Below are 40,666 nucleotides of genomic sequence, written 5' to 3'. Positions count from 1 at the left end.
CCCTATCCTGTACACACAAAATGAGTATTAACCCTGAAGTCCTGGGACGTAGTTCACTCGATGTTTCGGGACTTTTTGTGTTTCGGCCTGGCGAACTGCGGGTGCGAATCATGCTGTCATGACCGACGCCAGAGTCTCCTTGGCTTGTGCGACCAGCAGAGAAGGCTAGCTTAGCATTGAGTAATGACTGCGTGTGAATCACCTTCTGCATGGACCCGTCGGTCGGTCCTCGCCGGGCTGCTGACGGCCCCGTTTGTTGGGCTGGTTACCGGTTGTGCACCAATCAGCACGAAAGACAGCGAAACTTCGGGTGCGCGGAAGGCCCTGGTCTACCGCGGGCCGGCAGGGTGTGAAGGCTGCGCGGAAACTCTTGCAGAGCGGTTGTCTCAATCGCCGCTGGGTATGGACGTTGCGTTCATCGGCCCGGATGAAAAGATCCCTCTCGAAGCGAGTGCACTTGCTGGAGTCGCTCTCTACGCTCAGCCGGGCGGTGGTGACGATATTTCTGCCGCCGCGCAGAGTTTCCCTTCCGACTTCATTCGCGGCGTTGGTGACTTTGTTGCGGCAGGCGGAAGCTACCTTGGGGTCTGCATGGGTGCATATCTTGCAGGGAGCGAAGGCTTCGGCCTTGTGGGCGAATCTGTCGAAGGACAGGTGAATGTTCCCGGCTTCCCCGTGACGGACAGCACGGCTGAAGTGGTGGCAGTCACGTGGGACGAAACCTCGCGATGGACCTATTTTCAAGAGGGAGCGAGGCTGCCCAACGATGGCGCTGAGGCTTATGCCCATTACGAAACAGGCGACATCGCCGCCGCGTACTATCAATTTGGGGAGGGAAGTGTGGGCTTGATTGGCCCCCATCCGGAAGCTGATAAAACCTGGTTCGCGGACGCTGATCTTAGCGATCCTGATGGCGACGACTGGGAATACGCAATCCCGCTTGTCCAACGGACTCTCGGTTGAGCGTCGCGAAACTTGGGTGCAGGCGGAGATCCACAGCTCAATTCGGCGGCAGCGTTCCGAATTATCTGCTGAGTAACATGCGGCAAGTTCCGGAGTGCGCCTTTGAGTGTCGCTGCCGGCCCCGTGGTTCTTCGATCGGCGGGGTTTATTTTGCCTCTAACACTGCTTGGTCCTCAGTGCGGTATAGCTGGCCTTGTTCATGGTTTGCCGTCTGCAGGTGCAGGCCGAGCTTTTCAGCCAACCGGGCAGACGGGGCGTTGCTTGGATCAATGATCGCCACGACTGGACGTTCGGGGTGCGCCTGACGTGCCCATTCGATGGCGGCCGCCGCGGCCTCGGCGGCATAGCCCTTTCCCTGGGCTTCGGGCGCAAAACGGTAGTAGAGGTTGAGTACCTGTTCGCCCTGTTCTTCTGAGAAGCGCAGGCCTGTAAAACCGATGATGTCGGCTGAATCTCGGGTGACGGCAAAGTAGCCGATTCCGTCATCCGCCCAGTTGCGCTGCCATGCGGCCAGCAGCTCGAAGGCTTCTTCGCGGTTCTTCATCGCCAGTTCAGGGCGATGCTGGTAAGTCCTTGGGTCCGAGTGGATTGTGAAGACGGCATCTTCATCGCCGTCGCGTGGAGGGCGAAGTATCAGTCGTTCAGTCGTGAGTGCAGTCATTGTTCCCTTCGAGCAAAGAGCTTCAAAGTGTGCTTCCGCGGCTTTTCGTTCAGCGCCCGTAGATTTTGTCGCGCCGGCCGATGGAAAACACCAAGATGGTTGGGGTGTGCTTAGAGGTCCCCTAGGGCCTCGTCGATGCTGAATCGTTCGCCATTGTCCTTTGCGATTGTTTCGCGGAGTTCTTGTAGGTCGCAGGAGTCTTCTATTTTCTCCAAGATTGCTGTCCGGGTGAAGTCGGAAATCGTGACGCCTTCAAAGTCGGCGTACTTGCGAACAAGGGCTGCGTCTTCGTCAGACAGTTCGACAGTTATCGTGGTCATGCCGTGCTCCTCTCGCGGTTTGAAGCAAGTGTATTCAGGAGCTCTGACACGACCCTTCGAAAGCCGCCCACCTACGCCCCAATGAGGCTTGCTGCAAGCCCAGTCGCCGCGCCGATCAACACGACGGCCCACGCCGGCCACTTGGTCAGCATGAGCAGTGCCAGGCACGCCAGCACGGTCAGCAGGGGAGCGAGCCCCGTAATAGCTGAAGTGACAACCGGGGTGATGAGGGCAGCTGCGAGGATCCCGACAACAGCGGCATTAGCTCCCGCCACACCAGAGCGGGCCAGTGGGCTTGTCTGCACCGCAGCCCAGAACGGCAGCGCGGCGATCACCAGCAGTACTCCGGGGAGGAAAACGGCAGCCAGAGCAAGTGCGGAGCTGAGCCACGCCTCGGCCCCGGTTCCCATGGTGAACCCCAAGAACGCTGCGAATGTGAACAGGGGACCGGGAACAGCCTGAGCCGCTCCATAACCCGCTAGGAACTGGTCCTGGCTTACCGCCTCGGCAATCGCGGGCTCACCCTGCAACAGCGGCAGCACAACATGCCCGCCCCCGAACACCAGCGCACCAGACCTGTAGAACGCATCGGCAGTGGCGACCCACGGGTTCGCAACCAGGCCGGCCAACAGCGGAAGCCCCATTAAGAGGACCGCGAACAGACCAGCGCTGACCAGACCCGCGGTCTTCGAGACGGGCACACGCAGGGGATGGTCAGCGCCACCAGCCATCCCACGGCAGAAGAGCAGCCCCGCCACAAGCCCCACACCGATAGCGGTTACCTGACCGAGGTTTCCCGGTATCAGCAGAGCCAAAGCAACCCCTGCCGCAGCAATGAGCCCGCGCCGGAGATCAGGTGCGAGTGTTGGCGCCATGCCCATCACCGCGTGTGCCACAACAGCAACGGCAACAGCTTTCAACCCCATGAGGAGGCCATCACCCACTGGACCGCCGAGGTGGACAGCACCAAGCGCGAACAACACCAGAAGGAGAGCCGAGGGGAGGGTGAAGGCTGCCCAGGCGGCAAGGGCTCCAAGAGTTCCGCCTCTGAGAAGGCCCAGAGCAAAGCCCACTTGCGAGGATGCCGGGCCCGGCAAGAACTGGCACAGCGCAACCAGCTGTCCGTAGTGGTCATCGCTGATCCACTTGCGGCGCTGCACAAACTCAGTGCGGAAATAGCCCAGGTGGGCGACTGGCCCGCCAAACGAAGTTAGCCCCAGTTTGAGGAAGGCTTGAAACACCTCGAAAGGGTTTCCGGCTGGTTTGGGTGCGTGTGTTTCAGCTGTCGGTGCCATACGCCCATTAGGCCATGAGCGGAGTGAACGGCGAGTGAACACGTGGATGTTGCAAGCCGTGGATGCTCCGCGGCCTGCGGAGTGCAGCCGCCGGCGGCCGTGGCCTGCTGCTCGCACTCACTGCCGCAGCTTTGCGCGCATCCTGCGACTGCAACCTTGCGCTTAAATGCAGATTCACGCGTTAATGCAGCGCATTTAAGCGCAAAACTGCATTAGCGCGTGAATCTGGCAGCAAAACCGCACCCTAGTAAAAATCTTAAAAAGATGTGATAATTAGAGTGCGCTGTTTATGCCCTGTGAGTGGTGTGTTCATCGGCGGGTCTGATTGCAGTGCTTCAGCGTCCGGCAGGTGGCCGGCATCGACAAGACAATCGTGGAGAAGCCAAAGTGGCAGGATTGAAAACCTCCGACCGCAGTATGCAGAAGCGAATCGTGACGTTCGTCGCCATGCTCGTTGCACTGCTTATGGTGCTGGCACCGCAATCGGTGTACGCCGCCGGAACCGCACAAAGCAATGGCGGCACGAAAGCCTACGAACTCGAAGGCGAATGGAAGAAGCAGCCCGAGGAAGTCACCTCTGGTCTCGACGTTCTTTCCATGGTGTGGCACATGGATATCAACGACTCCGCGCCGGCACCGGGCAACGACCCCACAACGGACAACCTGCTCACGGTCACAGTTGAGAATGCCCATTTTGGTGAGATCCCCAGTGAGTGTCTCAGTGGCGACAAAGGTGCTTCAAAGATTTCCGATGACAAGCGCACCCTGACGTGTGACATCGGTGAGCGTGACGAAGGCACCGCCCAGATAGTGCTGTCGGGCGTCAAGGTCGATGGCCCCGCGAAGTCGAAGGTCACCGCGAGGGCAACATTCCGGGGTCTCAAAGCCACCCTGCCAGAAATTCCGATCGTGGCTCCGTTCCTCATGGATGCCAAGTTCGACGCAGGTGCACCGAGCTCGCTGACCGGCCAGCCGGACACAGACCAGTTCATGAATTTCCCGTTCTCCCTGTCGCACGCAACGGGCTCACCCGAAGGCCCGGGCAGCGTCAGCTACGACATTACGATCAACGGTGTGCGTGGCGAGAAGATCACGCCGCAGGATGTAGCCTGCGCCCCGATTGACCGAGTGCACTCCGGTTACCCTTTCTCGGCGCCCGGAAAACCGCAGGAGCAAACCGCGAGGTTCCCGACGTGTGAATTCACACTGATTGACCCGGACACGAATACATTTCGTCTGACTCTGTCCGATCTGGACTACAAGGCGAAGCGTCCAGAGCTTGACTCCAACGGCGTCCGCTTGCCGCAGGTTCAGCCGAACTATCCCCGCGAAGTGATCGCTGCCGGTGAGCTGCGGGTCAAAGTCCCCTACAGGGCTTCTGGCTCTGACTCGAACCGCAACACCAACGTGAAGCTGAAAGCATCGGCGCCGACCTACACCGCCGTAGATGGCTCAACCAGCGATGACGATCCTTCAAACAACGAGAACCGTGCACCGATGATCCGCGGCAACTGGACGGGCGCGTGGGTTGTTGGGTCGCAGTCCCCGAAGGCCTACCCGGGCATCGGATGGTCTGATACCTCTCGCGCGCCAGTGGGTGCAACTGTGATGTCCGTTTCCGGTATCGCACCTCCCCGGGTTGAGGGCTTTTCTGACAACTGGATCTGCAACACCCTCGATACCCAGCGTGTCGATTTCGTCAACGCCCGTGTAGTGGCCGACCCCGACGCGAAGCCCAACGTCTATTACGGCAAGAATATTGAGGACATCAAGATCCTCTATTACACCGGCGAGGTGGAGGACCCGAACCTTTTCAAATGCGGAACCGAAGAAACTCCGTTTGACGAAGGCAAAGACGAAAAGGACGGCTGGAGCTACACCAAGCCCGACGACCTTTCTAAGGTCAAAGCTGTGAAGGTTCGCGTACCACGCGACAAGGGCCACCTGTCTAAGCTGCCACAGTCGTACTTCTACTTGACCATCGAACAGAAGATTCATGACGATGTAGAGGTTGGCGCAGACGTCTGGACGTGGACCTCCGTGCTCAATGAAACGCACACTAAATGGGACATGGGAATCAACGCGAAGATTGCCTATGATCGCGTCACGAACGAACGGGAAATCACTCCCGGGTTTGCTTCCCCCGGTGTGATCACCGAAGGCGTTCGCTACCCGTATGCAGGCCCAGGACGTGACCTTCTGCGCGTCGTGCCCTCACTGCCGGTCGTTGTCAAGGATGTTGCTCAGCCCGAATACGGTCCGGGCGAAGAAGCTGACTACACGATCCGCTACGGCTTGGAATCTGAAGTGGCCAACATGCCCAAGGACCAGGTGGTCATCAAAGACACCCTGCCGAAGGGTATGGAGTATGTTGCCGGCAGCGCCGATGTTGAGCCCGAGGTGACAACCAACAGCAAGGGGCAGCAGGTTCTGACATGGACAAAGGACGATGTTGAACCCAACATTCGCGTTTTTGACGAAGGCAACGCGGGGGTCATCAACTACAAGGCCACGCTGCCCAAGGACGCCGAGCCCGGTGACGTCTACGTCAACGAGGTCAGTGCCACCAGCCAGGGCCAGACTCGCAAGGCACAGGCCAAAGTCACAGTGCCGGAGGCCGGCTACACCTCGCTGAAGAAGAGCGTTAAGACCCCCGTCGTCGATGAAACCCCGAACGGTGTCGCCGCCAACGAATGGACTATTGACCTGACGTCGAACGACCCGACCAAGTCCAACCTGACGGACGTCATCGACGTGCTCCCGGCAAATGGAGACCCGCAGGGCTCGAAGTTCGATGGCACGCTCAAGGTGACGGGTGTTGAAGGTGCCGAGGGTGCCAAGGTCTACAGCACGACGGCAACTGACGTTGATGAAGACCCCAATGCCAAGGCCAACGGCAAAACGGGTGAGCCTTCAGACATCTGGGAGGAAGGCCTCCAAGAGGACGCAACGGCAATTCGCGTCATCACCGCTGCGCCTTTGGCCTATGGCGATAAGCAGACCATCACCGTCAAGACAGAGCTTCACGAGGCTGAGAGTGGCGATGTTGTCGTCAACAAGGCTGTCGGCCGCGCTGAAAACACAAAGATGCGCATGCGCACCTCCGCCCAGTTCACTGTCCGCACACCGGTCGACGTCAATGTCGAGAAGGTGTGGAAGGACGAAAAGGGCGAAAACCTCACGGAGACTCCGAACGCGGTGAAAGTGCAGCTGATCCGCAAGAAGGGTGAAGAAAGCACGCCCGTGGGTGACAAGGTCGAACTGTCCGCCGCGGGCGGCTGGAAGCACACGTTCGAAAAACTGCCGACCGTGATTGACGAGGAGCCGGTCACCTACACGGTGAAGGAAGACCCGGTTGAGGGGTACGACTCCAAGGTCGAGGTGGAAGAAGCTGGGAACGCTTACAAGGTGACGGTTACGAACACCCGTAAGCCGGAGCCAACTCCAGAACCCACGCCAGAACCGACACCGGACCCCACACCGGAACCGACTCCCGAGCCGAGTGACGAGCCAAGCGACGAGCCGACACCCGGTCCGTCTGGCACCTCGACTCCGGAGCCGACCCCTGACCCCAGCACGGACCCGAGTGAGGATCCGACACCAGGGCCGGCGCCTCGTGAACCAGGAAGTCCTGGGCCAGGAATGCCGCGGACTGGTGCCGAGTTCGCGGGGCTGCTCGCAGTGGCGGTCGCAGCCATCGGCGCAGGAACGCTTCTAATGCTCCGCACCCGCAGGAGCTGAACCGAAAGGCTGTAGCCAACTGAAAGCTGACCGCAACAGCAGCGGGCTGGGTTCGAGTGACAACTGTCACTCGAACCCAGCCCGTTTCAGTGCCTGTTAACGGTGCGGCGGTGTTCGTTGGGTGCGCCGCGGTTGCAACCTTGCGCTTAAATGCAGATTCACGCGTTAATGCAGCGCATTTAAGCGTGAATCTGCATTAACGCGTGAATCTGGCGTGAAAGCGCCCCAGCACCGCCAAGCCGCCGCAGCCGCCCTCAAGCCAAAGCGGGGCTTTCCCACAGGTTGAGCGTGGTGCCGATGCCCTTGTCCAGTGCGGTGCGGTAGACCTCGGTGGCCCAGGCAACGTCCTCCACCGGCATGCCGCCGACGGAGTACAGGAAGATCTGGTCGTCGTTCTGCCGGCCGGGTGCGGCACCTTCGATGATGTCGGCCATGTCGACAATCGAATCGCGTTCCAGCAGGCCAGCGCGCATGAGGTCGTGCCAGTGTGTGCCGATGATGCCCAGCTTCTGGTAGGCGCCGACACCGTATTCATCAGCCCACGCGTCGTATAGGCGCCACGAGTCGACAACCTTCGTCACACGATCCGACGCAATGAACGTGTCGTCGAATCGAACGGCCGTGGGCAGCAGAAGAATCGCTCCCGGTTTGATCCACTCTTCGTCAATGAAGGGGAAAGCGGACGAGCCTTCTTCGCCGGTCGTCACGGTCACGGTGACAACATCGGCCTGCCGGACCACCGCCTCGACATCGGCAGCCGCACGCACCGACCGGATGTGGGGGAAGTTCTCTTCAATGAATGCCCGGTAGCGGTCCACGTCCGGCTGGTCGATGCCGTTGACCACGATCTCCTCAATGCCCTTGCACTGTGACAGCACCGCCTGTGTGACGGACCGGCCGATGACGCCGGGGCCCACAATGCCGAACGTCCGCGCATCCGAACGGGCCAGGTGCTTAACGGCGACACCGGGAATCGCTCCGGTCCTGTATGCCGAAATCAGGTTTGCGGACATGTACGCCAGCGGCGCTCCCGTGTCGGCGTCGCTGAGGGCAAAAGTGTGGATTGACCGGGGCAGACCCTTCTTGCGGTTCTCCACGTTCGAGCCGTACCACTTCATACCTGATGTGTGGAAGCGTCCGCCAAGGTAGGCCGGCATCGCCATGAAACGGCGGTCTGGGCCGTCGGCCGGCATGGAGTCGAATTCGGGTTCTTTGGGGAAGCTGACCATTGCACCGTGCGACATGGCGTTCGAACCTGCCATCCGGAAATCGCCGCGGCGCAGAAGCACGAGGGTTTCCTCCATGACGTCCACGCAGCGAGCCATGTCGGTCACGCCGGCGGCAATCATGTCGGGTTCGCTCAGGTATAGGAAGTCAATACGGGTGTCGGACATGGTTTTTTCTCTCCAACAAGATTGTGGGTGTCATTTCCCGTATCCACCGCCGCCCGCGGTCTGGATGGATACGGTCTGTCCTGCGCGGACCGTGAGCTTTGACATCGATTCGAGTTCGCGCAGCTCATCACCTTCGGCGAGGGTGATGCGGGCACTGATTCCATCGCCGCCGTCTTCCAGGCCCCACGGAGTCGTCGTGACGCGCGATGTACCAGCAACCACCGTCGCCTGACCGCGGGTGAGCGTCAGGCTTCGGCGCAGTCCGCTGCCGCCGGTCGCAGCACCGTCACCGCCGGTGTCACGAGCGATCTCGTAGCTGTCTACGCGCAGCGGGTATTCACGTTCAATCACTTCGCACGGGGTGTTGCGAGTGTTGGTCATGTGCGTGTGGGTGGCGGAGGCACCGTCGAATTCGGGGCCGGCGCCCTGCCCGCCGCCATAGGTTTCCACATAGGAGTAGTACTCCCCGTTGAGTGGGTCCACGCCGCCGATCGTGATGATGCTCATGCTGCCGCTCGAGGCGGCCGGCACCAGGCCCTCGGTGAACGTATCGAGCGCTCCGAGGATCGTGTCGACGATCCTCTGCGAGGTCTGCGTATTTCCGTGCGCAACGGGGGCGGGGAACTGGGCGTGCACGAGGCTGCCGGGCCGGGTCTTGACGTTGATCGGCGCGGTCAGGCCCGCGTTCGAGGGCAGGGTCGGGTCGGCAATCATCTTCACCACGTACGAGGCGCAGGCCAGCGCCACCGCGTATGAACAGTTGACAGCCCCGGCAACCTGGTCTGCGGTTTCGGTCATGTCGATGGTGATTTCCTCACCGCTGATTTCGACCTCAGCGTGGATGGGGATCATCTCCGGTTCCACACCGTTGTGTTCGAGATAGTCGACGAAGCTGCCCTTGCCATCAGGCAGGGAGGCGATTGCCGCGCGTGCCCGGCGCTCGCTGTAGGCCACAAGCACATCGCAGGAATCGTAGAAGTGCTGCACACCCCATTCTTCGATGAGCTCCAGCACACGGCGTGAACCCAGTTTGTTTGCCGAAACCTGCGCCATGAGGTCACCGCGGGTTTTGTCTGCCGTGCGGATGTTCATGAGCATGAGCGCCATGATTTCGGTCTGCAGCTGACCTTCCGCGAACAGGCGGATGGGCGGAACCCGGATGCCCTCCTGGAAGATCTCTGTGGCGTCAGTTGCCATGGACCCCGGCGTGGAACCGCCGACATCGACGTGGTGGGCCATTGTCGCCACGTGCGCAACAAGCTCCTCACCGGCGAACACGGGGGTGATGACGCACATGTCAGGCAGGTGCGAACCGCCCAGGTAGGGATTGTTGGTGATGAGAACGTCACCGGGTTTGATGTTGTCGAGCCCGTATTCTGCGATTGCGTTCTCAATGAGCGTGGGCATGAGCCCCAGGTGCAGCGGAATGTGCTCTGCCTGCGTGATCAGGTGGCCTTCCGCATCGTAGATGCCAGCTGAACAGTCGCGCCTGTCTTTGATGTTGGGGGAGTACGAGGTGCGGATCAGCGCCGTACCCACCTCCTCTGACACCGAGGTCAGGCGATTGCGCGCAATCTCAAGTTCAACGGCGTTGAGCTGTGTGGATTCACTTGTCATCGTCATCACTCTTTCGGGTGCGCAGGTGCAGGAAGCCGCGGTCGTCGCAGAAGCACGTCAGGCTGGGGTGGACAAAGGTTGTCGTGTCGAACTGGTCGATGATGATGGGCCCGGGGATCGAGGTGCCTGCCGGGATCGCATCACGGTCGTAGATGTCGACTTCGGTCCAGCTGCCGTCGATGTAGACCTGGCGGGTGGTCTTGGGCTCAGGAGCGCCGGTGCCCGCTTTCGCCTGGGCTTCGCGGGTCCGCTCGGATTCGATGGTGGCCCGCAGACGCACCACGATGATCTCCATGGCCGCGTCGTCATCGCTGTAGCCGTAGCGTTCAGCGTGAGCTTCGTCGAAAGCTCGGCGCTGTTCGTGCCAGCTGTCTTCCAACGGCAGCGTCAGTTCATAGCTTTGGCCCACATAGCGGGCATCGACCAGCCATTCGCGGTCGAACTCGTCGGTTTCCATTTCCCGGCGAGCCTGATCCTGCAGGTCTCCAAAAGCCGCTTCCAGCGGTTCGAGCCTGGTCCATTCGTTTGCCTGAACGGGGTGGGCGAAGTCGTGGCGGATGGGAGCATCGAGCATGCCCACAGCCGACGCAATGCCAGGGTGCGGCGGAACGACCGCCGATTCCATGCCCAGTTCAACCGCGAGGTCAGCACCGTGCAGCGGACCGGCACCTCCAAACGACATGAGGTTGCACGACCGAATGTCCACACCGCGCTCAACCGACACCTTGCGCACACCGCGTGCCATGGTCGCCGTAATGACCTTGATGATGCCTTCAGCACACTCTTCGGCTGACAGCCCCAGCGTTTTGCCGAACTCCTCCATGCGGGCACGTGCAGCATCAATGTCGAGCTCAAAACGACCGCCGAGCAGCTCACTGCCCAGCCGACCCAAGACCGCGTGAGCGTCCGTCACGGTCAGCTCAGTTCCACCTCGGCGGTAGCTGATGGGGCCGGGGACAGCCCCGGCGCTGTGCGGTCCCACGCGCAGGCTCCCACCGGAGTCGAGCCAGGCGATCGAACCTCCGCCGGCGCCGATCGTGTGCACGTCGACACTCGGCAGGCGCAGCGGCATCGAGTCGATTTCGGTGAAGTTCGTTTCATCCGGCACACCGTCGCGAATGAGCGCAATGTCGGTGCTCGTGCCGCCGATGTCGAAGCTGACGACGTTCTTCAGGCCCAGCGAACGCGCCCAGTTGGCCGCCCCGACAACCCCGCCGGCAAGGCCTGACAGAACGGTCTTCGCACTCTGGGTGCTGGCCATCTTCGGGTTGAGCAGACCGCCGTTGGACTGCATGACCCACAGGCGCGACGGGATCTTGAGGTCCTCGATGCCTGCTTCCAGCTTCTCCATGTACGTCGAAACCTTCGGGCGGACGTAGGCGTTGATCGCAGCGGTCGAGGTGCGGTCGTATTCGCGCATCTCGGTGGCAACCTCGGTCGCGGCCGACACAACGGGGGCCGCGTTCAGTTCGGTCAGGCGCTTCACAGCGGCACGTTCGTGCTGGCCGTTGGTGTAGGCGTTGATGAACGACACGATGAGCACATCGAGGTCCGCGCTCGCGATGGTTTCGGCCAACTGGTCCAACGCTGCTTCGTCCAGTTCGGTCAGAACTTCGCCGTCAGCGTCGATCCGCTCGTCGACTTCGAAGATCGTGTCATCGGAAATGAGAGGTGCCGGTCGGGTCTGTCGGTAGTCGTAGATCGCCGGGCGGTCCTGGTGGGCGATCGCCAGAACGTCACGGAAACCACGGGTTGTCAGAAGACCCACGCGTCCGCCCTCACGGGTCAGGACGGTGTTCGTGGCCACCGTCGTACCGTGCACCAGCCGGGTGATCTCCTCGGGGCTGCGGTCAATCTGCTCAAGCCCGCCGACAATCCCGTCAATCACGGCTTCATTCGGTGCCTCCGGTGTCGAGGGGACCTTCCACACGAACAGTTCGCCGTCATCCTTGCGAATGCCGATGTCGGTGAAAGTGCCGCCGGTGTCAACGGCAACGTGCAGTCCTGCAGACATGTGCTCTCCTTGACTCACAGTTCGACGATTTCCTTGTTCTTGGTTTCCGGCAGCAGCGACAGGGCGATGATTCCCGTGACAGCGCCGATGATGGCGATGACCATGATCGAATTGCCCCAGCCGATGGTCTCGGCGGCCAGGCCCACCGTCAGCGGGCCGAAGGCTGCCAGGCCACGGCCCAGGTTGTAGGCGAAGCCCTGTCCGGTTGCGCGGATGTCAGTGGGGAACAGTTCTGCCAGGTACGCGCCGGTGCCTCCCGCCTGGCCGGATGCGAAGAAGCCCAGCAGGAAGATGACGGGAATGCCCAGCTCGGGCTGAGCGGCGGGGGTGAAGACGAACAGCGACACGCTCAGGGCCGAGCCGACGAAGAACATGAGGAATGTGGGCCGGCGGCCGATCCAGTCGAGGAAGAAACCGGAGGACACGTATCCGATGAACGAACCGACGATTGCCACCCAGGTGAAGCCGGCGGTGCCGACAATGCTCAGACCGCGCTCTTCCTGCAGGTAGGTGGGAAGGAAGATGAACACCGAGTAGTAGATGCCCTGGACGCCGATGCCCAGGAGAGTGGCGGCAATCGTGATCTTCGCCAGGCCGTCGCGGAACAGATTGCCGAAGCTCTTATCAGGCTGTTGGCTGGGTTTGGCGGCTGGTTGTTGGTCTCCGTGGAGCTCCGTAGCGTCTTTTGTGCCGCGGCGAATGAAGAAGGCGGCCAGCGCCGGCAGAATACCCACGAGGAACAGGTAGCGCCACGCCACCTCTTCGGGGAAGATCGAATACACCGTCAGGTAGGCAAGGGCTGAAACGGCCCAGCCGATGGCGTAGCAGCTCTGGATGAACGCCAGGACGCGTCCGCGCTTCTCCGGCTGAGCGTATTCGGCAACAAGTGCCGCACCGACAGCCCATTCACCGCCGAAGAACAGACCTTCCAGCGTGCGCCACAGGAGGAAGTCATAAAGCCCCTGCGAGGTCGCAGTCAGACCGGTGAAAATGCTGTAGCCGAGGATGACGACCGTGAGCATGCGCACACGGCCGTAGCGGTCGGCGAGGTTTCCGAAGATCATGCCGCCGATTGCGGAGGCGACGATGCTGATGGCGCTGACCCAGCCGGTAGCGCCGGAGCTCATGCCCAGGGTGCCGGCGGCGGCGACGAGCGCAAAGCCGTACATCGACCAGGTGAAGCCGTCGAGCCCCCAGCCGATTCCGGAGGCCGCGATGGCGCGCCGGCGGTATTTGACGGCGAGCGCTTCAATATCTGATGCGTTCGGGTTCATGTGCTTTCCTTCCGATCGGGAAGCGTTCAGCTTGTATACGGAATAAATACAGGCTGTCATGATTAAGCCGCTTTGTGAAGCGCGTTACGTTTTTGCGGGCGCGGGATTGCAGTTGTCTGATAATGAGGAGCATGACTACGCGGAAGACAAGTGCGAGGGAAACCGCCTACGTCGAAATGCGCCGGCGCATTCTGACGCTGGAGCTGCGCGGCGCGCAGAAGATCGACGAAGGTGCACTGGTGGCGAGCATTGGGCTCAGCCGCACTCCCGTGCGCGAGGCACTGCACCGACTGGCAGCGGAAGGTCTTGTCGAAGCCGATGCCAGGGGCGGCTACCGTGTCAGCTCGATTTCACTGCGCCAGTGTCGGGAGCTCATCGAAGCGCAGCATGTGCTCGTCCGCGCTGTCACTCAGCTGTTGGTCGAGCGGATTGACGACGAGGGGCTGGAGAGGCTGTCAGAGGCTGTCCGAGCGGTTGAGCGCGCCGCTGCGGACCGGGACGTTGCGGCGGTGACCCGCACAAATGCGGAACTGCACATCCTCGAAACCGAGCTGACCAGAAACTCCTACCTGCTGGCGATGGCCGAAAGGGTCTACACGAACCTGCAGCGGCTGGCTTTTCTCAGCTTCGGCGGTGATCAGGGTGGGGCGGCCCAGCTGGGCGACATCGATGAGCACTACGACAAGGTCCACGATGACCACTGGGAGTACATCGATGCGCTCAAACAGCGCGACCGCGAACGCGCCGAAGAGGTTGCGGTGCGCCACGTCAAGCTGTTTCAGGCACGGCTGACGCGGTATTTAAGCGAAGCTGACGGTGCTGGTTTGGACTTTTCGTCGCTTGCCGCGGACGCGCAGGTGGGCTGACGGAGCCGTTCCGCTGCCCGTCGTCGCCGCAAATTTGTGCAGCGCGCCGCCTCGGTTTTGCGCAGCGCGCCGCCTCGGTTTTGCGCGCAAATGCAGAATCACGCGCTAATGCAGCGCATTTAGGCGCAAAACTGCATTAGCGCGTGAGTCTGGGTTGATGGGCGAGGTGGAGCCGGGCTGGTAGGGCGCCGCCGGGCCAGCAAGCCGCAGCCCGTGGGGCGCAGCCTGCTGCCTGCAGTTTCTTGTCCCGCCGCCGCAGCTTTGCACAGCGCGCCGGTCTAGATTTGCGCTTAAATGCAGATTCACGCGTTAATGCAGCGCATTTAAGCGCAAAACTGCATTAACGCGTGAGTCTGGGCTGGTGGGCGAGGTGGCGCCGCCGCCAGGCTGGCGTCAGGAACGCGGCGAAGCCTTGACTCCGCGGCGGATGCGCTCCTGCCAGGCGGTCATGATCCGCTCTGGTGTGGGCCGGGAGATGAGCGAACCGACAACGTAGGCGACAAGCGATGCGCCCAGGCCGAAGTAGATCGGCGTGTTTGCCATGAGCCCGTTGACGATCATGAAGATGACGGCCGCGCCCGTGCCTGCGATCATGCCGGCCAGAACGCCGACGATTGTGCCGCGCTTCCACACCAGGCCGCCGACAATCGGGATGAACAGGCCGGCTACGAGGATGTTGTAGGCGATAGTCAGCGCATCGACCACGCTGGTCATGACGCAGGCCAGGATGATCGACACGACACCGAGGCTCACCAGGTAGATGCGCGAGTCGCGCACTTCGTCGCCGGTTTCGCGCACGAGGCTGCCGCGCAGCGCTCCGCCAAGACCCGTACTCGCCGCAGTGCGCTTTGTCAGTGCGGGTTCGACGACATCCTGGCGCAGAACAGTCGAGGCAGCCAGAAGTGCGCCAGACGACGTCGACATGACGGCCGACAGCGCTGCCGAAAGAACAAGTCCCGCAAACAGCGGTGTCAGTGCGTGTTCGGTGACGGCGGTGAACACCTGGTCAGAGTCTTCGATGCCGGGCACCAGCACGCGGGCGCCCACACCCACAAGGGCGCCGGCGGCACCGTAGAACACGCAGTACACACCCGCGGCAAAACCGCCCCAGCGCGCGGTGCTGGGGGAGCGGGCAGTGAATACGCGCTGCCAGATGTCCTGGCCGATGAGCAGGCCGATGGTGTAGATCAGCACGTAGGTGATGATCATGTTCGATCCGATGGCCACCGGGTCGAACGCTTCGGGACCCACAACGTTGCGAATGTTGCTGAAGCCGCCGGCGTCTTTCAGCACGATCGGCAGCAGGATGAGGAAGATGCCGACGGTCTGGATGAGGAACTGCACGAAGTCGGTCATAGTGATCGACCACATGCCGCCGAGCATGGAGTAGATCATGACGACAGCACCGCCGATGAGGACTGCCGGCACCCTGTCGATGCCCAGCAGGGAGTGGAAGATCGCGCCGTAGGCAACTGTCGAGGTCGTCGAGATCATCAGGCCGTAGGCGGTCATGATGATGCCCGACACGGTGCGGGAGCCAGCACCGTAGCGCAGCTCCAGCATCTGAGAGACCGTGTAGATTCCCAGACGCTGAATCGTCGGGGCGAAGGCCAGACTGAGGATGATGATGCCAAGGCCGATGCACACCACCAGCCACATGCCGGACAGGCCGTGGACGTATCCCAGCCCGACACCTCCGACGGTGGAAGCCCCGCCGAGAACAACGGCAGCCATCGTGCCCATGAAGACCAGCGGTCCCAACCGCCGGCCGGCCACCAGGAAGTCCTCCTGGTTCTTCGCGCGGATTCGACCCCATACGCCGAATGCGAGCATGCCGGCAATGTAGACGGCTACGACAGCTGTTTCCATAGTGTTTCTCTCTTGTGGGAAGGGCGGCGGGGCAGCGGCTGAAGCTGCCCCGCCGGGTGTGCTTACGGGTGGGCGGTGTCAGACCGTCACGTGGATGAGCGTGGGAACATCGGCGCTCAGGGCCTCGGAAACCGCGCGTTCCAGCTGGTCAGCGCAGTCGGGGGCGGAGGCGCTCAATTCTACGCCCTTACCGCCGAACGCTGTGCCCAAAGCGGCGAAGTTCGGCCTGGCCAGATGGACGGCAAACGGATCAATGCTGCGCTCTTCCATCTGGGCTTCGATTTCGGCGTATCCGCCGTTGTCGACGATGACCATGGGGATGCCCAGGCGGAGTTCGACTGCCGTCATGACTTCCTGAATGGAGAACATCGCGGCGCCATCACCCACGTGGACGACCACCGGGCGGTCCGGGGCGGCAAGCTTCGCGCCGATGGCGGCGGGAATGCCGTAGCCGAGCGTTGCGAAGCCCGGCATATACAGCAGCTGGTCTTCCGTGCGGGCTTCCAGCGCGTGGACGGCGCCGTCATAGGTGACTTGCGAAGAGTCACCCGCAATGACGGTCCCAGGACCACCAGCAGCCGCAATGGCCCGGGTCGTCCACACCCCCACACCGTCGGGGAATTCGCCCTGCCATTCGCGGTTGAGCTCGGCTGCGCGTTCAGCACCACGACGTGCAGGCTGCTGGCCCAGTTCCTCGCTCAGAGCGTCGACGAAAGCGCGGCTGTCGGAGTGGACGAGGATGTCACCGGGCAGGTTTTTGTGCAGCTGGTCGGGGTCGATGTCGCAGCGGATGACCGTCTGGGCAGGCTGGCCCGCTGGCTGCTCGGGCGGGCATCCCAGGTGGTCCCACGAGTTCACGCCGCGGGCACCGATCCGTCCGCCCCACAGGTCCGAATCGGCAAGCTCAGAGCCGATCACCAGCAGAACGTCCGCGGTCTGCGATTCTTTCTGCACCGCGGGGAAGCGCACGCTGGCACCCAGGGCCAGCGGGTGCGATTCGTCAATTGCGCCCTTGCCGTTGGCGGTGGTGACCAGCGGTGCGTCGAGCTTTTCCGCTAGCGCGGTCAGAGGTCCTGCCATACGGCGGGCACCGCCGCCGGCGATGATGAGCGGTCGCTCAGCGGTAGTCAGCGCCTGTGCTGCTTCGGCGACAACAGCGTCAGCCGGCTGTGTCGGCTGGATGGTGCGCGGCACCTCGGCGGTTCCGTGCCAGGGGCCCTCGAGAACATCGAGGGGCACCTCGATGTGGATCGGCCCGGGGCGTTCCGAATTGAACCGGGCAAAGGCTTCAGAAACAGCTGCCGCGGCGCCTTCTGCTGTGCGGGTGCGCTTGGAGCCGACCAGCAGGTTGTCGATGGCTTCGGCGGTGGCCTTGGTTTCGTGCAGCAGGCCGACGTCTGCTCGTTCGAGGCCGTTGGGCACACCGGGGGACAGGATGAGCATGGGGCGGGATTCCGCATAGGCGGTCGCGGCTGCCGTGATGACGTTCGTCAGTCCCGGTCCGGAGGTTGCGATGACAACACCGGGTTTGCCGCTGAGCAGGTAGTAGCCGTCCGCGCCGTAGCCTGCGCCCTGTTCGTGGCGGGGTGTGATGGCGCGGATGCCGAAGGTTTCCAGGTGGCGGTAGAACTCGAGGTTGTGGGTTCCGGGGATGCCGAACACGGTGTCGACGCCGTGGGCTGCCAGGGCGGCGATGACGGCCAGGCCGCCGTTGCGGTGGGCGTCGTCAACGCGCTCCAAGCGCTCGTTGATGCTGGTCACGTGTGCTCCTTGGCGGTTTTTGGGGATGGGGATTGGGGTACGAGGTGGAGCTCCCCTCCCGCTGCTGCCGTGTGGGTCAGCGTGCGGGAGGGGAGTGGGTCAGCCGAGGTTGTCGGCGGCGAAACCGGTGGGGCCTTCGGCGCCCTTCTTCTGGGCGGCCCACAGGGAGAGCAGTTCGTAGCCGACCTGTGCTGCGGCCAGGCCGGTGATTTCGGCGTGATCGTAGGCGGGCGCGACTTCGACGATTTCAGCGCCGACGACGTTGAGGCCCTGGAGACCGCGGATGGAGTTGAGCAGTTCGCGGCTTGTCATACCGCCGGCCTCCGGGGTGCCGGTGCCGGGCGCGGCTGCGGGGTCGAGCACGTCGATGTCGACAGAGATGTAGATGGGTGCGTCACCCAGGCGCTTGCGGATGCGGGCGACGATGTCCTGCAGCGGCTGGAACTGGTAGTCGTCAGAGCGCAGGATCTGGAAGCCGAGCACGGAGTCGTCTTCGAGGTCCTTTTTGCCGTACAGGGGCCCGCGGATGCCCACGTGCATGCAGCGCTCGAGGTCGAGCAGACCTTCTTCTGAGGCGCGGCGGAACGGTGTGCCGTGAGTGTAGGGCGCACCCATGTAGGTGTCCCACGTGTCCAGGTGCGCGTCGAAGTGCAGAACCGCGATCTTGCCGTGGGTTTTGTACAGCGAGCGGATGTTGGGCAGGGCGAGCGTGTGGTCTCCGCCCAGGGTGAGCAGCTTTGCGCCGTCCTTGCGTGCTTCGTCGGCGTTGGCTTCAACGGCGGCGATGGCCTCTTCGATGTTGAAGGGGTTCACACCCAGGTCGCCGCAGTCGGCAACCTGCTGCCAGGAGAACGGGTGAACGTCGGTGGCCTGGTTGTAGGGGCGCAGCAGTTTGGAGGACTGGCGGATGTGCGAGGGGCCGAATCGGGTGCCGCTGCGGTAGCTGACGCCGGCGTCGAAGGGGATGCCGACGATTTTGACGTCGATCGGCTGGCCGGGGCGCTGTGCTTCGACTTCGTCGATGCGCGGCAGCAGGCCGAAGGTCGGCGGGCCTGCAAAGCGCGGGGTCAGGCTGTAGTCGGCGGGGCCCAGGGGCTGGTTGTCGCTCACGTGTTCCTCCTCGTAGCTGGGATGTTCAACCAGGCTAAAAGGGTGAGCCGCGCCACGATATGTCCATAATGGCGAATTGAGAACGTATATAGTCCACTGTGTATATAAAAGGGCGTTGAGATATGCCGGTGACGCTGCCACACAGTAGAACGGAGGATGCTCGTGGTTGTTCTGGGAGAGCTGCTCGACAGCCAGGCACTCAGCCTTGAAGTGCACTGTGAACCGGCGGGTGCGCGTACGCAGTCAGTGCGGATCGTCCACGCCTCCGAAGTTCCGAGCATTGATTCGTGGCTGCGCGGCGGGGAAGTCCTCTTAACGGTGGGCGCGCTCGTTGACCTTGCTGACCCTGCGGCCAGTGCCGACTATGCGGCGCGGGTGCGCGCCGGCGGTGCTGTGGCCCTGGGCATCGGCCTGGGGGAGGGACTGCCGCACAGTGAAGTTCCGCCGACGATCGTCGCCGCAGCCAAAAAGGAAGGCCTCGTGCTGTTCGGTGTTCCCCAGCGCACCGCCTTTGTCGACGTCGTCGACGCCTTCACCAGTCTTCGCGAAGCCGAATACGCCCGTGAACTGCATGCGGTGGCATCCGCCCAGCGCTCAATTGCGGGCCTGCTGGCGGGCCCCGGTATGGAAAGGGCGATCGAGTCGCTGCGCTCGCGGCTGGGTGCCGAGGTTGCCGTGCTCAACCCCGCCGGGGTGGTCATTGCGGGAGGTCTGACGGCCGCCGCGGTGGCCGAGGCGGCGGCGACTGCCGTGCGGGCGGCCTTTTCTGCATCGGCCGGCCCGCAGGAGACGGGCCTTTCTGGGCTGGTCCTCTATCCAGTGGGTTCAGCTCCGCTTGCCTGGCTTGCCGTCCGCGACGCAGGGTCCGACCCGCGTTCTTTCAGCCCCCGCGCTCGCAGTCTTGTCCTCACCACGACCGCGGCGCTGCTGCACATCAGCCTCAGCGGCACGGAACCGCAGGACGTTTCCGCGGTTCTCAACCCGCACGTCAGCCTTCCCGAGCGACGCGCTGCGTGGCACCTGACCGGAGCGGAAGAGGAAGGGGAGCTGCGCCTCGTGTGCTTGGAGCGGGTTCCGGCCGACCGGGTGCTGTGGCTGGTGGGCTGGCTGGCGGGTGCTGCCGGAGTCGCGGGGGATTCTGCGACGGCGGCGGTTCTGTGCGGGCCGCGGGCGTATCCGCAGGTGCTCAGAATTGCGCGCCTGGCAAGTGCAGAAGTTCGTGAAGACGCCGAGGTGGATCTCGAGTCTGCCGCACACACTGCGGCCGGCTGGTTCGGCGGGGCGGACCCGCAGTCGGAGCTCGCGGGACTGTTGGGGTCGGTTGATCCGACGGCGGCCGCCCGCTTTGCTGACCGTGTGCTGGGGCCGTTGGCGAAGGCTCCGCCGGCGTGGATGGTCACGCTGCGGGCCGCCGCGCGCCAAGGGCAGACCGGCGAGCCAGTGGCTGCTGAGCTCGGGCTGCACCGGCACACGGTGCGTGCTCACCTGAAGAACCTGGGCGACCTTCTGGGACGGGATCTGCGTGACCCTGAACAGCTGCGTTTGGTGCACGTGGCATTGCAGCTGCGTGAACGGAGTCTGACTGACCGGATGTGACAGATCCAACTGAAAAAATTTTTTGCCTGTGGACAGATGTCGAAACCGGTGGAGGATCTGTGGACAGAGCGTGGGTAAAAAATTCGACGAGTGCGGCGTGTTCCGCGACAGCTCGCGGAAACAAGATCACATCGATGTGATTCGCATTGTTCACATGTGTGGACGGCGGTCCGTTCGTCCCTTGTTAACTCTGCGCAAACCGCCGCGAATTACACTGGTGTAACACGAGATATAGGCGTAGTCTCGTACCCGAACACAACATCTTGTGGTTGCTCGACTGTCCGGTATGGAGAGCCGAGCGGCCTGAAAAACCTCGTCACCTCGAAGGAGACTCGCATGATCACCGTCTACACCAAGCCCTCCTGCGTCCAGTGCACAGCAACGTTCCGCGCCCTGGACGCTCGCGGTCTGGAGTACCGGTCGGTTGACCTCAGCCAGGACCCCGGCGCGCTCGACGTCGTCAAGGCCATGGGCTACATGCAGGCTCCCGTCGTTGTGACGGACAACGACCACTGGTCGGGCTTCCGTCCCGACAAGATCGCCACGCTCGCCGCCGCCGGCGGTGCGGGGGTCGCAGCGGTCTGACAATGCTGATCGTCTACTACTCCAGTAGTTCTGAATACACCCACCGGTTCGTAGAAAAACTGGGGCTGCCCGCCGTGCGGCTGCCCCTCCTGACGAAGGACGACACCCCGCTGGTCAGCGAACCCTTCGTCCTCATCACCCCGACGTACGGGGCCGGCCGCAATGCCGGCTCCACACCGCGTCAGGTGATCAAGTTTCTCAATGTCAAAGAGAACCGCGACAAGATCGTCGGAGTGATCGGCTCCGGAAACACGAACTTCGGCAACAATTTCTGCCGCGCGGCGTACACGGTGGCAGAGAAGACCAAAGTGCCCGTCCTCTACAACTTCGAAATGTTCGGTACGCAGGAGGACGTCGAAAAAGTGAAAGAAGGATTGGAAAAGCTGTGTCAACAACAGCCGCAGACCGCGATCTAGAGGCCATCATCCGCGAGGAAACCGACCTCGACTACCACGCGCTCAATGCCATGCTCAACCTGTACGACAAGGACGGTCGCATTCAGTTTGAGCGCGACAAGCAGGCAGCGCGTCAGTTCTTCCTCCAGCACGTCAACAACAACACTGTCTTCTTCCACGACCTGGAAGAGAAGCTCAACTACCTCATCGAACACCACTACTACGAAAAAGAGGTGCTCGACCAGTACTCGTTTGCGTTTATTTCGGAACTGTCGAAGCACGCGTACTCCAAGAAGTTCCGCTTCCAGACCTTCCTGGGGGCGTTTAAGTTCTACACGTCGTACACGCTGAAGACCTTCGACGGCAAGCGCTACCTGGAGCGCTTCGAGGACCGCGTGGTCATGGTGTCGCTGTTCCTCGCACGCGGCGACGAAAAGCTCGCCCGCCAGCTTGTCGACGAAATCATCGCCGGCCGCTTCCAGCCGGCAACGCCCACGTTCCTCAACGCGGGCAAAAAGCAGCGCGGCGAAATGGTCTCCTGCTTCCTGCTGCGCATCGAAGACAACATGGAGTCCATCGGCCGTTCGGTCAACTCCGCACTGCAGCTGTCCAAGCGCGGCGGCGGTGTGGCGTTCTGCCTGACCAACATCCGCGAAGCCGGCGCGCCCATTAAGAAGATCGAAAATCAGTCCTCGGGCGTCATTCCTGTTATGAAGATGCTCGAAGACGCGTTCTCCTACGCCAACCAGCTGGGTGCGCGTCAGGGTGCCGGTGCGGTGTACATGAACGCCCACCACCCGGACATCTACAGCTTCCTGGACACCAAACGCGAAAACGCGGACGAAAAGATCCGCATCAAGACCCTGTCGCTGGGTGTGGTCATTCCGGACATCACGTTCCACCTGGCCAAGAAGAACGAACCCATGTACCTGTTCAGCCCCTACGACGTCGAAAAGGTCTACGGGGTGCCGTTCACCGAAATCTCGGTGACGGAAAAGTACTACGAAATGGTCGACGACGCGCGGATCAAGAAGACCAAGATCAACGCGCGCGAATTCTTCCAGACGCTCGCCGAAATCCAGTTCGAATCGGGCTACCCGTACATCATGTACGAAGACACGGTGAACCGTGCGAACCCCATCAAGGGCCGCATCACCATGTCCAACCTGTGCTCGGAGATCCTGCAGGTGAACTCGGCTTCGACCTACAACGAGGACCTCACCTACAGCCACATCGGCAAGGACATTTCCTGCAACCTCGGTTCGCTCAACATCGCAGCGACCATGGACTCCGAAGACTTCGGACAGACCGTCGAGGTCGCCATCCGCGGTCTGACGGCGGTGTCGGAAACCTCGAACATCGCATCCGTGCCCTCGATTGAGCGCGGCAACTCGATGTCGCATGCCATCGGCCTGGGGCAGATGAACCTGCACGGCTACCTGGGTCGCGAACGGATCCACTACGGCTCCGAAGAGGGCCTGGACTTCACCAACATGTACTTCTACACCGTGGCCTTCCACGCGGTGCGCGCATCCATGGAGATTGCCAAGGAACGCGGCCGCACCTTCGAAGGCTTCGAAGACTCGAAGTACGCATCCGGTGAGTACTTCGACAAGTACACCGAACAGGAATGGAAGCCCCGCACCGAGCGTGTGGCGCAGATCTTCGAAGAAGCCGGTGTGCACATTCCCACGCAGGACGACTGGGCCAAGCTGCGCGACGAAGTCGCCAAGCACGGCATCTACAACCAGAACCTGCAGGCTGTGCCGCCCACGGGCTCGATTTCCTACATCAACAACTCGACCTCGTCGATTCACCCGATTGCCGCTCCGGTGGAAATCCGCAAGGAAGGCAAGATCGGCCGCGTGTACTACCCGGCACCGCACATGACGAACGACAACCTGGAGTACTTCCAGGATGCCTACGAAATCGGTCCAGAGAAGATCATCGACACATACGCTGAGGCCACCCAGCACGTGGACCAGGGCCTGTCGCTGACGCTGTTCTTCAAGGACACCGCCACCACCCGCGATGTCAACAAGGCCCAGATCTACGCCTGGACCAAGGGCATCAAGACGGTCTACTACAGCCGTATCCGCCAGATGGCGCTGACCGGCACGGAAGTCGAAGGCTGCGTTTCCTGCATGCTGTGATCAGCTGTAGGGGAACAGAAGGGGATAACAGTGACACAGACACGTGACTTCGGGCTGACCGACCGGGCCGAAGCGATCAACTGGAACCGCATCGAGGACGACATCGACCTCGAGGTGTGGGATCGACTCACATCGAATTTCTGGCTGCCGGAAAAGGTTCCGCTGTCCAATGATACCCAGTCGTGGGCCACGCTCAGCGACGACGAAAAGTGGATGACCATGCAGGTGTTTGCGGGGCTGACCCTGCTGGACACCATTCAGGGCACCATCGGCGCAGTGTCGCTGCTGCCGGATGCGCTGACTCCGCACGAAGAGGCCGTGTACACCAACATCTGCTTCATGGAGTCGGTGCACGCGAAGTCGTATTCGTCGATCTTCTCGACCCTGTCGAGCACCCGTCAGATTGACGAAGTGTTCCGCTGGGCAAAGGAAGAGCCCACCCTGCAGAAGAAGGCGAAGGTCGTCACCGACCTGTACCACGGGGACGACCCGCAGAAGCGCAAGATCGCTTCCACCCTGTTGGAATCGTTCATGTTCTACTCGGGCTTCTACCTGCCTCTGTACTGGTCGTCACGCGCCAAGCTGACGAACACGGCCGACCTCATTCGGCTGATCATTCGCGACGAGGCCGTGCACGGCTACTACATCGGGTACAAGTACCAGCAGAACCTCAAGAACGAATCCGAACAGCGCCGTCAGGAGCTCAAGGACTTCACCTACGAAGTTCTGTTCGACCTGTACGAAAACGAAGTTGCCTACACCCACCTGATCTATGACCGGGTGGGCCTGGCAGAGGACGTCAAGAAGTTCCTCAACTACAACGCGAACAAGGCGCTCATGAACCTCGGCTATGAGGCTATGTTCCCGGCGGAAGTCACGGATGTGAACCCGGCTATTCTGTCCTCGCTCAACCCGAACGCGGACGAAAACCACGACTTCTTCTCGGGCAGCGGCTCCAGCTACGTCATCGGCAAGGCCGAATCCACCGAAGACGACGACTGGGACTTCTAAGCCCTCCGCCTCAGCGCGAACAGCAGCGGCCCGGAACTGTGAGAACAGTTCCGGGCCGCTGCTTTTTTGTGCCCTGGGCTTCGGTTTGTGCCCACACTCTGCCCGCGTTCTGCTGACTCTCTGCACGCATAGCGCCGGGCACCAAACGGGGAGCCGGAAGTACCTTGCAGCCGCATTCCGGGCGCTCGGACGCGAACGCTTGCGGGTTTCACGGGCATTTTCATGTGTTCGATGGGTGCCGGTGATAGGCGGTAACACGCTCGAAAGGTGAGGCGCAAAGTGTGACTTCCGCTATGTGACGCGGAGTAAGCAGGAGGAACAGCCGGCGAGCAACGCGGTGCTGTTACAGGGGTCCGGCTGCTCGACCCCGCCACTCAGACCGATGAACAAAAACAGTAATACAAAGTTGAACTAATATTTCCTATGCAGTTTTGCTAATTTATTTCTAAGCGGTTTCACAGAACGCGAAATGTGTGCATCCGGCTCCCACCGGATGCACACGAATCGGCTGGGGCATGTGAATGCCAGAAGGCATCACGAGCGACAGGCTGAAGCGTTCGGCGGAAAGCCCCCCATGGGCCTCCGCAGCAGTTCTGGACGCAGGCCCGAGTGTCAGCATCCATGTGAATCGCACGAATAATGCTGAGGCTCCGGCCTTCACTGATGCAAAGGAATTGAATCCATGACTACGTTCTCTAAGGCCGTATGCGCGGCCTCAGTCGCGGCTGTTCTCGGACTCTCGATGGGTGTTTCCGCTCCGGCCGTCCTCGCGCAGCCCGCTCCTCAGGTGCAGAAGGGCAATATCGACTTCTCCAAGAAGGGTTCGCTGACCCTCTACAAGAAGAAGGGCGCTGAATCCAACAACGCCGCCACCGGTAAAGAAATGCAGAATGTGCCAGGTGAGGCACTTAACGGTGTGACCTTCAAGATCACCAAGCTGAACTTCGACCTTGAAAAGGGCGACTGGACCAAGTTCCCGAAGACTGCGGCTGACGTGAAGGACGCTGACAAGAGCGAAACGACCTTCGAGAAGAAAACCGAGGGCGAAGGCGCAGCCAAGTTCTCGGACCTGCCGCTGGGCATCTACCTGGTTGAAGAAACCAACGCTCCGGACGGAATCGTTGCCGGCGCTCCTTTCATCGTTTCGATCCCCATGGTGAACGAAGCCTCGGACGCGTGGAACTACGACGTCATCGCGTACCCCAAGAACTCCGAAACCAAGACTGAAAAGACTGTCAAGGACGCCGACAAACACATCCAGGACGCCTACACCTACACCATCAACGCCGATGCTCCCACCTGGGGTGAAGGCAAGAGCCTGACCGCCTTCCGCTTTGAGGACCAGCTGGACAAGCGCCTCGACTTCCAGAAGGTGACCGAGGTCAAGGCCGGTAACACCGCTCTCGGTAAAGGCGACTACACCGTCAACAACCCCGCTGAAAACGGCAACAAGCTTGTCGTCACGCTGACCGAACAGGGTCTTGCCAAAGTGAAGTCCGGTGACAAGCTTTCGCTGACCTTCGAAACGAAGCGCAAGGAAGTCGGCGACACCACGGAACTGAAGAACCAGGCTGACGTCATCTTCAACAACCCGAACACCGGCAACGAAGTCAAGAACAAGACCAACGAGGTTGTCACCTACCACGGCAAGCTCAAGGTCGTGAAGAAGGACGGCAAGGAAACCGGCAAGGTCCTCGAAGGTGCTGAATTCGAGCTCTACCAGTGCACCTCGGCCTCTAAGCTTGGCGCAAAGGTGACCGTAAAGAACGTTTCCAAGTGGACCACCGGTGCTGACGGAACCTTCAGCATTGACGGTCTGCACGTCACGGACTTCGAAGACAACAAGGAAGCTCCGGCGACCAAGAAGTTCTGCCTGAAGGAAACCAAGGCACCTGCTGGCTACGTTCTGCCTGAAAACAACGTCACCGAGATCGACTTCACCCGTGACAACATCGCGAAGACTGGCGAGCTCAAGGGTGATGACAAGGTCACCCTCGTGTCTGAAATCGACAACATCAAGCAGGACACCCCGAACCTGCCGATGACCGGTGGTGCGGGTGTCGGCCTCCTCGGTGCTCTCGGTGCCCTGATCGCCGCTGCCGGTGTGTGGTTCGCTCGCCGCAACGCCAAGCAGGCACAGGCCGAGTAAGACCCAGGGAAATCCATGAGCCCACTGGGCTCTGGACGGTGGGGCAGTGAACAGACACTGCGCACTGCCCCACACAAACCCACTCAGTGATACAGACCTGGGAGCCATGCGGTGGAGAGCAACCCCACATCAACTTTGAAGCGAACCGTCACGAACGGCCAGTACGGCAAGGCGAAGAAGAACAGACTGATGCTGCCGGCCATCGTGGTGATCCTCGGTTTGCTCGTGATGATGTACCCGGTTGTCTCCACCGCATGGAACAACTACGGAGCGTCGAAGGCTGCCAAAGAATATGCGCAGCTGGACAAAGACACTCCTCAGGAAGTCAAGAACACGCAGTGGGACAAAGCACACGAATACAACGAACAGCGTGCTTCCGGCCCGATTCTCGACCCGTGGCTCAACGACATCGACTCCGATAACCCCGAGTACGCAGAGTATCTGGACCAGCTGAGTGAGAACGATGCCATGGCCCGGTTCATCTTCCCAAAGATCGGCGTGGATCTGCCCATCTACCACGGAACTTCGGACGATGTTCTGCAGAGGGGACTGGGGCACCTGTACGGGTCTGACCTTCCCGTCGGCGGCAGAGGAACCCATTCGGTCATCACCGGGCACACGGGACTGTCGAACGCCACGATGTTCGACAACCTCAGCAAAGCCGAAGAGGGCGACGCCTTCTACGTGCAGGTCTCAGGCCACAAGCTCAAGTACGAAATCGATCAGATCAAGGTGGTCCTTCCCGACCAAACCGAAGATCTGAGGCCGGACGAAAGCGGCGACTACATCACGCTGATCACGTGCACGCCCTACGGAGTGAACACGCACCGACTCCTGGTGCGCGGCCACCAGGTTCCCCTGGAACCAGTGGACGAAGGCGTGTTCGATCAGAACCACAGCGGCGGATGGCAGTGGTGGATGTACGCGCTCATGGCAGCCGTACTGGTCATCGGCCTTGGCTTCGCATGGTGGGCGCGCCGACAGCACAAGCTCAGCAAAGCAACAGCCAGCGCGAACAACAAAAGCAAGGGACTGTCTTCCGACGCGGAGAAGCAGTCGGATGACAACAACTGATTTTGGTGAACAGATGACTATGAAACGACACGCAGTGTCATGGGGCAGAACGGCAGCGGTGCTGCTGGCCGTATGCGCCATGCTCTGTGCTCTTGGTTTTGCGGGTGCCAGCCCCGCATATGCCGCCAAAATTGTTGGGCAGGCGAGTCCAAACGGCGGGAAGAACACCCCGGGCACTGACATCGTCACCATCACCATCAGCCCCGGCAACCCCGAAGACGACCACTCGCCGGCCGCCGGCAAGGTTTCCGGTGTCACCATTGAACTTGAACGGCTGGAAGGCATTTCAGCCGAGAACTCATCCGACATGAAGCGGGTCGAATCCGCCTCGGTCGATGACATTTCCGCATGGCCGAAAGACCGCTCGATCAGCAAGGTCACGAACGCTGCAGGATCCGCGAAGTTCGCAAACCTGCCGAAGGGCATCTACCTGGCCAGCTCATCGGCGCCGAATGACAGCTACCGCGAAATCAACTCGTTCCTTGTAGCAGTCCCATTCCACAGCGGACCGCAGGGCGATTCACCGGTTGAAGGCGTCATCGTCGCCAAATCACGATCACCCCAGGGCCCACCTCCGGGCAATGAACCTCCGCCAACACCGCCTGTTGTGGATACACCGGAAAAACCGAAGACCCCGCAGGGGCACGACCAGTCGATGCCCGTTACGGGTGCCCAGGTCACCATCATCGTCATCATTGCCGCCGTTCTCATCGGCGCCGGTTTCACCATCATCGTTGCCAGCAGAAGAAAGTCAGAAGGTGGGAAGAAATGAGGCACACACTTCCATTCCGCCTGTCGAAAGAACAGCACACGATCATGCGGGTGCTCGCCGTGTTCGCAGTGCTGGCAGCGCTCATCGCCAACGGACTCGCAGTCATTCCAGGCCCCACGCCCGCACAGGCGCAGACGCAGAACATCCCGGTCAGCCCGGATAAGCGCGAATTCAATAAGCTGAATACTCGACAGTATTTTCCGCCGTTCGAATTCACTGTTGAAGATGACGCCAAGCTGACTGACCTGGATTTGTCGTTCGGTGGCAGCAACTGGGTTCGAGGCTACGAGCTCATTGTTAATGGGAACAGACTCGCTCCTAAGATTAACGATTCGACAAAGGCGCCTTTTAAGGTTACCCACAGCGGTCTCAACATGGCGGTGAAAAAAGGCGACAAGATCCAGATAACCCCTACGTTCAATGAGCCAAGAGTGACTGGATCGGTCTCCGTTGCACTGCGTGGAACGCCATCCGGTACCACTCCGCCTCCGACTGATCCGGACCCCACGCCGGACCCGACGACTGTGACGCCGGCAGCTCCGACGGCTGTCGACCCTGCCACCGCCTCACAGTGTGTGGAGAAGGGCTACATCAACATTCCTGGCACACAGGGCGTTGACTACTACATCGAGGACCAGGAGAAATCTGCCGGGCAGCATTTCTTCGAAGGGACAAAGCCTGCCACCGTCAAGGTCACGGCCAAGGCACAACCTGGCTACCGGATTGCTTCTGGCGCTAAAACTGAATGGTCGTTCGACATGAGTGGTGAGGTGAAGAACTGTTCGGGTGACCAACCGACGCTACCGCCAGAGGGACGCACCTTCAAAGCCACAGGACACGGGTTCTCGCTGCAGGGCGACCCAGTCAACTCAGGTACGCCGAACGTCTTCACGGCAAAAGTCGGTGAGGATGCAAAGCTGAACTACCTCACGGTGCGCATCAAAACTGACGCCACGTTCCTCGACCCGCAGCACTACCAGCTGACCGTCGACAAGATTGAAGACGGCGTGACGCTGCAGAAGCGCAACGTCAAAATCGGCAACGGCTACATCACCATGGACGTTGTGCCGATGAAGAACGGCAAACAGGTCGACTCGGCAGTTCTGCCCAAAGACGCAGTGTTCACATTCACCAATAACCTCGCCCAGAACAAGAACCTGGAAGTTGAGCTGGACGCATACGGCACAAAGTCTGCAGATCCCACTGACCCGCCCATCATTTCCCCGCCAGACGGGGCGAAATGGGTTCACGGGCGCGTTGCGAATCCTTCTGTCCCTATGACTTGTGGCCTGCGCATTGCGGTCGTCGCTGACCTGTCGACGTCGTTGAACTACGCTGATAATGCGAACGGTTTCGAAGAGTCGAAAAAAGCTACAAATGCCTTCATCGATGCTCTCGCAGGCACTCCCGCTGAACTCGGTATCTACAATTTCGCGAGCACCGCTCCAGCGAATAACGCAGGATCGACCGCTGGCAATAACCCGCCCTACATTTCCATGCAGACAACGGCTGGAGTCAACCAGGCAAAACGTGTCGTCGACAATTGGGCTTATAACGAGAACAACAGTGCGACGAACTGGCAAGCAGGTTTGCAGCAGGTCAAAGCTGGGAACTATGACGTGGTGTACTTCATTACCGACGGTATGCCCACAACATCGTCCACGATCCAGAGCAAAGGAATCGGTGGAGAGTTTGTTCAGGCAAGTGCACTCAACGATGCAATTGACGCAGCGAATGAACTCAAAAAACAAGGCACCCGCGTGGTCCCGCTCATGGTCGACCTGACACTTGGTGGACGAACCAGCCAACGCCCTGTTGTGACGAATGATCTAGTGCTCAAAGACGCCAAACGCATTGGCTGGCAAGCAGATCCGGGGCAAGCTCCAGGTTTGTACTACAAAATTCGAAGTGACCACCCGAAGGCTATACACGCCAATTACATCGGCACCGATACTTTGGTGAATCTGAAAATGGCATATGACGGGGCTGGTAATCAGACCCTGCAGGTGTTTGAGCGTCTACCCAATGGGAGGCAGGAGACGGTCACTTCCAACATGTCTAGGTGGACCTACGGTACACGTGACGTCAAGACGATGGGTGAAGACATCTCGGGCACAGGCGATACTGTTCGAATCACTAACTACAGTGGTCTGGCTGCGCAGATGAAGTCGATCGCCCAGGACCTCTCCAAGAAATGCAACGGCGAAGTGATCGTCAAGAAGCGCATCGTCGATGAGAACGGCAAGGTTCTCTCCGACGGTGAGCCAGGCTGGGAATTCACTCTGTCCGCTAACGGCCAAAAGGTCATTGATCCCGGAAATGGTTCACTCGTCACCCAGTGGCGCAAAGTCACCTCTTGGAGGGAAGAGGACAAGGGCACCGCACGCTGGGGAATCCAGAGTGAAACGGCGCAGGATCTCACGCTTACCGAAACGCAGAAGGAAGGCTACTCGCTGTACCAACGCGACGGCAAGAACGCCGTCTGTCAGGAAACCCGCGATGGCAAAACCGCGCCACTTGGTGTTCAAAATGATGGCGAGTTCGGCTTTAAAGTGCGAATGAACGAGAAAGACAAGGTGCTTTCACGCGTGTCCTGCGTGGTTGACAACTACAAGGCACCGGAAACACAGCCTGGAAAACTGACCTTCAAAAAGGCACAGTACGTGGACGGCAAGATCACAGATATGCCTGGACTGGGCGGTGCGACCTTTGAGATCTATCCGGCTAAGGACGGCAAGCCCGACTACAGCGCTGGTAAGCCGCTGTACACCATCACGCCCGGTCAGGAATCTATCGAGGTGAAGACAACAGGTACGTTCTTCCTCGTGGAGACCAAAGCGCCGAAGGGACTGAACCTGCTGCCGCACCCGGTCAAGTTCGAAATCGCAATGGATCAGAACACCAAGAAGTACACGATTTCGGATGGCACGAGCAACGGCCTGATCACAACAAGCGGTACTGGTGAGGCGATGATCCTGACGGTTGCTGACACCAAATCCGGTGAGCTGCCCAAGACCGGCGGCAACGGCGTGGCATGGTGGGCCGCAGGCGGTATGGCCATCGCTGCGGCAGGTGCCCTGCTCATGTATCGCAGGCGCGCCTGAGGCTTAGCCACAAACCTGGCGGTCAGCACCGAGGCAATATAAATCGCACGCCGACAACGATTGAGGCCCGCACCCCAATAGGGGTGCGGGCCTCAGCGTTCAGCTGAATCAGTTCAGTCCTTGGCAGCCTTTGTTGATTTGCGCCACCAGTAGATCAGCATCAGAACAATTACCGCGGCCGCTACGAGGATTGCCCACATCCACCACTGCCACTGCATGCCGGAACCGTCAAACACAGAATCGTCACTGGGATCCATAGGAACCCGATGTCCAGTTACCAGCAGACGGTGCGTGTTGATGCCATACGGCGTGCAGGTGATGAGGGTTACCAGGTCTTTGCCCTCTTCCCTCCTGATGGAACTGGTGTCAGAAGGCTCAACAACCTGAATATCGTCAACCTCGTACTTCAGCTTCTTACCGCTGACCGCAATGTAGAAAGCATCGCCCTTCTGCACCTTTTCGAGGTTGTCCCACATCGTCGCATCCTGCAGGCCCGTGTGAGCCGACAGAGCAGAATGCCGCCCCTCGCCCTTACCCTTGCCGCCCACAGGGAAGTCCGTCCCGTACAGGTGACCGGCACCTCGGGTGAGGGCCTTTTCCGACGTCCCGTGGTAGATCGGCAGATCAGAATTGATAGACGGAATGACGACCCTGCCCAGAGCATCCGTTTCCGACAGCACCGACAGGTACTCTTCATAGCGCTTGTACTCGGGTGAATCTTCGTCATCCGAAGTTGTCCACGCATCTTGAACGCTGATCTGACCCAAGTCTGCGTTGTAAGCGTGCGCGTCCTCCCACGCCGTGTTCAGAGCCTCGGGAGGAGCCTTCTTTTCCAACTGCGAATACTCATCAGCTGCGCGGCGCTGCTGAAAATTGTTCCACTGGGTGGCCGCAACAGGATAGAGCAGCACCCCCAAACCGACGACCACTAGAACAAAGGCAATAAGAACATTGCCATTGATGCCCTTGCGCTTCTTCTTCGCCGGCTTATCCCGGTTGCTGGGCGCAACCGGTGTGTGCTCGTCGTCGTGACCGGCATCCCCTGTGTACGCCTGATCGCTCTCGCGAGAGTGCTGCTCCATATCCTCCTGCTTTGAGTTCTGGGCTTAAGCGCCTTCAGTCGTTCCAGGCCCACACGTCTTCGCCGCGCAGCGAAACCTCGGCACCGCCGTCAACGTAGATGGTCTGACCGGCCATGTGGGTGTTGGCCGGTTCCGTGATCCAGATGAGTGCATCAGCCACGGATTCCGGCGGCTGGTGGTAGTTCAGCGGCATGGGAACCTGCTGGTCAACATAGGCCGTCATTTCCGGTGTGGACAGAAGCTCTTCCGTCATGGGGGTCAGCACGGTACCCGGGGCAATCGCGTTGACCGGGATGCCGGCGCCAGCCCATTCGTCAGAAATCGAAACGCGGCGCACCCAGCGCGACAGCGCGCGCTTAGACGACGGGTAGGAAACGTAGCCGGTCATCGGATCATCCGACACGTGGCCTTCAGCGATCTCAAGAGCCTTGGCTTCGTCCCCTGCGAGCATCGCCTCGACCAGTGCAGGGTCATTCGGCTGCAGCGACGCCATTGACGACACAACGGCAACCCGCGGGGCCTCCGACTTCTTCAAGGCAGGCAGCAAAGCCTCAAGAAGCTCAACCACGCCGAAGTAGTTCACCGACACAGTCTTCGGAATGGGCGCGGAAATACCAGCGCAGGCGATGACAGCGTCAACTGTCCCGCCGGCAAGTTCAACAGCGGAAGCGACAGCCTGCGAACGGCCCTCCCGGGTGGACAGGTCAGCTTCAACATCAGCGTTCTTCAGGTCGATTCCGACAACGCGGTCACCGCGTTCACGCAGAATCTTGGCGGTCGTGGCACCGATACCCGAAGCCGAACCGGTGACAACATAGGTGCGGGTCATGGTCTCTGCCTTCCTCCGCCCAGTCAGCTGCGGGCGGTTAGCGTCATGACGGCGTTCTGCCGTCACTTCTAATCTAACCGGCTCAAGGCGAACACGGGCTGAAAATCCAGCGCGCAGATCACGCTCGCTTACGCAGTGGGACGCGGCCCGCTCAGTGCCCCTGCTCAGAACTGGGCTGAGCAGCCCAGGCTTCGCTCAGTAGCCCAGTCGTGCGTTTTCGAGGACTGGCAGTGCGCTCTTGGCCTTGTCGATCACGCCGAAGTCAATGTCTGTAACGATCAGCTGCTCACCCTGCCCGTCTTCCTGCGCGATCGGTGCGCCAAACGGGTCGACAACCAGCGAACCGCCCACACCCGTCGGGGCGTCAGCCGGCACCTCGACACCCGAAACCGTCGGATCAGCCTGGTCAACGGCAGAGACGATCATGTTGGAATCCAGCGCGCGCACCCGCGCCAGCAGATCCCACTGGTAGAGCTTGCCCGGGCCCGCACCCCAGGATGCGGACACCAGCGCCAACTGCGCACCCGCGCGGGAAAGCTCCGCAAACAGCTTCGGGAAGCGAATGTCGTAGCAGATGGCAAGACCGACCGTCACACCTTCCACGTCGACCGTGACAATGTCATTACCGGGTTCCACCGTGTCGGACTCACGGAACCCAAAAGCGTCGTACAGGTGGATCTTTTCGTACGCCACGCGCCCGCCAGCGGGGGAGTAGACCGCCAGCTGATTGACCACACGATCCCCGTGTGCCAAGAACTCACCGGCGACAATCGTCAGCCCGTGCTCATCCGCAAGCACCTGCATCCGCTCCTGCCACGCCTCAGCGTGCTGCCGGGTGTCCTCACGCAGTCCCGGGCCGAACGACCGCATCGTCGCCTCCGGAAACTGCACCAGGACAGCTCCGGCCTCAGCGGCCGAACGCACATAGTCTTCGACCTTGCTCACATTGGCCGAAACACCAGGAGTCGTATTGATCTGTGCAAGCGCAATCTTCATACGCTCACCGTACCCCCGCCGAGGTGGAAGGGACAGATCTGCCGACCTCCACCTCGTACGGGTGGGAAAGGAGGCTCCGCACAGCGGAGCCTCAGAAGATCCGACCGCGCAGATCCTCGACGGCAGCCCGGTACTCGCCTTCCAGACGGTCCACGAGCGAGGCGACCGGCAGCTTTTCGCGCACCGCGCCGATGCCCTGACCGGAGCCCCAAATGTCCTTCCACGCCTTCGACTTCGACGACCCACCGCTGCCGAAGTTCATCTTCGAAGGATCGGATTCGGGCAGATTGTCCGGATCCATGCCTGCCGCCTCAATCGAACCGCGCAGATAGTTGCCGTGCACTCCCGTGAACAGGTTCGAGTACACAACATCGCTGGCGCCGGAATCCACAATCATGTCGCGGTAGCCCTCAACGACATTCGCTTCGGGGCTGGCCAAAAACGCCGAACCGACATAGGCGAAATCCGCCCCGGCAGCCTGTGCGGCCAGCACCGAAGTGCCGTGGGCGATGCTTCCCGACAGCAGCAGAGGACCGCCGAACCATTCGCGGATCTCACGGATGAGCGCAAACGGCGACAGCGCACCGGCGTGCCCGCCAGCTCCGGCGGAAACGGCAACCAGGCCGTCCGCGCCCTTCTCAATGGCCTTGTGGGCAAAGCGGTTGTTGATGACATCGTGCAGCACAATGCCGCCATAGGAATGGACGGCCTCGTAGACGTCTTCGCGCGCACCGAGTGAAGTGATGACAATCGGCACCTTGTGGTCCACAACAACGCCGAGGTCGTGCTCAATGCGGTCATTGGAACGGTGCACGATGAGGTTCGCGGCAAACGGGCCCACGGGCGTGCCGGGATTGTTCTTGGCGAACTCGGCATTCGATTCGCGGATCTCGTCAAACCAGTCCGACAGCGCCTCCTGCGGGCGGGCGTTGAGAGTGGGGAAAGAGCCGATGATTCCCGCCTGACACTGGGCCTTGACGAGCTCGGGGCCCGACGCGATGAACATGGGGGATGCCACAATCGGCAGGCGCAGATCAGCGCGCAGCTGTTCGGGAAGTTCGGTGCGTTCGACAGTCATGAAGCTCCTTCGGTCTGAGTGTCCGACATCACTTTAGACGACGAACGCCCCGCCGGTGGGCGGGGCGTTCGCATGCTGGTCAAGGTGAGCTGATCAGCAAGTTTGGGGACAGCCGGGACCGGCTGGGGTGCCGGTTTGTGCTCCGTTTCTCAGCGGTCCTTGAATTCGGGCTTGCGCTTCTCAACGAAAGCGCCCATGCCTTCCTTCTGGTCTTCTGTGGCCAGCGAGGAGTGGAACAGACGACGCTCGTACACCAGGCCCTGGTCGAGCGTGGTTTCGAATGCCGCGTTGACGGCCTCCTTCACCATGGCCGAAGCAATAAGCGACTTCGATGCGATGACACCAGCTGCTTCGCGGGCCGTGTCCATGAGTTCGTCATGCGGCACAACGCGAGCCACGAGGTTCGATTCGAGGGCTTCGTCAGCCTTGATGAAACGGCCGGTCAGGCACAGGTCCATGGCCTTGGCCTTGCCGATCGCGCGGGTCAGACGCTGCGATCCGCCCATGCCCGGCAGAACGCCGAGGTTGATCTCCGGCTGGCCGAACTGAGCGCGGTCCGAGGCGATGATGAAGTCACACATCATCGCCAGTTCGCATCCGCCGCCCAGGGCGTAGCCGTTGACGGCTGCAATGATCGGCTTGCGGACCTCACGCAGGCGGTTCCAGCCGACGAAGAAGTCTTCGCGGTAGGCCTCGGCGAATTCGAGCGAAGCCATTTCCTTGATGTCAGCGCCGGCTGCGAATGCCTTGTCGCCGTCACCGGTGATGATGATTGCGCGGACATCGTCAGAGGTGTCGAATTCAGCAAGAGCTGCCGTGACGTCCTTCATGACCTGCGAGCTCAGCGGGTTCATGGGCCCCGGAGCCAGGGTGATGGTGCCGATCTTGTCCGAAATGTCGACCTTGATGGTTTCGTACTGGGTCACTGGAAAACCTTTCGTGCTGCGGGTTCTGTCAGGACTTCCTGGACGAGTTCGCTGGTGACTTCCTCCAGGGTGGCCGGCTTCCACTGCGGGTTGCGGTCCTTGTCGATGACCTGGGCGCGGATGCCCTCGGCCAGGTCGTTGTGCTTGCCGAGGTTGATGCCGGTGCGCAGGTCGCGCTCCAGGACCTCTTCGAGGCTCATGTCGCCGGCGGTGCGGATCGATTCGAACGTCACCTTCAGGCTCAGCGGCGACTTCGTTTCGATGAGGTCAGCCGTCTTGGCGCCCCATTCGGTGCCAAGGGAGCGCAGGCGCTCGAGGATTTCCTCGACCGAACCGGCAGAGAATGCGTGGTCGATAGCTTCGCGGTGCTCGGCGAGTTCATCAGCCGGAGCTTCCGAGGAGAACTGCTTGAGAACGGCCTCGGCTTCTGCCGGACGCTTGGCCAGTTCGGCTGCGACCTCATCGAGCTTGGCGTCTTCGATGTAGTAGTCAGCAAGACCGGCGGCAAGTGCGGCCCCCGCGCCGACCGGCAGACCGGTCAGGCCCAGGTACATGCCGACCGCACCGGGCGCCTGCGCCAGCAGGTAGGTGCCGCCGACGTCCGGGAACAGACCGATGGTGGTCTCCGGCATGCCGATCTTGGTGCTGTCGGTGACAACGCGGTGCGAACCGTGCACCGAAATGCCAACGCCGCCGCCCATCGTGATGCCGTTCATGAACGCCACATAGGGCTTGGGGAAGCGGGCGATCCGGTCGTTCATCACGTACTCTTCGCCGAAGAACTGCAGGTTCGCGTCGGTGCCGTCGAGCAGGGAAGCGTGGATGGCCTTGATGTCACCGCCGGCGCACAGGCCGCGCTCGCCGCGACCGGTGACGAGCACAGCCTTGACCGAATCGTCGTCCTGCCACTTGGCCAGGGCCTCGTTGACGATGTCGACCATTTCCTGGTTGAGCGCGTTGATTGCACGCGGCTTGTTCAGTTCAATGTGTCCCAGGCCGCCTTCGGCGCTGAGGACGACGGGGGTTTCTTCAGTCAACTTATGCAACTCCTGTGCTCTTGCGCGAAATGATGACGCGCATGATTTCGTTCGTGCCTTCAAGGATCTGGTGTACGCGCAGGTCGCGGACCAGCTTCTCCACACCGTACTCGTGCAAGTAGCCGTAGCCGCCGAACAGCTGGAGGGCGCGGTTGGCAACATCAAAGCCGGTGTCGGTGGCCTTGAGCTTGGCCATCGCCGACAGCAGGGTCGTGTTTTCGTGCTTCGCGTCGTAGGCCTGGGCGGCGCGCCACAGGAGCGAACGGGCGGCTTCGAGGTCGGCCTGCATCTGGGCGACTTCAAAGCGCAGTGCCTGGAACTGATTGAGGTCCTGGCCGAATGCCTGGCGTTCACCCAAGTACTGCACGGCCTTTTCCAGTGCCGACTGGCCACCGCCGAGCGATGCGGCGCCGATGTTGAGGCGACCGCCGTCCAGACCGCTCATAGCGGCCTTGAAGCCTTCACCTTCCTCGCCGACCAGGTTTTCCACGGGAACGCGAACGTTTTCCATGATGACCTGGCGGGTGGGCTGTGCGTGCCAGCCCATCTTGATTTCGTCGGGTCCGAAGTCCAGACCCTCCATGCCCTTCTCCAGGATGAAGGCTGAGATTCCGCGGGCGCCGTCCTGGCCGGTGCGTGCCATGACCAGGTAGATGTCGGATGCGCCGGCACCGGAAATGAACTGCTTGACGCCGTTGAGGATGTAGTGGTCGCCGTCGCGACGGGCCGAGGTGCGCAGACCGGCCGCGTCGGAACCGGCGTTCGGTTCGGTCAGGCAGTAGCTGGCAAGGTTTTCGAAGGTCACGAGCTTCGACAGGTAGCGCTCGTGCTGGTCTTCGTTGCCGAATCGTTCGATGACCGAGGCGACCATGTTGTGAATCGAGATGTACGAAGCAACCGCGGGGCAGCCGGTCGACAGGTTTTCGAAGATGAGAGCCGCGTCCATACGGCCCAGGCCGGAACCGCCCTTGTCTTCGGCAATGTAGATGCCGCCCATACCCAGGTCCGCGGTCGACTTGATGACGTCGACGGGGAAGTGCGAATTGGCATCCCATTCGAGAGCGTGCGGTGCCAGCTGTTCGTCTGCGAACTCGCGGCACATGTTTGCAAGTTCGAGCTGGTCATCGCTCAGCCCAAAGGGCAGAGAAGCCGCAGTGCTGCGTGCCATGTTGTTGCCTCCAAGATTTAGTAGGACGTCAAACAAAGTCGCCGCCAGTGTAGCCGGTGTCACACCTTTTCGTCACACGCACCGGTGTTGGGCATCTGCCGGGGGAGTGAACATTCGGTGCACGAGGTCCCGGGAGGGTTGGGGTGCGCGGGAAGGCCGAGGTGCCGCTTGCGGGGCCGGGCGCGGGGAGAGGCGAGGGAGGTGCGGGCGGGGGAGTGCTCAGTCTTCGGCCAGTGCTGCGCGGTGCTCGGCCAGCAGCTGGAGCAGCTGGTCCATGCGCTCGCCCTCAATGCCCGGGTGGGTGAACACTTCGCGGTTCAGCGCGTCTGTTGCAGCGAGCGAGAGTTCACGGCCAGCCTTGGTCAGCTGCACAATCGTCGACCGGCCGTCGTCCGGGTGCGGGGTGCGTTTGACGAGTCCCACTCGCTCCAACCGGTCCACTGCGTTCGTCGTCGAGGTCGGGTGAACCTGCAAGCGGCGAGAGACGACGGACATCGGAAGCTCTCCGTGGCTGCTGAAGCGCAGAAGAGTCAGGAGTTCGTACCGGGCGAAAGTCAGTTTCAACGGCCGCAGGGCACGGTCGATGCGAGCCATGAGCAGCTGTTGGGAGCGCATGATGCTGGTGGTCAGCGTCATGCCGTCAGCCGCCCCGGCGTAGCCGTGGGCTTCCCACTGGCGCCGTGCTTCCCGGATCGGGTCGAAGTTCTCAGCCATAGTCGGGCTGAGTCTATGGTGCTTGTGTGGTCGAGCGCACATCCGCGTCTACGGGCGGGCCGCTGCGCCATGTCATAAGCAGGTCAATGCGCCTAGATATAAGCAGTGCGATGATGGCCGTATGTGTGGTCGCGTGAATATGGCGGTGGATCCGGCGTCGTTGGTTGATGAGCTTGAAGTCGACTCGTTCCGCTGGAACGTGCCCGAAAGCTACAACGTGCCTCCCGGCTCGCCCCTGCCGGTCATCCTTGACCGGGTCGATGCGGACGGGCAGCTGACGCGGCGGCTGGAGGCGGCCCGCTGGGGGCTGGTTCCAGGGTGGGCTAAAGACGACAAGATCGGCTTCCGCGCATTCAATGCCCGGTCGGAAACCGTTGACTCCAAACCCATGTTCCGGTCGGCCTTCACATCTAGGCGCTGTGCGGTTGCCGTCAACGGCTACTACGAATGGGAAAAGACCGAATCCGGCAAACAGCCCTGGTATATGCACGCCGATGGTGATGACTGGATTTTCATGGCGGGCCTATTTGAACTGCGCCAGCAGCCGCCGGAGCAGGTTGATCAGTCAGAGGCAGATCCGTCCGTGCTTGACGGGTGGTTGGTTTCGACAACCATGTTGACCCTGCCCGCGCGTGGGCATCTGGAGCAGGTGCATCACCGCATGCCCCTTTTCTTAGAGCGGGATCAGATAGGGCAGTGGCTCAATCCGGCAGTTGATTCCAAGGCCGATACCGGCCAGCTGCTCGAGGGGCTCCTGGAGGGTGTTGACCCGGACCGCATCAAGAGGCACGAGGTGGGTGCCGAGGTGGGCAATGTCCGCAATAACTGGTCAGGTCTCGCTGATCCCGCTTAAGTGAGGGCGCGGCAGTGTCTTCCCTGATGGCGGCACACGAAGCGTGGCGCACCTCACTCGAATTCGGCTTGCAAAGCGGAATGCGGTCGGTCTAGAGTTATATCTCGTTCCCAGGAACGCGGAAGCGGTCCGGAACGGACGAAGATTAACTGCAGCGGATCAAAGATTTGCAGGCAGATGAACTTCAGGCTAAGATAGCCGAGCGCTCAAATTGCTGAGCGCCAGACTTTCACCTTTGATGAAGTGCTCACGGTTGTGG

Annotated in this window: 31 protein-coding genes; 13 read left to right on the top strand and 18 right to left on the bottom strand. The window is 61.1% G+C overall.

Features of this window, described 5'->3' with window-relative positions; genetic code table 11:
• Positions 1–183: 183 nt before the first annotated feature.
• Entirely contained in the window at positions 184–963 is a 780-nt protein-coding gene (locus tag HMPREF3172_RS05790; protein WP_141741592.1) for a BPL-N domain-containing protein, read from the top strand.
• A 145-nt stretch (positions 964–1,108) separates the two neighbouring features.
• On the opposite strand, the gene HMPREF3172_RS05785 is transcribed toward HMPREF3172_RS05790, so the two are convergent.
• The 3 genes from HMPREF3172_RS05785 to chrA form a co-directional block, all read right to left on the bottom strand.
• Complete coding sequence (locus HMPREF3172_RS05785; protein ID WP_070516157.1) at positions 1,109–1,624, bottom strand: GNAT family N-acetyltransferase; 516 nt, start codon at positions 1,622–1,624, stop codon at positions 1,109–1,111.
• Positions 1,625–1,734: 110 nt separating this feature from the next.
• Positions 1,735–1,944, bottom strand: a complete 210-nt coding sequence (relB, locus tag HMPREF3172_RS05780; protein ID WP_070428626.1) for a type II toxin-antitoxin system RelB family antitoxin — start codon at positions 1,942–1,944, stop codon at positions 1,735–1,737.
• A gap of 71 nt (positions 1,945–2,015) precedes the next feature.
• A complete protein-coding gene (gene chrA, locus HMPREF3172_RS05775) occupies positions 2,016–3,239 on the bottom strand; it encodes a chromate efflux transporter (RefSeq protein WP_070516155.1) in 1,224 nt (407 codons plus the stop codon).
• Positions 3,240–3,626: 387 nt separating this feature from the next.
• Here chrA and HMPREF3172_RS05770 point away from each other — a divergent pair, with 387 nt between their 5' ends.
• Positions 3,627–6,980, top strand: a complete 3,354-nt coding sequence (locus tag HMPREF3172_RS05770; protein WP_256173237.1) for a Cna B-type domain-containing protein — start codon at positions 3,627–3,629, stop codon at positions 6,978–6,980.
• Positions 6,981–7,234: 254 nt separating this feature from the next.
• Here HMPREF3172_RS05770 and HMPREF3172_RS05765 read toward each other — a convergent pair whose 3' ends face one another.
• From HMPREF3172_RS05765 to HMPREF3172_RS05750, 4 genes are read right to left on the bottom strand one after another with little or no spacing between them, the layout of a single operon-like run.
• Entirely contained in the window at positions 7,235–8,374 is a 1,140-nt protein-coding gene (locus tag HMPREF3172_RS05765; RefSeq protein ID WP_070516151.1) for a tyramine oxidase subunit B, read from the bottom strand.
• Between the two features lie 30 nt (positions 8,375–8,404).
• Complete coding sequence (locus tag HMPREF3172_RS05760; RefSeq protein WP_070516149.1) at positions 8,405–9,991, bottom strand: hydantoinase B/oxoprolinase family protein; 1,587 nt, start codon at positions 9,989–9,991, stop codon at positions 8,405–8,407.
• On the bottom strand, positions 9,981–12,005 hold the full coding sequence (locus tag HMPREF3172_RS05755; protein WP_070516147.1) for a hydantoinase/oxoprolinase family protein: 2,025 nt from the start codon (positions 12,003–12,005) through the stop codon (positions 9,981–9,983). The genes HMPREF3172_RS05760 and HMPREF3172_RS05755 overlap by 11 nt, the downstream gene beginning before the upstream one ends.
• 14 nt (positions 12,006–12,019) lie before the next feature.
• Complete coding sequence (locus HMPREF3172_RS05750) at positions 12,020–13,279, bottom strand: MFS transporter (RefSeq protein WP_070516145.1); 1,260 nt, start codon at positions 13,277–13,279, stop codon at positions 12,020–12,022.
• A 131-nt stretch (positions 13,280–13,410) separates the two neighbouring features.
• Between HMPREF3172_RS05750 and HMPREF3172_RS05745 the strand changes: the two genes are divergently transcribed.
• On the top strand, positions 13,411–14,145 hold the full coding sequence (locus tag HMPREF3172_RS05745) for a GntR family transcriptional regulator (protein ID WP_070516143.1): 735 nt from the start codon (positions 13,411–13,413) through the stop codon (positions 14,143–14,145).
• A gap of 393 nt (positions 14,146–14,538) precedes the next feature.
• On the opposite strand, the gene HMPREF3172_RS05740 is transcribed toward HMPREF3172_RS05745, so the two are convergent.
• From HMPREF3172_RS05740 to speB, 3 genes are all read right to left on the bottom strand, one after another.
• Complete coding sequence (locus HMPREF3172_RS05740) at positions 14,539–16,014, bottom strand: sodium:solute symporter family protein (RefSeq protein ID WP_070516142.1); 1,476 nt, start codon at positions 16,012–16,014, stop codon at positions 14,539–14,541.
• 78 nt (positions 16,015–16,092) lie between these two features.
• Positions 16,093–17,775: a thiamine pyrophosphate-binding protein gene (locus HMPREF3172_RS05735; protein ID WP_070516141.1), complete on the bottom strand. Its 1,683-nt coding sequence runs from the start codon at positions 17,773–17,775 to the stop codon at positions 16,093–16,095.
• 99 nt (positions 17,776–17,874) lie between these two features.
• Positions 17,875–18,885: an agmatinase gene (gene speB, locus HMPREF3172_RS05730; protein WP_070516139.1), complete on the bottom strand. Its 1,011-nt coding sequence runs from the start codon at positions 18,883–18,885 to the stop codon at positions 17,875–17,877.
• A gap of 156 nt (positions 18,886–19,041) precedes the next feature.
• Here speB and HMPREF3172_RS05725 point away from each other — a divergent pair, with 156 nt between their 5' ends.
• From HMPREF3172_RS05725 to HMPREF3172_RS05685, 9 genes are all read left to right on the top strand, one after another.
• Positions 19,042–20,481 (top strand): PucR family transcriptional regulator, encoded by a 1,440-nt coding sequence (locus HMPREF3172_RS05725; RefSeq protein WP_070516138.1) that lies wholly within the window; start codon positions 19,042–19,044, stop codon positions 20,479–20,481.
• Between the two features lie 336 nt (positions 20,482–20,817).
• Positions 20,818–21,066 (top strand): glutaredoxin-like protein NrdH, encoded by a 249-nt coding sequence (nrdH, locus tag HMPREF3172_RS05720; protein WP_019175977.1) that lies wholly within the window; start codon positions 20,818–20,820, stop codon positions 21,064–21,066.
• 2 nt (positions 21,067–21,068) lie between these two features.
• Positions 21,069–21,482, top strand: a complete 414-nt coding sequence (nrdI, locus tag HMPREF3172_RS05715) for a class Ib ribonucleoside-diphosphate reductase assembly flavoprotein NrdI (protein WP_070516136.1) — start codon at positions 21,069–21,071, stop codon at positions 21,480–21,482.
• Positions 21,483–21,487: 5 nt separating this feature from the next.
• Positions 21,488–23,614, top strand: a complete 2,127-nt coding sequence (gene nrdE / locus HMPREF3172_RS05710) for a class 1b ribonucleoside-diphosphate reductase subunit alpha (protein ID WP_370919341.1) — start codon at positions 21,488–21,490, stop codon at positions 23,612–23,614.
• Positions 23,615–23,644: 30 nt separating this feature from the next.
• The gene (gene nrdF, locus HMPREF3172_RS05705; RefSeq protein WP_176745028.1) at positions 23,645–24,625 is read left to right on the top strand and encodes a class 1b ribonucleoside-diphosphate reductase subunit beta; all 981 of its coding nucleotides are present in this window, start codon (positions 23,645–23,647) and stop codon (positions 24,623–24,625) included.
• A 682-nt stretch (positions 24,626–25,307) separates the two neighbouring features.
• The gene (locus HMPREF3172_RS05700; protein ID WP_070516133.1) at positions 25,308–26,774 is read left to right on the top strand and encodes a SpaH/EbpB family LPXTG-anchored major pilin; all 1,467 of its coding nucleotides are present in this window, start codon (positions 25,308–25,310) and stop codon (positions 26,772–26,774) included.
• Between the two features lie 135 nt (positions 26,775–26,909).
• Positions 26,910–27,848: a class C sortase gene (locus HMPREF3172_RS05695; protein ID WP_070516131.1), complete on the top strand. Its 939-nt coding sequence runs from the start codon at positions 26,910–26,912 to the stop codon at positions 27,846–27,848.
• A gap of 13 nt (positions 27,849–27,861) precedes the next feature.
• Positions 27,862–28,620 carry an isopeptide-forming domain-containing protein gene (locus tag HMPREF3172_RS05690; RefSeq protein ID WP_070516164.1) on the top strand — a complete coding sequence of 253 codons (759 nt, stop codon included), beginning with the start codon at positions 27,862–27,864 and terminating at the stop codon, positions 28,618–28,620.
• Positions 28,617–31,724, top strand: a complete 3,108-nt coding sequence (locus HMPREF3172_RS05685; RefSeq protein ID WP_256173232.1) for a SpaA isopeptide-forming pilin-related protein — start codon at positions 28,617–28,619, stop codon at positions 31,722–31,724. Before HMPREF3172_RS05690 ends, HMPREF3172_RS05685 begins: the two co-directional genes overlap by 4 nt.
• 113 nt (positions 31,725–31,837) lie before the next feature.
• Here the strand turns inward: HMPREF3172_RS05685 and HMPREF3172_RS05680 are convergent, their stop codons facing one another.
• From HMPREF3172_RS05680 to HMPREF3172_RS05645, 8 genes are all read right to left on the bottom strand, one after another.
• The gene (locus HMPREF3172_RS05680) at positions 31,838–32,806 is read right to left on the bottom strand and encodes a class C sortase (RefSeq protein WP_176746133.1); all 969 of its coding nucleotides are present in this window, start codon (positions 32,804–32,806) and stop codon (positions 31,838–31,840) included.
• A 34-nt stretch (positions 32,807–32,840) separates the two neighbouring features.
• A complete protein-coding gene (locus HMPREF3172_RS05675) occupies positions 32,841–33,635 on the bottom strand; it encodes an SDR family NAD(P)-dependent oxidoreductase (protein ID WP_070516129.1) in 795 nt (264 codons plus the stop codon).
• Positions 33,636–33,830: 195 nt separating this feature from the next.
• A complete protein-coding gene (locus tag HMPREF3172_RS05670; RefSeq protein WP_070516128.1) occupies positions 33,831–34,631 on the bottom strand; it encodes a carbon-nitrogen hydrolase family protein in 801 nt (266 codons plus the stop codon).
• 91 nt (positions 34,632–34,722) lie between these two features.
• Entirely contained in the window at positions 34,723–35,709 is a 987-nt protein-coding gene (locus tag HMPREF3172_RS05665) for an NAD(P)H-dependent flavin oxidoreductase (RefSeq protein WP_070516126.1), read from the bottom strand.
• Positions 35,710–35,858: 149 nt separating this feature from the next.
• Positions 35,859–36,635 carry an enoyl-CoA hydratase-related protein gene (locus HMPREF3172_RS05660; RefSeq protein WP_070516124.1) on the bottom strand — a complete coding sequence of 259 codons (777 nt, stop codon included), beginning with the start codon at positions 36,633–36,635 and terminating at the stop codon, positions 35,859–35,861.
• Positions 36,632–37,672 carry an enoyl-CoA hydratase/isomerase family protein gene (locus HMPREF3172_RS05655; RefSeq protein ID WP_070516122.1) on the bottom strand — a complete coding sequence of 347 codons (1,041 nt, stop codon included), beginning with the start codon at positions 37,670–37,672 and terminating at the stop codon, positions 36,632–36,634. The genes HMPREF3172_RS05660 and HMPREF3172_RS05655 overlap by 4 nt, the downstream gene beginning before the upstream one ends.
• Position 37,673: 1 nt before the next feature.
• Positions 37,674–38,840, bottom strand: a complete 1,167-nt coding sequence (locus HMPREF3172_RS05650; RefSeq protein WP_070516119.1) for an acyl-CoA dehydrogenase family protein — start codon at positions 38,838–38,840, stop codon at positions 37,674–37,676.
• 219 nt (positions 38,841–39,059) lie between these two features.
• Positions 39,060–39,554, bottom strand: a complete 495-nt coding sequence (locus tag HMPREF3172_RS05645; RefSeq protein ID WP_070516117.1) for a MarR family winged helix-turn-helix transcriptional regulator — start codon at positions 39,552–39,554, stop codon at positions 39,060–39,062.
• A 121-nt stretch (positions 39,555–39,675) separates the two neighbouring features.
• Between HMPREF3172_RS05645 and HMPREF3172_RS05640 the strand changes: the two genes are divergently transcribed.
• Complete coding sequence (locus HMPREF3172_RS05640; protein ID WP_070516115.1) at positions 39,676–40,407, top strand: SOS response-associated peptidase; 732 nt, start codon at positions 39,676–39,678, stop codon at positions 40,405–40,407.
• Positions 40,408–40,666 lie beyond the last annotated feature (259 nt).

The sequence above is a fragment of the Brevibacterium sp. HMSC08F02 genome, assembly GCF_001807555.1.
Lineage (GTDB): Bacteria > Actinomycetota > Actinomycetes > Actinomycetales > Brevibacteriaceae > Brevibacterium > Brevibacterium ravenspurgense.
This window is presented reverse-complemented; position numbering and strand designations above follow the sequence as displayed.

Excerpts from the sequence above, each read along its gene's own strand:
- HMPREF3172_RS05790 (WP_141741592.1), top strand. The coding sequence starts at position 184 with ATGACTGCGTGTGAATCACCTTCTGCATGGACCCGTCGGTCGGTCCTC.
- HMPREF3172_RS05785 (WP_070516157.1), bottom strand. The coding sequence starts at position 1,624 with ATGACTGCACTCACGACTGAACGACTGATACTTCGCCCTCCACGCGAC.
- relB (WP_070428626.1), bottom strand. The coding sequence starts at position 1,944 with ATGACCACGATAACTGTCGAACTGTCTGACGAAGACGCAGCCCTTGTT.
- chrA (WP_070516155.1), bottom strand. The coding sequence starts at position 3,239 with ATGGCACCGACAGCTGAAACACACGCACCCAAACCAGCCGGAAACCCT.
- HMPREF3172_RS05765 (WP_070516151.1), bottom strand. The coding sequence starts at position 8,374 with ATGTCCGACACCCGTATTGACTTCCTATACCTGAGCGAACCCGACATG.
- HMPREF3172_RS05760 (WP_070516149.1), bottom strand. The coding sequence starts at position 9,991 with ATGACAAGTGAATCCACACAGCTCAACGCCGTTGAACTTGAGATTGCG.
- HMPREF3172_RS05755 (WP_070516147.1), bottom strand. The coding sequence starts at position 12,005 with ATGTCTGCAGGACTGCACGTTGCCGTTGACACCGGCGGCACTTTCACC.
- HMPREF3172_RS05750 (WP_070516145.1), bottom strand. The coding sequence starts at position 13,279 with ATGAACCCGAACGCATCAGATATTGAAGCGCTCGCCGTCAAATACCGC.
- HMPREF3172_RS05745 (WP_070516143.1), top strand. The coding sequence starts at position 13,411 with ATGACTACGCGGAAGACAAGTGCGAGGGAAACCGCCTACGTCGAAATG.
- HMPREF3172_RS05740 (WP_070516142.1), bottom strand. The coding sequence starts at position 16,014 with ATGGAAACAGCTGTCGTAGCCGTCTACATTGCCGGCATGCTCGCATTC.
- HMPREF3172_RS05725 (WP_070516138.1), top strand. The coding sequence starts at position 19,042 with ATGCTCGTGGTTGTTCTGGGAGAGCTGCTCGACAGCCAGGCACTCAGC.
- nrdH (WP_019175977.1), top strand. The coding sequence starts at position 20,818 with ATGATCACCGTCTACACCAAGCCCTCCTGCGTCCAGTGCACAGCAACG.
- nrdI (WP_070516136.1), top strand. The coding sequence starts at position 21,069 with ATGCTGATCGTCTACTACTCCAGTAGTTCTGAATACACCCACCGGTTC.
- HMPREF3172_RS05700 (WP_070516133.1), top strand. The coding sequence starts at position 25,308 with ATGACTACGTTCTCTAAGGCCGTATGCGCGGCCTCAGTCGCGGCTGTT.
- HMPREF3172_RS05690 (WP_070516164.1), top strand. The coding sequence starts at position 27,862 with ATGACTATGAAACGACACGCAGTGTCATGGGGCAGAACGGCAGCGGTG.
- HMPREF3172_RS05685 (WP_256173232.1), top strand. The coding sequence starts at position 28,617 with ATGAGGCACACACTTCCATTCCGCCTGTCGAAAGAACAGCACACGATC.
- HMPREF3172_RS05680 (WP_176746133.1), bottom strand. The coding sequence starts at position 32,806 with ATGGAGCAGCACTCTCGCGAGAGCGATCAGGCGTACACAGGGGATGCC.
- HMPREF3172_RS05675 (WP_070516129.1), bottom strand. The coding sequence starts at position 33,635 with ATGACCCGCACCTATGTTGTCACCGGTTCGGCTTCGGGTATCGGTGCC.
- HMPREF3172_RS05670 (WP_070516128.1), bottom strand. The coding sequence starts at position 34,631 with ATGAAGATTGCGCTTGCACAGATCAATACGACTCCTGGTGTTTCGGCC.
- HMPREF3172_RS05665 (WP_070516126.1), bottom strand. The coding sequence starts at position 35,709 with ATGACTGTCGAACGCACCGAACTTCCCGAACAGCTGCGCGCTGATCTG.
- HMPREF3172_RS05650 (WP_070516119.1), bottom strand. The coding sequence starts at position 38,840 with ATGGCACGCAGCACTGCGGCTTCTCTGCCCTTTGGGCTGAGCGATGAC.
- HMPREF3172_RS05645 (WP_070516117.1), bottom strand. The coding sequence starts at position 39,554 with ATGGCTGAGAACTTCGACCCGATCCGGGAAGCACGGCGCCAGTGGGAA.
- HMPREF3172_RS05640 (WP_070516115.1), top strand. The coding sequence starts at position 39,676 with ATGTGTGGTCGCGTGAATATGGCGGTGGATCCGGCGTCGTTGGTTGAT.